Annotated in this window: 43 protein-coding genes (1 of these 43 cut by a window edge); 26 read left to right on the top strand and 17 right to left on the bottom strand. The window is 34.4% G+C overall.

What is annotated here, in order from left to right:
- The 9 genes from B2745_RS04920 to B2745_RS04960 all read left to right on the top strand — a co-directional run.
- A protein-coding gene (locus B2745_RS04920; protein ID WP_026902700.1) for a sigma-54-dependent transcriptional regulator crosses the window boundary here: on the top strand, window positions 1-354 show its 3' end. 1077 nt of this gene lie to the left of the window's left edge; 354 of the gene's 1431 nt are visible here — the last part of the coding sequence; its start codon lies off the left edge, out of view; its stop codon occupies window positions 352-354.
- The gene (locus B2745_RS04925) at window positions 355-3168 is read left to right on the top strand and encodes a PAS domain-containing sensor histidine kinase (RefSeq protein WP_304064162.1); all 2814 of its coding nucleotides are present in this window, start codon (window positions 355-357) and stop codon (window positions 3166-3168) included. It abuts the gene before it with no gap.
- Window positions 3169-3173: 5 nt separating this feature from the next.
- Window positions 3174-3581: a response regulator gene (locus B2745_RS04930; RefSeq protein WP_304064163.1), complete on the top strand. Its 408-nt coding sequence runs from the start codon at window positions 3174-3176 to the stop codon at window positions 3579-3581.
- 11 nt (window positions 3582-3592) lie between these two features.
- A complete protein-coding gene (locus B2745_RS04935) occupies window positions 3593-5053 on the top strand; it encodes a hybrid sensor histidine kinase/response regulator (RefSeq protein WP_304064164.1) in 1461 nt (486 codons plus the stop codon).
- Between the two features lie 67 nt (window positions 5054-5120).
- Window positions 5121-6107 carry an OmpA family protein gene (locus tag B2745_RS04940; RefSeq protein ID WP_304064165.1) on the top strand — a complete coding sequence of 329 codons (987 nt, stop codon included), beginning with the start codon at window positions 5121-5123 and terminating at the stop codon, window positions 6105-6107.
- 82 nt (window positions 6108-6189) lie between these two features.
- On the top strand, window positions 6190-7230 hold the full coding sequence (locus tag B2745_RS04945) for an AI-2E family transporter (RefSeq protein WP_026902703.1): 1041 nt from the start codon (window positions 6190-6192) through the stop codon (window positions 7228-7230).
- Between the two features lie 71 nt (window positions 7231-7301).
- Window positions 7302-7568, top strand: coding sequence for a YtxH domain-containing protein (locus B2745_RS04950; RefSeq protein WP_026902704.1), 267 nt, complete (start codon window positions 7302-7304; stop codon window positions 7566-7568).
- 42 nt (window positions 7569-7610) lie between these two features.
- Window positions 7611-7946 carry a phage holin family protein gene (locus tag B2745_RS04955; RefSeq protein ID WP_026902705.1) on the top strand — a complete coding sequence of 112 codons (336 nt, stop codon included), beginning with the start codon at window positions 7611-7613 and terminating at the stop codon, window positions 7944-7946.
- A gap of 2 nt (window positions 7947-7948) precedes the next feature.
- Window positions 7949-8413 carry a hypothetical protein gene (locus B2745_RS04960; protein WP_026902706.1) on the top strand — a complete coding sequence of 155 codons (465 nt, stop codon included), beginning with the start codon at window positions 7949-7951 and terminating at the stop codon, window positions 8411-8413.
- 123 nt (window positions 8414-8536) lie between these two features.
- Here B2745_RS04960 and B2745_RS04965 read toward each other — a convergent pair whose 3' ends face one another.
- From B2745_RS04965 to rsfS, 5 genes are all read right to left on the bottom strand, one after another.
- Window positions 8537-9619 carry a 3-oxoacyl-ACP synthase III family protein gene (locus B2745_RS04965; protein ID WP_304064166.1) on the bottom strand — a complete coding sequence of 361 codons (1083 nt, stop codon included), beginning with the start codon at window positions 9617-9619 and terminating at the stop codon, window positions 8537-8539.
- 61 nt (window positions 9620-9680) lie between these two features.
- Window positions 9681-10748, bottom strand: a complete 1068-nt coding sequence (locus B2745_RS04970) for a PA0069 family radical SAM protein (protein WP_304064167.1) — start codon at window positions 10746-10748, stop codon at window positions 9681-9683.
- A 45-nt stretch (window positions 10749-10793) separates the two neighbouring features.
- Entirely contained in the window at window positions 10794-11438 is a 645-nt protein-coding gene (locus tag B2745_RS04975) for a LutC/YkgG family protein (protein ID WP_304064168.1), read from the bottom strand.
- A 62-nt stretch (window positions 11439-11500) separates the two neighbouring features.
- A complete protein-coding gene (gene ftsH, locus B2745_RS04980; RefSeq protein WP_304064169.1) occupies window positions 11501-13585 on the bottom strand; it encodes an ATP-dependent zinc metalloprotease FtsH in 2085 nt (694 codons plus the stop codon).
- A gap of 27 nt (window positions 13586-13612) precedes the next feature.
- Window positions 13613-13987 carry a ribosome silencing factor gene (rsfS, locus tag B2745_RS04985; RefSeq protein WP_026902711.1) on the bottom strand — a complete coding sequence of 125 codons (375 nt, stop codon included), beginning with the start codon at window positions 13985-13987 and terminating at the stop codon, window positions 13613-13615.
- A gap of 36 nt (window positions 13988-14023) precedes the next feature.
- On the opposite strand from rsfS, the gene B2745_RS04990 reads away from it, so the two are divergent.
- From B2745_RS04990 to pfkA, 3 genes are read left to right on the top strand one after another with little or no spacing between them, the layout of a single operon-like run.
- Entirely contained in the window at window positions 14024-14788 is a 765-nt protein-coding gene (locus B2745_RS04990; RefSeq protein ID WP_304064170.1) for a biotin--[acetyl-CoA-carboxylase] ligase, read from the top strand.
- A gap of 7 nt (window positions 14789-14795) precedes the next feature.
- The gene (locus B2745_RS04995) at window positions 14796-16847 is read left to right on the top strand and encodes a protein-disulfide reductase DsbD family protein (protein ID WP_304064171.1); all 2052 of its coding nucleotides are present in this window, start codon (window positions 14796-14798) and stop codon (window positions 16845-16847) included.
- On the top strand, window positions 16848-17828 hold the full coding sequence (pfkA, locus tag B2745_RS05000; RefSeq protein WP_304064172.1) for a 6-phosphofructokinase: 981 nt from the start codon (window positions 16848-16850) through the stop codon (window positions 17826-17828).
- 76 nt (window positions 17829-17904) lie between these two features.
- On the opposite strand, the gene B2745_RS05005 is transcribed toward pfkA, so the two are convergent.
- Together B2745_RS05005 and B2745_RS05010 are read right to left on the bottom strand one after the other, a co-directional pair.
- Window positions 17905-18231: a DMT family transporter gene (locus B2745_RS05005; protein WP_304064173.1), complete on the bottom strand. Its 327-nt coding sequence runs from the start codon at window positions 18229-18231 to the stop codon at window positions 17905-17907.
- 2 nt (window positions 18232-18233) lie between these two features.
- Window positions 18234-20300: a carboxy terminal-processing peptidase gene (locus tag B2745_RS05010; RefSeq protein ID WP_304064174.1), complete on the bottom strand. Its 2067-nt coding sequence runs from the start codon at window positions 20298-20300 to the stop codon at window positions 18234-18236.
- 162 nt (window positions 20301-20462) lie between these two features.
- On the opposite strand from B2745_RS05010, the gene B2745_RS05015 reads away from it, so the two are divergent.
- Both B2745_RS05015 and B2745_RS05020 read left to right on the top strand, forming a co-directional pair.
- The gene (locus B2745_RS05015) at window positions 20463-21785 is read left to right on the top strand and encodes a replication-associated recombination protein A (RefSeq protein ID WP_304064175.1); all 1323 of its coding nucleotides are present in this window, start codon (window positions 20463-20465) and stop codon (window positions 21783-21785) included.
- A 39-nt stretch (window positions 21786-21824) separates the two neighbouring features.
- Window positions 21825-22373 carry an HPP family protein gene (locus tag B2745_RS05020; RefSeq protein ID WP_304064176.1) on the top strand — a complete coding sequence of 183 codons (549 nt, stop codon included), beginning with the start codon at window positions 21825-21827 and terminating at the stop codon, window positions 22371-22373.
- Window positions 22374-22375: 2 nt separating this feature from the next.
- Here B2745_RS05020 and pepT read toward each other — a convergent pair whose 3' ends face one another.
- Complete coding sequence (gene pepT, locus B2745_RS05025; RefSeq protein WP_304064177.1) at window positions 22376-23614, bottom strand: peptidase T; 1239 nt, start codon at window positions 23612-23614, stop codon at window positions 22376-22378.
- A 117-nt stretch (window positions 23615-23731) separates the two neighbouring features.
- Here pepT and B2745_RS05030 point away from each other — a divergent pair, with 117 nt between their 5' ends.
- The 3 genes from B2745_RS05030 to B2745_RS05040 are packed head-to-tail and all read left to right on the top strand — an operon-like array spanning window position 23732 to window position 25508.
- A complete protein-coding gene (locus B2745_RS05030; RefSeq protein WP_304064178.1) occupies window positions 23732-24517 on the top strand; it encodes a hypothetical protein in 786 nt (261 codons plus the stop codon).
- 5 nt (window positions 24518-24522) lie between these two features.
- Entirely contained in the window at window positions 24523-24876 is a 354-nt protein-coding gene (locus B2745_RS05035) for an MmcQ/YjbR family DNA-binding protein (protein ID WP_026902720.1), read from the top strand.
- A gap of 8 nt (window positions 24877-24884) precedes the next feature.
- Entirely contained in the window at window positions 24885-25508 is a 624-nt protein-coding gene (locus B2745_RS05040; protein ID WP_304064179.1) for a rhomboid family intramembrane serine protease, read from the top strand.
- On the opposite strand, the gene B2745_RS05045 is transcribed toward B2745_RS05040, so the two are convergent.
- A complete protein-coding gene (locus B2745_RS05045) occupies window positions 25505-26233 on the bottom strand; it encodes a hypothetical protein (RefSeq protein ID WP_304064180.1) in 729 nt (242 codons plus the stop codon). The genes B2745_RS05040 and B2745_RS05045 overlap by 4 nt on opposite strands.
- 38 nt (window positions 26234-26271) lie before the next feature.
- The gene (locus B2745_RS05050) at window positions 26272-27258 is read right to left on the bottom strand and encodes a hypothetical protein (protein ID WP_304064181.1); all 987 of its coding nucleotides are present in this window, start codon (window positions 27256-27258) and stop codon (window positions 26272-26274) included.
- Window positions 27259-27468: 210 nt separating this feature from the next.
- On the opposite strand from B2745_RS05050, the gene B2745_RS05055 reads away from it, so the two are divergent.
- The 3 genes from B2745_RS05055 to B2745_RS05065 all read left to right on the top strand — a co-directional run bounded on the left by B2745_RS05055 (window position 27469) and on the right by B2745_RS05065 (window position 32915).
- Window positions 27469-28560: an MFS transporter gene (locus tag B2745_RS05055; RefSeq protein ID WP_414691920.1), complete on the top strand. Its 1092-nt coding sequence runs from the start codon at window positions 27469-27471 to the stop codon at window positions 28558-28560.
- Between the two features lie 107 nt (window positions 28561-28667).
- Entirely contained in the window at window positions 28668-30380 is a 1713-nt protein-coding gene (locus B2745_RS05060; RefSeq protein ID WP_304064183.1) for a glycoside hydrolase family 3 protein, read from the top strand.
- 45 nt (window positions 30381-30425) lie between these two features.
- On the top strand, window positions 30426-32915 hold the full coding sequence (locus tag B2745_RS05065; RefSeq protein WP_304064184.1) for a ligase-associated DNA damage response DEXH box helicase: 2490 nt from the start codon (window positions 30426-30428) through the stop codon (window positions 32913-32915).
- Window position 32916: 1 nt separating this feature from the next.
- On the opposite strand, the gene B2745_RS05070 is transcribed toward B2745_RS05065, so the two are convergent.
- Window positions 32917-33450 (bottom strand): hypothetical protein, encoded by a 534-nt coding sequence (locus B2745_RS05070; RefSeq protein WP_304064185.1) that lies wholly within the window; start codon window positions 33448-33450, stop codon window positions 32917-32919.
- A 135-nt stretch (window positions 33451-33585) separates the two neighbouring features.
- Between B2745_RS05070 and B2745_RS05075 the strand changes: the two genes are divergently transcribed.
- Window positions 33586-34137 carry a 30S ribosomal protein S16 gene (locus tag B2745_RS05075; protein WP_304064186.1) on the top strand — a complete coding sequence of 184 codons (552 nt, stop codon included), beginning with the start codon at window positions 33586-33588 and terminating at the stop codon, window positions 34135-34137.
- A gap of 100 nt (window positions 34138-34237) precedes the next feature.
- Here the strand turns inward: B2745_RS05075 and B2745_RS05080 are convergent, their stop codons facing one another.
- Genes B2745_RS05080 through B2745_RS05090 form a run of 3 tightly spaced genes read right to left on the bottom strand, consistent with a single transcriptional unit; the run spans window position 34238 to window position 36737 of the window.
- The gene (locus B2745_RS05080; protein WP_304064187.1) at window positions 34238-35212 is read right to left on the bottom strand and encodes an MlaD family protein; all 975 of its coding nucleotides are present in this window, start codon (window positions 35210-35212) and stop codon (window positions 34238-34240) included.
- 5 nt (window positions 35213-35217) lie between these two features.
- Window positions 35218-35997 (bottom strand): ABC transporter ATP-binding protein, encoded by a 780-nt coding sequence (locus tag B2745_RS05085; protein ID WP_304064188.1) that lies wholly within the window; start codon window positions 35995-35997, stop codon window positions 35218-35220.
- Window positions 35997-36737, bottom strand: coding sequence for an MlaE family ABC transporter permease (locus B2745_RS05090; protein ID WP_051291014.1), 741 nt, complete (start codon window positions 36735-36737; stop codon window positions 35997-35999). Before B2745_RS05090 ends, B2745_RS05085 begins: the two co-directional genes overlap by 1 nt.
- 258 nt (window positions 36738-36995) lie before the next feature.
- Here B2745_RS05090 and B2745_RS05095 point away from each other — a divergent pair, with 258 nt between their 5' ends.
- Window positions 36996-38681: a glutamine--tRNA ligase/YqeY domain fusion protein gene (locus B2745_RS05095; protein WP_304064189.1), complete on the top strand. Its 1686-nt coding sequence runs from the start codon at window positions 36996-36998 to the stop codon at window positions 38679-38681.
- A gap of 48 nt (window positions 38682-38729) precedes the next feature.
- Here the strand turns inward: B2745_RS05095 and panD are convergent, their stop codons facing one another.
- Together panD and panC are read right to left on the bottom strand one after the other, a co-directional pair.
- Window positions 38730-39080, bottom strand: a complete 351-nt coding sequence (gene panD / locus B2745_RS05100) for an aspartate 1-decarboxylase (RefSeq protein WP_039451998.1) — start codon at window positions 39078-39080, stop codon at window positions 38730-38732.
- Window positions 39081-39114: 34 nt separating this feature from the next.
- Complete coding sequence (panC, locus tag B2745_RS05105; RefSeq protein ID WP_304064190.1) at window positions 39115-39951, bottom strand: pantoate--beta-alanine ligase; 837 nt, start codon at window positions 39949-39951, stop codon at window positions 39115-39117.
- Between the two features lie 146 nt (window positions 39952-40097).
- Here panC and B2745_RS05110 point away from each other — a divergent pair, with 146 nt between their 5' ends.
- The 4 genes from B2745_RS05110 to B2745_RS05125 all read left to right on the top strand — a co-directional run bounded on the left by B2745_RS05110 (window position 40098) and on the right by B2745_RS05125 (window position 45319).
- Window positions 40098-40922 (top strand): glycogen/starch synthase, encoded by an 825-nt coding sequence (locus tag B2745_RS05110; protein WP_304064191.1) that lies wholly within the window; start codon window positions 40098-40100, stop codon window positions 40920-40922.
- An 18-nt stretch (window positions 40923-40940) separates the two neighbouring features.
- Window positions 40941-42329, top strand: a complete 1389-nt coding sequence (locus B2745_RS05115) for a DUF4270 domain-containing protein (protein WP_304064192.1) — start codon at window positions 40941-40943, stop codon at window positions 42327-42329.
- Between the two features lie 76 nt (window positions 42330-42405).
- On the top strand, window positions 42406-44247 hold the full coding sequence (gene glmS / locus B2745_RS05120) for a glutamine--fructose-6-phosphate transaminase (isomerizing) (RefSeq protein ID WP_026902735.1): 1842 nt from the start codon (window positions 42406-42408) through the stop codon (window positions 44245-44247).
- 142 nt (window positions 44248-44389) lie between these two features.
- A complete protein-coding gene (locus B2745_RS05125; protein WP_304064193.1) occupies window positions 44390-45319 on the top strand; it encodes a hydrogen peroxide-inducible genes activator in 930 nt (309 codons plus the stop codon).
- A gap of 92 nt (window positions 45320-45411) precedes the next feature.
- On the opposite strand, the gene B2745_RS05130 is transcribed toward B2745_RS05125, so the two are convergent.
- Window positions 45412-49158: T9SS type A sorting domain-containing protein (locus B2745_RS05130; protein WP_304064194.1), on the bottom strand; the 3747-nt coding region annotated here is incomplete at its 5' end.

The raw sequence follows: 49158 nt of genomic DNA on the forward strand, positions 1-49158 counted from the left end.
GAATGTATTCTTACCTACACCTGGCCAGGCAACGTAAGAGAGCTTAAAAATGTGATGCGTAGAGCTGTTTTACTAACAGAAGGAGACTATATTTTACTTAAAGCTTTACCGCTAGAAATATCCACTTTTACAAAGTTATCAGCACTAGAGAACATTTTAGATAAACCAGCAGGTGGCGGAGAAGGTAGAAGAGAAAGAAAACTCGACTTAAAAAATGCTGCCTTAGAAGCTGAATACGAAACCATATTAAAAGTACTTAAGGAAGTAAATTTTAACAAAACCAAAGCTGCTAAACTTTTAAATATTGACAGGAAAACGCTTTATAATAAAATGAAAGCCATTAATCTAGAATAAATGTTTAAAATTAACCTCTCATTTTTAAAATCTAGAAAAGGGTTTGATATTCCTATTCCCTATTTTCTTGCGGTTTTTACTTTATGTATCATCCCGTTTGTACTCTCGGTATTGCAACTAGATATTAATTTGCTGGGTTATCATATCATCTCTTTTGAAAACAATCAAAATTTTAAAAATATCCAATTAGGCAAAGCCTTTAACACTGCTTGGATTTTATTTAGCGTTGCAACAGGTATTTTTACTTGCATTTTAACACTTATTGATTTTAAAGTTAAAAAAGATATATCCGCCCCTATCATTGGGTTGGTTTTAATAAGTACAGCTATCATAGACCTTTTACATCTTTTGGTTGCAGCAAATCTTATTAAATTATCTATCAATTATAACGAAGCTTTATATGTTACCTGGTTTGCAAGCAGGTTATTACAGGTTGTATTACTAATTTTAGGTACTAGCTTAATTCTAACCATTAAAACAAAAACCATTAGAAAATTAGAACAAAAAGCTAAACTATTACAATTATTAGCACTCTTGTTTGCGGTTATAACTATTCTGGTTATTTGCTATTTATTCACTTTAACATCAGTATCAAACTATTTTATTTCAACAAGTTCTTTTCTTATACACCCAACAGAATTATTCATCATAGGGTTGTTTTTTTTATGGGGCTCTGTTATCATGCCTAATGTTATAAAAGCAAATCCAAGTATTTTTTCTCAACTTTTAGTTTTAAGCATGATACCTGCAATTTTTGCAGCCGTACACATGTCTATTGCTGCCTTTCCTTTTGATGCTAACTATAATGTAGCGCAGTTTCTAAGGCTAATTACTTATTTTATCCCTTTAACTGGTATTAGCTTAAACTATTCTAGAAGTATTTCTAAACAACATCAAATCAATTTAAAACTGGATAGAGAAATTCAAGAAAAGAAAAAAATACAGCAAGACTTAGAAAGCAGACAAAATTTATTAAAATACGCCGAGTCTATGGCAAATATGGGTAGCTGGGAGATACAAATAGCTACTGATAAAATGATGTGGTCTGATGCTCTTTATGACGTCTTAAATTTGCATCCTCTAAAAACAAAACCCACCATACAGGCTATTCTTTATTTGCTACAAGAAACTGATAAAAGCAATTTTTTACAAACTTTAGAAAACTGTAAGAAAAAGCATGGCTCTTTTCAATTAGAGTATCAAATATTAGATAAAAAAACAGAAAAACTACGCTTTTTACAAATAAAAGGGCAATATATCCAAACGGAAAATAAAATTATAGGAACTATTTTAGATGTTACTAAACTTAAAGAAGCAACTTTTAAACTAGAACAAAATGAAGCTATTTTAAAAGAAGCAGAATCTATCTCTCATAACGGAAGTTTTGAATGGAATGAAAGTACAAACGACATCTTTTGGTCTGATGAGCTTTACAGAATACATGGTTTAGACCCTGAAAATATAAAACTAGATTTTGGATTTTATCAAACATTAATCCATCCCGAAGACCTTGAGCGTTGCAAATCTGTCATTGAAAAAGCCTATAATCTAAAGCGTAATTTTGTTATCGAGTATCGTGTAATTAGACCTAATAAGGAAGTAAGATTTTTATACGGAACAGCAAAAATTATTACAGATGATAAAACACCTTTAACTAAAGTTTTAGGTACCATACAAGATATTACTGAGCTTAAAAATACTGCTATCTTACTAGAAAAAACAGAAAGTATTTATAAGACTATTGCTAAAAATGTTCCAGACTCGGCCGTTATTATGTTTGATAAGGATTATAAACTCATCCTATTAGATGGCCCAATAGTAAAAGATTTAAATTTTAAAACACAACCCATCATTGGCATTTCTGTAAAAGATTTATATCATGATGATTTTGCAGAAAAAATCAAAAAATCTCTTGACAAAGCCTTTTCAGGTCTTGAAATTTCTTTTGAAAAAGAAGAAAATAATAGATTTTATAAAATAGACTATGTGCCTGTTAAAAACATTGCCGGAGAGATTTTTAGCGTTATGGTAGTTAAACACGATATTTCGGAGATTAAAGCTACTCAAAAAGATTTGGAGTCTAAAGTAGAAGAATTAAATAGGTCTAACCAAGATTTAGAGCAATTTGCCTACGTAGCCTCTCATGATTTACAAGAACCTTTAAGAAAAATTAGAGCCTTTGGAGATCGTCTTCAAAATAAATATGCTCAAGAAATTTCTGAAGAAGGCTTAGATTACATTAAAAGAATGCAAAACGCATCTGAAAGGATGCAGATACTTATAGATGATTTACTAACCTATTCTAGAGTAACGCGTGGAGACGAAGGCTTTATCCAGGTAGATTTATATGAGCAAATTCAAATGACATTAGAAAATTTAGAATATGCCATTGAAAAAAAGGGTGTAACCATAGATATTATGGTAAATCATGCTATAAAAGGTATTCCAAGCTTAATAAGGCAGCTCTTCCAAAACCTATTTAGCAATGCCATTAAATTTAGTAAAGAAAATGTTAAACCTGTTATAGAAGTAAAATCAGAAATTATAAACGGAATTTCACTAAAACTACCTGGCATTTATCCTCATAAAGATTATTGTGTAATTAAAATAAAAGATAATGGTATTGGTTTTAACCCTGAATATGCCGATAAAATTTTTGCACTCTTTCAAAGGCTTCATACCAGAAATGAATATGAAGGAACAGGCATAGGCTTAGCCGTTTGTAAAAAAATAGTGGAAAAACACGAAGGCTTTATACTTGCAGATAGCAAGCCTGATGAAGGAACCATTTTTACCATTATATTACCTTATTAATTTAAATGAGTAAAGAAAATATAAGCAATGCTATTTGGATTGTTGAAGACGACCCAGATGATAGATTGATGCTAAAAGAGGCTTTTAAAGAGTTTAATTATATCAAACCTTTGGTGTTTTTTGAAGATGGAGAGAAAATTATTGAAATTCTTAAAAAAAAGCGTCATAAGCCAAGGCCCAATCTTATTCTTCTTGATTTAAATATGCCCAAAATTAATGGCCGCCAAGTATTAGCCTTTATTAAAGAACATGAAAAAACAAAAAATATACCGGTAGTAATTTTTACTACCTCCAGAAGTGAACAAGAAAAAACAGATAGTTTAAAAATGGGCGCTAGTGATTTCATCACTAAACCTTACAAGTTTAACGAAATGCTTAAAATAGCCGGAGATTTAATAAAATCATACGGATAATACATAATAATATGAAAGCTGTAAAAGTATTATTAATAGATGATGATGAGGATGATTATATCCTTACTAAAGAAATATTTAACGATATCCCACAAAAGGAAAATTATAGCCTAAGCTGGATAAATAACTACGAAGAAGGCATTAATGCCATGCTTAAAAGTCATTATGATATTTATTTGGTTGATTATCGATTGGGTAAATATACAGGGTTAGATCTTTTAAAAGAGGCTATCAAATCAAACGTTGGAGAACCCATCATCATTTTAACTGGTAAAGGAGATTCTAAAGTAGACGATGAAGCACTTCAAATAGGTGCAGCAGATTATCTTATTAAAGATAAAATAGACCCTTATACCATAGAGCGCTCTATACGTTATGCTTTAAAGCACACTTTCACCCTAAAAGCACTAAAAGAAAGTGAAAATAAATTTAAGATTATTTTTGAGCGCTCTAAAGAACCATTTTTAATTATAGACTCACTGGGTACTATTAGAGATATTAATGAGGCTGGATTAAAATTCTTTAAATATACCCGAGAAGAACTAAGTCTTATTAAAGGAGCAGATTTATATGCAAACCGCAAAGACAACGCCTTATTTGTACAGCTTATGGATGAAAAAGGCTCAACTCATGATTTTGAGACTCAATTGATTACCAAAAATAAAGAGTTAAAAACAGTAGCTATCTCTGCATTTTTACAAATAGACCAACACGCTACAGAAGAACTCTATTATTGTATTGTGCATGATATAACCAATAGGAAAAAAGAAGAAAAAACTATTGTTGATATGGAGAAGCTTGCAGTAACAGAAAGGATAGTTAAAGGCTTGTCCAATGAAATTAGAAATCCATTATCAAATATTAATTTATCACTAGAACAACTTAAGTTAGATTTAAACACCAATGATGAAACTATAAATCTTTACTTAAACATTATAAAAACCAATTTTGATAAAATAAATCTATTGGTTTCTAATTTAGTAAGCTCAACCCAAAACAGAGAACTTAATATCCAAACTAAAGTATTAAACCACATACTTGAAGAGGTCATCATCAAAACCGAAGATCAATTAAACAATAATCTATTAAAAATTGATAAAGAGTTTAACACAACAGATATTACTATTGATGTTGATGAAGAACAAATTATACAAGCTATACAAAATGTTTTCATAAACGCTGTTGAGGCGGGGGCTAACTATATTACTGTAAAAACAGAAACTCACAACAACGAAATACAAATTTTAATTACAGACAATGGTTCTGGCGTAGCCGTAGAAGATCAAAAAAGAATTTTTGAACCTTTTTATAGCTCAAAACCTAAAAGTTTGGGAATGGGCTTAGCTAACGCTCAAAAAATCTTAATTAATCATAAAGGGAAAATAAACTTAGATAAAAGTTCAAACCAAGGTTCTACTTTCTCTATATATATTCCTATAAGCAATCAGATTCATTTATGGAATTCTTTATAATTAAATTTTTAATACATCATGTTAAATAAACAGATTTTCATTAACATTGTAATTCAAAATAATAGAAATGAGAAAAAACATTAAATTTTTTTTAGCATTAACGCTATTTGTGTCTAGCACAACGCTAACCTTTGCACAGGAAACAACTAACTCTACAGCTAAAACTTTTGGTGGCAGAGACCAATACAGAACTTGGTCTGTAGGTATTCATGGTGGAGCTTTAACTCCAGTAGTACTTATTGGTGGTTCAGACGATTATACCAACTGGGATGCTAATTTTGGTTATGGCATTAGCTTAAATAAACAAGTTGCACATGCTTTTAGCTTGCAATTAAACGCAGTATTTGGTACTCTATCTGGTAATAATGCTGATGCCCCAGGAGGAAGAATAGGTGATTACAGATCTTTTGATACCCAAATTGGTTTCGGTATTGATTTAAGAGGAGTAGCTAATGTTGCAACTATTGATTTCTTAAAAAGAGAAAATGCTTTAAATTTTAACATTTCTACTGGTATGGGTACTTTAGCTTACGCACCAAGCTATATCAACCAAGCAAATGCTTTGGTTGATTGGAAAGGCAGAGCAGGCTCTTCTGGAGACAAAGACTTTATTAAAAGTGTTTATATCCCTGTAGGTGTTGGTGCAAAATTTAAAGTTTCAGAAGTTGTTAGTTTTAACATCGGTTATACCATGAACTTCTTAGATGCAGATAATTTAGACGCTACTTACGGAAAAGAAAACTCAAAAGATAAATTTTCTTACACACATGCAGGTTTAGAATTTGCACTAGGTTCTAAAACAAAACCAAATTTAACTTGGGCAAACCCAGTAGCAACTATGTATGATGAGCTTAAAGACTCTACTTTACGTGAGGACGTTAATAAATTAAAAGATCGTACAACTAAAGCAGAACAAGATGTGCAAGATCTTAAAAAAGATAGCGATGGTGATGGTGTTGCAGATCATTTGGATAAATGTCCTAATACTCCTGCGGGTACTAAAGTAGATGGCTCTGGTTGCGCTTTGGTAATACCTCAAGCAAAAGTACAGTAAATTCTAAAAAGAAAATTATTAAAAGCTTCGGAATATCATTTTCGGAGCTTTTTTTGTTTTAAAAGCTTTTATATATTTAGATATGTCGGTTTTTACATTTAAGCAAAGAAATTCTATTGTTCTTATCGTATTACTACTTCTTGCGGTAATTATATTGTATAGTTTAAGAGACTTATTTACCGCATTCTTAGGCGCCATTGTTATCTACACTATTTTTAAACCGTTATATATTTATTTGTGTAAGAAAGTTAAAAAATACGTTGCCGCAAGTGCCATCATTTTACTATCGTTCCTTATTATAATTTTACCATTTTTTGTGCTGAGCTATATGATTATTGATAAAGTGAGTAGCCTCAAACAAGATCAATTTCAATTAAAAGCTCTTATTTCAAGATTAGATGATTTTGTAGGTCTTAAACTAAACCAGCCTCATTTGGTAGAAAAATATGTAAATAAATTATCTCTATTCATTCAAGAACTATTTCCCACATTTGTTGGTGGGGCATTTTTTATCTTCTTAGCGCTTACGTTGATGTATTTTGTACTTTATTTTATGCTGGTACAAATGGATACTTTTGAAAATATCTTGTTAAAATATGCTCCTTTAAGAGAGCATCATGCTAAAAAATTTGCAGTTGAACTAAGAAACACCACTTATTCAAATATTTTAGGGCAAGGTTTAATAGCTATTGTGCAAGGTTTATTAGTAAGTATATCATTTTTTCTAGTTGGTATAAATGATGCTATTTTCTGGGGAGTATTAGGTACTTTCCTATCCTTCTTGCCTGTAATAGGCGCTCCACTTATTACTTTACCCGCAGCTATTATACTTTTTTTAAATGGAGATACCGGAAATGCTATTTTTTTAAGTGTTTTTACTTTAACCATACTCATCAATATAGATAATGTAATACGCTTCATCATCAATAAAAAAGTGGCCGATACACATCCTATTATTACAGTTATTGGAGTGATTATAGGTATTCCAATGTTTGGCTTCGTAGGTTTAGTTTTTGGACCCTTACTATTATCATGGTTCATACATTTAGCAGAAATTTATGAAATAGATATTATTGCTACAGAACGATTAGAAAGTCATCTGGAAAACAAAAATTCAAATTGATAGCTTATAAAATATATTTTGGCAAGGTATTTTCTTACTTAAAATTATATTTACATTAAAACACAATCATCATGACAGACAATTCAAAAACAGTAATAGCACTTTTAGCCGGATTAGCTGCTGGTGCTGCTTTAGGTTTATTATTTGCTCCAGAAAAAGGTTCAGATACGAGAGATAAACTTGCCGAATCTTTAAAAAATTTAGGCGATAGCATCAAAGAAAAAGCTGCTGAAGAAATAGATAACCTAACAGATTTAAAAGAAAAAATTGTAGGAAATATAAAATCTAAAATTAAACAGGCAGAAGACGAATATGCTAATGACACAGAGCATGCCTAAAAATTTGATGAAAATTATAAAATGACAGACCCACGCTAAGTTATGGAAGAACTAATAGAAAAAATCAAAGAGCATCTTCATACAAGAATGAAACTTGCTAAGTTGACCCTTGTAGAAAAAGGAGTACTGCTTTTTGCCAACTTAATTACTGACGGTTTAGTAATTATATTTCTGGTACTTGCATTTCTTTTCGTGAGTTTGGCATTTGGCTTTTATATATCAGAATTATTGGGTAACAGCTACGGAGGATTTTTCCTAGTTTCTCTTTTCTATTTTTTAATAGCGGTAATTGTATACGCTATCAAAGATAAATACCTAGAAAAACCGATAGTTAACAATATGATAAGGAAAATTTTCAAAAAACAGGAGGAGGAATAATAGTGGTAAATCAAACTAACATAGAAAATATTCAACAGTTAAGAGCGCAAATAAAATCCTTGCGCTTGCAACAAGCAGAACAAGAACTTTACTTCTTAAAAAAGAAACAAAGTTTTAAAGATGCTATAGAATCTCCGTTTACTTTCTTAAAAAAAATTGGCTCTTTCTTAGGTTTCAATACTCCAAAACAACACGGAATAAATCCTAAAAATGCTGATTGGGTAACCTCTTTAGCAAGAATACTTGTCCCAATGGTGCTTAATAAAACTTTATTGAGAGGCAATGGTTTATTTCTAAAATCTGTATTAACCTTATTATCTCAAAGAGTTATCAACCCCCAAAATGTTAACCAAAACAAGTTAAGCAGTTTAATAGATAAAGCAAGTTCATGGATAAACTCAACTCTAAAAAGTAAAAAGAAGCCAACCATAGATTATGGCATTCCGCCAGATAGCGAAACTTTTTAATCATTAAGACTTTTAGAATATCATTCAGTATTCTATATGCCAAAAGCTGAAGCCTTTTCTGGAGATATCAAAAAGTATTTTACTTTGTTTAAAATAATGAATACAATTTTATGAAGCCTCTTTTTAAAATTTATATACTACCGTATTAATATTCATACCTGCACCTACTGAAGTAAATAATACAACATCGTTTTTCTTAATCTCATGTCCTTCATATTTAGTTTTTAATATCAAATCTAACAATGTTGGAACTGTAGCTACAGATGAATTACCCAATTTAGCAATAGACATAGGCATTATATCTATTGGTGCATCATCAATATCATATAGCTTAAAAAATCTTTTCAAAATAGCCTCATCCATTTTTCCGTTAGCTTGGTGTACTAGTACTTTCTTTACATCGTCTGGATTTAAATTGGCTTTTTCTAAAGCTGCTTTCATTACTAACGGTACATTTTTCAAAGCGTACTCATAAACCTTACGCCCATCCATTTTTAAGAAAATATCAGTGTAAGCGGCATAATCTTCTTTGCTGCTACCTTCCATTCTTAAAAACCAAGCTTCATTTTGGGTATGCGTTTGCGTTTTGTGCGATAGTATACCCACATTTTCATCGGTTTCTAATGCACTCAATATCACTGCTCCGGCACCATCAGCATAAATCATACTATCTCTATCATGCGGATCAGTAATTCTTGACAAGGTTTCTGAACCTATAATCAAAACATTTTTAGCATCGCCAGCTTTAATATAATAGTTGGCTTGTATTAAGCCTTGCACCCATCCTGGGCAACCAAAAGGTAAATCATAAGCTACGCAATCTGGATTTTGAATTGCTAACTTATGTTTAATACGACTTGCCAAAGTAGGCACCATATCAGAACGGTTTGTACCGTGGGTAATATCTCCAAAATTATGTGCTACAATGATATAATCTAAAGATTCAGGATCTATCAAAGAAGATTGTAAGGCATCTTGGGCGGCTAAAAACCCTAGTTCAGAAGCTGTTTGCTTAGGTGCTGCATATCTTCTCTCTTCTATATCAGTTATGGAAACAAATTTCTTTATGATATCTGCATTACTGCGATTGATGCGTTGCCCATCTCGCTCAAAGAATTCGTGGTTAATAAAATCTTCATTCTTAACTATAACACCAGGGATATAACTTCCGGTTGCAGTAATAACAGCTTTAATTGATTTGGTCATGCGTTAGATTTGTACTATATACCAAATTAGTATAAAGTATTGGGATTAGGAAATATTTATTTTAAAACAAGCTTGTTTGCCTATTAAAATCATTTCTAAAAAGATCTAATCTTTGGATTTTCATTGATCTTCCTTTTAGATATTTCTTAACAGCTAAATTAAAAAGCTGATGTATAGCCTGCGCCTCTATCCCATCTCCAGAAATACGTTTTCCCCATCTAGAATCATTTAACTTACCATCATGGCAAGCTTGTATTTGGTGCAATACTTTTTGGGCAGCATCTGGAAAAGCTTTTGCTATCCAATCTGTAAAAATATGAGCTATAGCACCATTTAAACGTACAATGGTAAAAGCAGCAGCTTGCGCCCCGTTAGATGCAGCTACTTTAACAATATCCGTAATTTCATGACTATTTAAACTTGGTATAATGGGGGCAATCATTACTCTTACAGGTATATCATGCTTTGCTAAAGTTTCTACAACTTTTAATCTGCCTTTGCCTGTTACAGTTCTAGGTTCTAATTTTAACCGCAAATCTTCATTTAATGAAGTAATAGAGATATTTACATGTAATAAGTCATGCTTGTTTAATTCTTGTAATAAATCTAAATCTCTAAGGATAAGATTATTTTTAGTGATAATGCTAACCGGATGTTTATATTTTAGTAATACTTCTAACAACGACCGTGTTATCTTAAATTTTCTTTCTGCAGGCTGGTAGCAATCGGTATTTCCTGATAGTAAAATAACTTTAGGTTGGTAGTTAGGCTTGTTTAATTGTTGTTCTAAAAGTTGTGCAGCATTAGGTTTTATGATGATTTTACTTTCAAAATCTAACCCTGCATCAAAGCCCCAGTATTCATGCGAGTTTCTGGCATAGCAATAAATACAACCATGCTCGCAACCATGGTATGGATTAACTGATGCTACAAAAGATAAATCCGGGCTATTGCTTTCGCTGATGATTTTCTTTGGGTATTCTTTGATGAATTCGGTTTTGATTTCATCAATAAAAGGTTCATCTAACCCTTCAATATGTTCTAAACTATATTTTAAATTTTGGAATTTATTATTGATGTTTCCCTGCGCACCACGACCTTTTAAGTAAGATTCTTCATTGTTCAACATAACCTAAAAATACTAAAATTTTTAGTATTTTTAAGAGAAAACTAATTATTGATAAGAATCATCTAACAAGAAAACAAAAAGTTCTTTGGGGCCGTGGGCACCTATAACCAATGTTTTTTCAATATCAGCAGTACGACTTGGACCAGTAATGGTACTAATCATTGTAGGTAAATTATTGCCGTATTTATCTTTTAATAATTTAAACCCGTCTTTTAAATCCATCACCATTTGTGAAGTATAAGCTATCACTACATGAAAATGGGGGTATATGCTTAACCTCCTGCCAGCTGCACTGGCATTGCTTACTAAAATAGAACCATTTCTGGCTATAAGTGCTTCGCACAAGGTAAAGCCAACTTCTGCCAGTTCAAAATCTTTATCCGTTTCGTAAAACGGATATCCATATTTGCTTAATAAATCTTGTAAAGGTTTTTCCCAGCAGTAAATTTTGCGCCACTTTTTCTCATCCGCCAAAAGTAAAATGTTTTCTATAAGTTGTATTTCATCCTCACAAAAAACAAACTGACCGCTTACGTTTATAAATTGTTCAGCAAATACCACTTCAGGTAGTTCATCTACTGGCGGATATAAAGGAAGATCTTCCAAGTTAGGATATGGATTATCTCTTTTCTCTAATAAAGCTTTTCGTATTTTTTTAAGTAATTTCTCTTTAGAAGTACTTTCCTTCATTTCCTATGTTATAAGCTGCAAATTTAGGATATAAAAAATCCCCTGAAACAGGGGATTTAAATTTATATTTCTGATGTTTCTGATTTAAGTGGTTCTGTACTATCACCAACAGGTTCTGGATGTATATTTTCTGCAATCACACCTTGCTCGCCACCTTCTTTACCATTCACAAATTCATCATAAGTGGTTCTGTGGTCAAATGGTCTTTTACCTAAAATTTCTTCTAAATCACTTTGAAACAAAATTTCTTTTTCTAAAAGTTTTTGAGCTAGCAGCTCTAAACCTTCTCTTTTTTCGGTAAGTAATTCTTTAGTTCTGTTATAAATACCTTCTATCAATAACCTAACTTCAATATCAATCAATTCAGCAGTTTTATCAGAATAAGGCTTGCTGAAATTGTACTCGTTATTAGGGTCGTGGAAAGAAACATTACCTACTTTAGGGTTCATACCATAAATGGTAACCATAGCATAAGCAAGTTTGGTAATACGCTCTAAGTCATTTTGTGCTCCTGTAGATATCTTACCAAAGATGATATCCTCTGCAACACGGCCACCCATCGTCATACATAAACCATCAGAAAGTTGCTCTGTAGTATACAAAAACTGTTCTTTTGGTAAATATTGTGCATAACCTAAAGCAGCTACTCCACGTGGCACAATAGAAACTTTAACCAATGGATCTGCATGTTCTAAGAACCAACCTGCAATAGCATGACCAGCCTCGTGATAAGCAACAATTTTCTTTTCTTCCGGAGATATGATTTTATTCTTTTTCTCTAAACCACCAATCACACGGTCAATAGCATCTTGGAAATCCTGCATATCAATAGCTTCTTTGTCTCTTCTAGCCGCAATAAGAGCGGCTTCGTTACAAACGTTAGCTATTTCTGCACCAGCAAAACCTGGAGTTTGCGCTGATAGTTTTTTAGGATCTATCTCTTTAGCAAGTTTTAAAGGTTGTAAATGCACTTTAAAAATTTGCTCTCTACCTACTAAGTCTGGCTTATCTATAGAAATTTGTCTATCAAAACGACCTGGACGTAATAAAGCGCTATCCAATACATCTGGTCTGTTGGTTGCTGCCATGATGATGATACCAGAATCTGTACCGAAACCATCCATTTCAACCAATAACTGGTTTAAGGTGTTTTCACGCTCATCATTACCGCCAACCATACTATTTTTACCTCTTGCTCTACCTATAGCATCAATCTCATCAATAAAAATAATACAAGGTGCTTTTTCTTTAGCTTGTTTAAATAAATCTCTTACTCTTGATGCACCAACCCCAACAAACATCTCAACAAAATCTGAACCTGATAGAGAGAAGAAAGGCACTTGCGCTTCGCCTGCAACAGCTTTAGCTAACAAAGTTTTACCTGTACCCGGCGAGCCAACTAATAAAGCTCCTTTAGGGATTTTACCACCTAAATTGGTGTATTTTTTAGGATTTTTAAGGAAATCTACAATTTCCATTACTTCTTGCTTAGCTTCTTCTAAGCCTGCAACATCATTAAAAGTTACGGTTACTTGAGATTCTTTATCAAAAAGTGTAGCTTTTGATTTGCCAATATTAAAGATTTGGCCACCAGCGCCGCCTCCGGCACCACCACCCATTCTTCTCATGATAAATATCCACAATAAAGCAAAAAGGATAATTGGGAATATCACACTCCAAAACCATCCAGAGATTGGGTTACTTCTGGTTTCTGGAAGAACATTTACTCGCTGCCCCTCTGGAACGCCTTCTTGCGAAGCTTGCAAACGTTTCTCTAAAGCTTCAAAAGAACCATCTTTAAAATAATATTGCGGACTGGTTCCTGTTACAGAGAAATTAGAGTTATCTCTAACATCTTTAAACTTATCTTTTTTTAAACTATCTTTTTTAATATAAACTTCGGCAATGTAAAGGTCTTCTTGTTTATACCCTACCAATTTATCTACATCGCCGGTTCTTAGCATTTCTTGCTCAAATTTTTGGTAAGTAATTAACTTAGAATTATTACCACTCATGAAAAACTGAACTGCTAAAATGGCTAGTATAATCACACCGTAAATCCACATGATATTGAATTTTGGTGGCTTTGGAACTACACGTTTGCCGGGAACTTTTTTTATTGATTTTTTATTTTGATTTTCTTTCATTTTCTTCTTGATAATATCTTTGTGGTTTTAGGCGCTTTGATAAAATTTAACTTCTGCGTCTCCCCATAAATCTTCTATACCGTAGAAAGCTCTTTTATCTGTTTTAAAGATGTGTACTACAACATCCGAATAGTCTAGAATCACCCACTCAGCATGTATTAAACCTTCTTTTCTTGAAGGCTCTTGCCCAGTTGCTTTGTAAACTTCTTCTTCTACGCTATCTGCTATAGCTCTTATTTGGGTAGATGATTCTGCATGACAAATCACAAAAAAATCTGCAACAGAACTGTGAATATTTCTAAGATCTAACCGCACTATTTCATTCCCTTTTTTTTCCTGAATTCCGTGAACTACGAAAGCAGATATGTCTGTAGATGGGATTTCTATTTTATTTTTTACCATTAAAAAATTTTAGTTTTGGATTTTAATTAAAACATATTGCAAAATAACACTTTTTCATCACTATTTGTTGGACAAAATATTGTAAAATTAAAGGAGATTGATTCTACAAACAATTACCTTAAACATTTACTTTCAAATTGCGAGCCACTTCAAGAAGGTACTGTTATTATGGCAGATGAACAATTTGCCGGAAGAGGACAAAGAGGCAATGTTTGGCTTAGTGAAGCTGGTAAAAACCTTACCATAAGTGTCCTTTTAAAACCGACTTTCCTAGCTGCATCAGAACAGTTTGAACTTAATAAAGTTATTTCTTTGGGTGTTATAGATTGTTTAACGAAATTACTAGGCGAAGATTGTAAAGTTAAATGGCCTAATGATATTTATGTTAAAGACCAAAAAATTGGTGGTATCCTGATAGAAAACACCCTTAAAGGTAGTTTCTTGAAAGAAAGTGTGGTAGGTATTGGTTTAAATGTTAACCAAAATACTTTTACTGATAGCCTTAAAGCCACCTCTGTTGCTAATATTTTACAAAGGGAATATCATCTTAACCAGTTATTATCAGAACTTTGTTACTACATAGAAGGCAGGTACTTACAACTTAAAACCAATAAAAAAGATTTACTTTATGCTGATTATATGAACAAACTATTTAGGTTTAACCAGTTGGCAGACTTTATCATCAACCATGAAAAAGTGTCTGCCAGAATTATTGATGTTAACCCAAATGGTAAGCTCATCGTTAGCATAGCAGGAGATATACAAGCATTCGATTTTAAAGAAATTGCTTTTGTAATTTAATATCACAATGAAAAAAAATATTTTATTTACCCTCATCTTTTTCAGCTTAACTGTTACAAGCTTGGCTCAAATTTTAAAACCTGTAAGTTGGTCTTTTTCAACAGAGGCTATCAATGACAAAGAGGCTTATGTGGTTGCTACAGCTAAAATTGATAAAGGCTGGCATGTTTATTCTTTAAATATTGAGGATGGTGGACCTATTGCCACATCATTAACGTTAAGTCCAAGCAAAAGCTATACGTTGGTGGGTAAAACCACAGAAGCCCCTGAAGCAGAAAAGGCTTTTGACCCCAACTTTAACATGAACATTGCTTGGCATGAAAACCGAGCTGTTTTTAAACAAAAAGTTAAACTTAACACCCAAGAAGCTATCATAAATGGTGTTTTAGAATTTATGGTTTGTAATGATAAACAATGTCTTCCGCCAGAGGAAATAGAATTTAAAGTTACAGCCTCATTAGCATCTAAAGCAGTGGCTGTTACACCCGCAACTCCGGTTGTTGATAAAGCGACAGAAAGTCTAGATACAGCAAAAAATAAATCAATAGATAGCGCTGTTACTGATACTACTTCTAAACAAGTTTTTGTTAATGCAATTGATACAGAACCTTTAGCACAAGAAGAGCAAAGCTTATGGGCAATCTTTTTAGCAGGTTTTATTGGGGGTTTCTTAGCGCTTATTATGCCTTGTATTTTCCCTATGTTACCTTTAACAGTGAGTTTCTTCACTAAAAAGGCAGGCAGCAAAGCAAAAGCAGTATCCCAAGCTGGTTTATATGGATTGTTCATTATTGTGATTTATGTAGCACTAGGCTTATTGGTTACCGTAATTTTTGGTTCTGATGCTTTAAATGAAATGGCTAGCAATGGCATTTTTAACTTTGTATTTTTCTTGATGCTGGTGATATTTGCTATCTCTTTCTTTGGCGCATTTGAGCTTACTTTACCATCAGCATGGGTAAACAAGGTTGATGAAAAATCAGATAAAGGAGGCTTAGCCGGATTATTCTTTATGGCCTTTGCTTTGGCTTTAGTTTCTTTCTCTTGTACAGGCCCTATCATAGGAACTTTATTAGTACAAGCTGCCTCTATGGGAAAATTGATGGGCCCTGCGATAGGCATGTTTGGTTTCTCGCTTGCTTTAGCTATTCCATTTACACTATTTGCAGCTTTTCCATCTTTACTTAAATCTTTACCAAAATCTGGTGGGTGGTTAAACAGCGTAAAAGTTGTTTTAGGTTTTATTGAGCTTGCTTTAGCTTTCAAATTTTTGTCAAATGTAGATCTAGCTTACCATTGGGATATCTTAGACCGCGAAGTTTTCTTAGTACTTTGGATTGTTATTTTCGCGTTATTAGGATTATATCTGTTAGGAAAAATCAAATTCTCGCATGATAGCGATTTACCCTTTGTAAGTGTCCCTCGTTTATTTTTAAGCATTATAGTATTTTCTTTTACCCTATACATGGTACCTGGTTTATGGGGTGCGCCACTAAAAGCCATTAGTGCTTGGTTGCCTCCGCAAACCACTCAAGATTTTGACCTTTACACAAATAGCTTATCTTCGCCTTCTGAAAAAAGTAATGTAGCTAAAAAATACGCTGGTTTATTTGAAGCACCGCATAACTTAGATGCCTTTTTTGATTATGAAGAAGGTATGGCTTATGCAAAAAGTGTGAATAAACCAGTTCTTATAGATTTTACAGGACATAGCTGTGTAAATTGCCGTAAAATGGAAGCAAGTGTTTGGAGCAACCCAGAGGTATTGAATATCCTGAAAAAGGAATATGTTTTAATTTCACTTTACGTGGATGATAAAACTGCTTTACCAGAAACAGAACAATACACTTCTACTTTTTCTGGTAAAAAGGTTAAAACTTTAGGTAATAAATGGAGCGATTTTCAAGCTTCAAAATTTAAAGTAAACTCGCAACCTTATTATGTGATTGTAAATGATAAAGAGGAACTACTTACCAAACCAGAGGCTTTTAACTTAGATATCAGTAATTATATCCGATTTCTTAATGAAGGGAAATCTAACTATCAAAACAAAAATTAAATGACAAGTACCATAAAAAAGATAGGCGTTTTTACATCAGGAGGTGACTCACCAGGTATGAATGCAGCCATAAGAGCTGTAGTACGTACCGCTTTATTTTATAATATAGAAGTTGTTGGTATCAGAAGAGGTTATGAGGGGATGATCAATGCTGAGTTTCAGGAGATGGATCGTAAATCTGTTGCTAATATTATCCAACGTGGTGGAACCATTTTAAAAACAGCCAGAAGTAAGGCATTTTTAACTCCAGAAGGTAGACAAATTGCGTACAATAACCTCAAAAAAATAAATGTTGATGCCTTAATTGCTATTGGTGGCGATGGTACCTTTACAGGCGCTAAAGTTTTTGGTGAAGAGTTTGACATGCCAATTTTAGGTTTGCCAGGCACTATTGATAATGATTTATTTGGTACAGATTTTACCATTGGTTATGATACGGCTATCAATACGGTTATAAATGCGGTAGATAAAATTAGAGATACAGCAGAATCTCATGACCGTTTATTTATTGTAGAAGTAATGGGCCGCGATTGTGGTTTAATTGCTTTAAGAAGTGGTATTGGCGTTGGAGCAGAATCTATTTTGATACCCGAAACCAAAACAGATATCAATGCTATTATCCATAGGTTAGAGATTAGTAGAAAAGACAAATCTTCTAAAATTATTATGGTTGCCGAAGGTGATGATGCTGGTGGTGCTTTTGAAGTAGCAGAAATTATTAAAGCTCGTTTCCCTAACTACGATACTAAAGTTTCTATTCTTGGACACATACAACGTGGCGGAACACCAACTTGTATGGATAGAGTTTTAGCAAGCCGTGTTGGTGTTGCTGCTGTAGAAGGATTATTAAAAGGAGAAAAAGCTCAAATGGTTGGTTTAATAAACGGTAAAATAGCTTTTACCCCATTTGACCATGCTATTAAACACAACGTTGAAGTAAATGAGCATTTATTAAAAATTGTAGAAGTACTTTCTTTATAAATCAAAAATAGAAATCATAAAAAAGCCGTAAGAAAATAATACATCTTACGGCTTTTTACGTTTTTAAATCTGCTATTTAACTTGATACAAACTTTAACCCGATAATAGAGCCTATAAGAGTGATGATAAAAAATATCCTCCAAAAAGTAGCTGGCTCTTTAAAAATAAATATCCCAACAAGTACCGTTCCTACAGCACCAACACCTGTCCAAACGGCATAAGCAGTGCCAATGGGTAAAGTTTTGGTTGCTAAATACAATAAGTACATGCTGATTGATAGGCAGATAAAAAATCCAGCTATCCACCATAAAGCAACATTGCCTGATGTTTCTTTTGCTTTGCCTAAGCAAGATGCAAAGCCAACTTCAAATAAACCTGCAATAATCAATATAAGCCAATTCATACTTATTTTACTTTGGCTATTTTATTAAATCCTATAAAGTCTGTAAGAATTTGTAGGGCCTCTTGTTGCATAAAGTCAAATGCTTCTTCTTTTGCAGGTTTAGATTCGCCTTTCTTTAAAGCTGGTAAACCTCTGCTAACTCTTCTAGCGTTTTCTTGCGCAAAATTCTTTTGCTCTAAATCTTCACGTTGCTTTTTAAGTGCTTCTTCATTTAAAGGAACCGAGTTTTCTTTGTCTCTTCTCTTAAATTCTTCAATATCTTCTAACAAAAACTTAAATTCCTGACTGGTTTTCATTCTTTGCTGATGCATTGCTTTAAGCGAGGCAATATCTTTACTTAAATCTTTGATTTTTAAGTAATTGCTGCTCTTAATCTCATCCCAAGGTAAAGCAGCAGGTTCTGAGCTTTCTCCATATTTATCAGCTGGAAAAATTGCAGGAAACTCGATATCTGGTATTACACCTTTATGCTGAGTTGAACTACCGCTAACTCGATAGAATTTACCCGTTGTGAGGTTAATTTGTCCTCCTTTCTCACCCAAATTAGGGTTTACCCTTCTCATATCAATAGCAGATTGTACAGTACCTTTACCATAAGTTGTATTTCCTATCACAATACCCCGACCATAATCTTGTATAGCACCGGCAAAAATTTCTGATGCTGATGCGCTAAATCTATCTACCATAACAGCTAACGGACCATCCCATGCCACACTCGGGTTATCATCGCTATCTACTTCTATTTTATTTCTCAAATCTCTAACCTGTACTACCGGACCAGTAGTGATAAATAATCCTGTTAAGTCTATAGCTTCTACCAAAGACCCCCCTCCATTTGTTCTTAAATCTACAACTACAGCATCAACATTTTGTTGTTTTAAGGTATCTAAAAGCAATTTTACGTCTCTTGTGGTTGATTTATAATTAGGATCTCCGGCTTGCATAGCTTTCCAATCTGCATAAAAAGCTGGAATTTCTATGATACCATATTTATAAGTTTTACCATCTCTGATAACCGTTTTTATTGATTTTTTTGCAGACTGGTCTTCTAATATAATTTTCTCGCGAACCATTTCTACAATTTTTGGTTTGGCAGACATGTCTTGCTCTTTAGATAAGATTTTTAGCCTTACAACAGTACCCTTTTTACCTCTAATTAATGCAATGGCATTGTCCAATCTCCAACCAATAACATCTACAAACTCTTCATTACCTTGGGCTACGCCAATAATTTTATCATCAATTTTTAATTGCTTGCTCTTATCCGCAGGTCCTCCGGTAACAATACTTTTTATGGTAACAAATTCGTTTTCAGAAGTAAGAGTAGCCCCTATGCCTTCTAATGACCTAGACATATCAATATTAAAATTGGCAGCATTTGCTGGATTAAAATAGCTGGTATGTGGATCTATAGACTCGGTAAAAGCCGTCATAATTACCTGAAAAGCATCCTGATTATTAATTTTTGAAGATTGGGTAATTAAGTTTTCATAACGCTTTTTCAAGGATGATTTAATAGCTGTATCTGCTTTTTGGGTAAGTTTCAGATTCAAATAATCATACTTTACTTTTTTTGTCCAATTGGCATCGCTTTCTGCAATATCTTTAAACCAAGGCAACTTTTCGCGACTAAAGATGTAATCTTCTTTCTTAGTGAAATCAAAACTGTTGTTAAGATTTTTGATTGAGAAATTCATCCTTTCATTATATCTTTTCTGATACACATTAAACATGTAAAAAGGTGCTGTTAAGTCGCCAGCTTTTAAATCATCATCAAAAGTAGATTTAAACTGAGCGAACTCTGCAATATCAGCAGCTAAAAAATAATTACGATTAGGATCTAAACTCTTTAAGTAGTTATCATAAATAACACCACCCAAAGAATCATTTAAGCTTAACTTTTTATAATTGAAACTAGTAACCAGCTCGGCAATTTCTTTAGTAATTAAAGCTTGTTGCTCATCAGGTTTTAGATTGTTAGACCCCGGAACATCTTTTATAATTCTAGGTGTTGCGGTACAAGCTATGGTAGCCGCTATTAAAATCCCTGAAAAAATTCTTCTTAACATATCTTTTATCTTTTCAAATCCCGTAAGAGAAGTATTCATTACAACGTATTTTTTTGCAAAATAATGCTTTAAAGCTAAACAAAAAACATAGAATACAAAGCTTACAATAAAAGGAAAAACCAAATACAAATACTATAATTTTTAGCTTAAAACTGGGTTAATATGCTATCTTGTACGATATTTGTTACTTATCAAAAAAATAAAAAATTGGCTATAACAGACCCTTTAGCAGAGCGGATGCGCCCAACATCATTAGACAATTATACCGGACAGCAACATTTGGTTGGCCAAGGAGCTGTTTTGCGTAAGGCTTTGGAGAATGGAAATATACCAAGTATGATATTTTGGGGCCCTCCTGGCGTAGGTAAAACCACTTTAGCTTATATCATTTCTAAAAGTTTAGATAGACCTTTTTTCTCTTTAAGTGCTATTAATTCTGGCGTTAAAGATGTTAGAGATGTGATAGAAAAAGCTGCTCAATACAAAAAAGGAGGCATTGTTCCCGTTTTGTTTATTGATGAGATTCATAGGTTTTCAAAATCTCAGCAAGATTCTTTATTAGGGGCGGTAGAACGTGGCTTGGTTACTTTGGTGGGTGCTACAACAGAAAACCCTTCTTTTGAGGTGATATCAGCTTTACTATCCAGATGCCAGGTTTATATTCTTAAAAATTTAACTGAGGATGATTTGCTTCAGCTCTTAAAAAGGGCATTAGAAAACGACGAAATTTTAAAAACCAAACATGTTGATTTAAAAGAAACAGAAGCTTTATTTAGATTATCAGGAGGCGATGGAAGAAGACTACTTAACGTTTTTGAATTGGTAATAAATGCAGCAGAAGATGAAAAAATAAGCATCACCAATGAATTTGTATTAAAGCATGTACAACAAAACATGGCTTTATATGATAAAACTGGCGAACAACATTATGACATCATATCGGCTTTTATCAAGTCTATCCGCGGAAGCGACCCTAACGCAGCTGTTTATTGGCTTGCCCGTATGATAGAAGGTGGCGAAGACCCTTCTTTTATTGCCAGAAGATTGCTCATTTTAGCATCAGAGGATATTGGTAATGCAAACCCTAATGCTTTATTATTAGCCAATAATTGTTTTCAAGCGGTAAATGTGATTGGTTGGCCTGAGTCTAGAATTATCCTCTCCCAAACGGTTACTTATTTGGCAAGCTCGGCCAAAAGCAATGCCTCTTATGAAGCTATTGGTAAAGCACAACAATTGGTTAAACAAACTGGAGATTTACCAGTACCCTTACACCTTAGAAATGCCCCAACCAAACTGATGAAAAACATGGGCTATGGCGAAGACTATAAATACGCCCATGCCTATGAAGGCAATTTTGCCGACCAAGAGTTTTTCCCCGAGCAGTTAAGTGGTACTACGCTTTATAACCCTCAGAACAATCCTGCTGAAATCAAGATTAAAGAGCGCTTAAAAAGCTTATGGAATAAACGCTACAAGTATTAAAATTATTGATAATTTTGCAACCGCAAAACGGATTGAATAGTGAAAAAGAAACTGAAAAGAAGTTATCGCGTTGCTAAATATGTTGTTTATAAACAAACCATTATAGACCCTATTGACCATTTCTGGACATTTATTGGTGCCTTTTTAGGTATTGCTACCATAGGTTTTTTCCATAGCCAAAGGTTTGATAATTTAGATAATGTTTTCCTGATAGGCTCTTTTGGCGCCTCGGCTGTATTGGTTTTTGGAGCAACCAATAGTCCTTTAGCACAGCCCAGAAATCTGGTAGGTGGGCATTTACTATCGGCCATTATAGGCGTAATTGTTTATAAATTTTTACCAGATCAAATCTGGATTTCAGCAGCTCTAGCTGTAGCCCTATCCATTGTTGCCATGCAAATAACGATAACCATGCACCCGCCTGGCGGAGCAACAGCCTTAATAGCTGTTATTGGTTCAGAAAAAATAAAAAACCTTGGCTTTAGCTATGTTATCTCTCCGGTTTTAAGCGGTATCATCATTTTATTGTTGATAGCTTTGGTGGTTAATAATATCCCAAAAGGAAGAAACTACCCTTATAAAGGATAATTTCAAGCTTTTTCTTCCCAAATAAGTGCCAGATGAATGATGGTTCTTACTGCCGCTTCCATATCTTGAACGCTAACCCATTCTTGTTTGCTATGGAAAGCATGTTCGCCCGCAAAAATATTTGGGCAAGGCAAACCCATAAAAGATAAACGAGAACCATCTGTACCCCCTCTAATGCTTTGAGCTTTTGGTTTAATTCCTGCTCTCTCAATAGCTTCTAGCGCATAGTTGGCCACTTTTGGGTATTGCGCAATAATATTTTTCATGTTGCGATATTGCTCTTTTACCGTAAAAGTCGCTTTAGCAGAAGGATAGTTTTCTAATACTTTTAAAGAGATTTTCTTCACCAATTCTTCATGGGTTAGCAACATAGCATCATCAAAATCTCGGATGATAAATTCTATCACAGCTTCTTCAACTTCGCCTTTTATAACTACCGGATGCACAAAACCTTGTTTTCCGCTGGTGTGCTCTGGCGATAAGTCTTTAGGCAATGCCGCTACTATTTCGGCAGCTATCTTAATGGCACTTTCCATCTTATTTTTTGCAAAACCTGGATGAGCGCTTACGCCTTGGATATGAACTGTCATACCATCGGCAGAGAAAGTTTCATCTTCAAAAGAACCCAAGGTTTCGCCATCAATGGTATAACCAAAATCAGCTTTAAGCTTAGCCAAATTTACATGGTCTACTCCTCTACCAATTTCTTCATCGGGGGTAAATAAAACCTTAATTTCACCATGTTTAAGTTCAGGATGATTTACCAAAAAGTTAACTGCATCCATAATTTCAGCAAGGCCGGCTTTATTATCGGCACCTAACAAAGTTTTTCCGCTAGCAGTGATGATATCATTCCCAATTTGTTGAGCTAAATCGGGATGTTCTGTCACTTTTAACACAACCGATGGGTCATCTGGTAAAATAATATCCTCACCTTGATAATTTTTATGAATAATAGGTTTTACATTTTCGCCAGAGCAATCCGGAGAAGTATCCATGTGCGAGCAAAAAAATATAACCGGCACTTGCTTATGAGTATTAGCAGGGATACTGGCATATACATAGCCATTTTCATCCATTTCAGCATCCCGAAGGCCTATTTCTAATAATTCTTTAACTAATAAACTCCCTAAATTCTTTTGTTTTGCAGTAGATGGTACAGTTTGGGAAGAAGGGTCAGACTGTGTATCTATTTGAGCATATCTCAAGAATCGCTCTACAACTTGATAGCGTATATCCATTTTAATGATTAATATTTTGATAAGCCAATTTTTTGCAATATTTTTAACCTGATTGCAGAAAGCCTTATATCTGGTTTAAATTGCATAAAAGTATGATTTAAGATTCAAAACAATACTTTGAAAAAGATATTAACAATCATTTTACTTCTAAGTTCATTTTCTGGCTTCTCTCAATCTAGTTTTTACAGGTTTGGGTTTGGTGTACAAGGTGGAGTTACTACAGCTTATACAGGTCTTAGCTATGAGGGTGCTCCTGTACAAAGCAATCCAAATGCTGAAAAAAGCTTGGGAACTAATAAATCTATATTTTACGGAGTTTCTGCTGATTATTATATTACCCCTTTTCTTTCTGCCGGATTAGAATACAATATGGTGGAACTTAAAGATGGTCCAGACCAATATAAAAGGCAATTTGTTTCTAATTTCTCTAATATAGAAATAAGAGGAAATGTAGCTGCTGGACAGTTTTTAGATAATAATTATGCTTTTAACCCATTTATTTATGCTTTAAGAAATTTAAACCTTTCACTGGGTTTAGGTATTATAAGTGGTAAAAACAATGTTCTTCCTTATGATCCAAGTTTAGATAATAGAGCAAACGGAGGATTAAATACTCAATTACCTTTTAGTAGACAACATCCTAATGATATAGGTAAAAGTGAATTTAGCACCGTTTTTAACATCCCAACAACCATAGGTTATAGATTAAACCTCTACAATGCTTATGACGAAGCATTTATTCAATTAGGTATCAATTATAAAATGGTTTTTACATTTTCTGATGATATTGATGGTTACAACGATAATCCTGCCGTTTTCCAAAATAATTCTAAAGACGTATATACAAGCTTAGGAATATCTATTAAATACCTTTTTGGTTCTAAAGGTATATTTTACAAATAATTTTCATGAATATTGAAAGCTTAAGAAATTATTGTCTTCACAAAAAAGGAGTAACAGAATCTTTTCCTTTTGGGGATGATACTTTGGTTTTTAAAATAGCAGATAAAATATTCTTATTAGCCGGTTTAACAGCTCCTATCAGTTTTAACGTAAAATGCGAACCTGAAAAGGCCATCCAACTAAGAGAATCTTTTACTGAGGTTGTACCCGGTTACCACATGAATAAAAAACACTGGAATACCGTTTATTATAACGGTAGCCTTTCTGATAAACAACTTACAGAAATGATAGACCATTCCTACGAATTGGTTTTGAAAAGTTTACCCAAAAAACAACAAGAAGAAATTTATAATCTTTAATTTACAGCATGCTAGATATATTAAATGAAACGCCTGTAGCGGCCATTATATTTATTTTTACCATAGTTACCAGTATTTATGCTTTTAATAACGATGCGCTTTATGGTAAGTTTATGCTTCATCCATATAGCGTTGCAAAAGGAAAGAATTTATACCAACTTATTAGCAGTGGTTTTATTCATAAAGATTGGTCGCACCTGATATTTAACATGCTTTCTTATTATTTCTTTGCATTTAACCTAGAAAAAATAATTGGGCATTGGCAATTTGGCTTGCTTTATATGGTGAGTTTAATTTTGAGCGATTTACCTACTGTACAAAGACATAAAGACCATTTTTGGTACAATAGCTTAGGCGCATCTGGTGCAGTTTGTGCAGTGGTTTTTAGTTTTATCGTTTTTGCTCCGCTTACCAAGATGATTATTTTCCCGCTGCCCATCCCAATACCAGCAGTTATTTACGGTTTCTTATTCTTGATTTATACCTCCTATGCAGGTAGAAGGTCTAATGATGGCATCAACCACGATGCCCATTTTTATGGCGCTATAACCGGAGTTTTAATTACCATTATCTTATACCCAAGAGCTATTGGGCATTTTATAAATAGCATTTCGGCTGGTTTAGCATCTTAAGTGAGTAAATAATAACTTGCTGCAGCAGCACTTAATTGCATGGTAAGATTATCCAGACCGTGGCTACTAAATGCCTCAACCAATGTGGCTACAAAAGCACAAACCATAGCATAAACAATTGCACTTTGTAGTTGATATCCATAAAAGCGGTATATCAAAAAACAAATAAGGGCACTTATTATAAAAATAGCTAAAGAACCTTCATAAGTTCTTGTAGCTTTTACACCAAATAAAGTGGGTACTTGGTAAGGATGTTTGCCCCATTTAGAGCCTACAGGTTCGCCAATAGCATCGCCCCAGCCACCTACCAAATACCCTAAAAATGCAAAACCCGGAAAAAACAAATTGCTTAAAACGCCGCCAATAGCTGTAGCAAATAAAGGTATGAGGATAAATTTATTGGCATGAGGTTCGTCTTTCTCTCGGGCTAAAGCCAAATAGAAAAAACTATTCTGACCCTTTAAAACGGCAAATATCACCCAAAGGGAAACGATAAGCCCCATTAAAACCGCTGCTGGCAAACCATATAAAACTTGTAAAACGGCTGCCGCAGTAAAAATGAGAAAATGGTATATTTTACGTGAATAGGCTGTTTTGATCTTGAACTTAGCTTTAAGTACAGATACCAATAAAACAGCTAAAGCAACATAAGCTAACAGGTATAATCCTAAATGGGAGATTAAATCTAATGATGGGATAAATTTTTCTAAATCTGGTACATTCATAAATAGGCTATACCGATAAAGATAGAAATTATAGCTTGCTATTTTGATAAATTAATCTCTTCTGCCTTTATAAGCTCTTCATTTTCATTAAAAAGATAACTTACTGGCCTTTCGGGGTTTTTAATAATTTCGAGTAAAAGAAAATTCCAACGCTTCCAAAAATTCTCTAAAACTTGGCCATACGTTTTGTTGTTCCATAAATCAAAAACTGGCTTTGCCTGCATACCTCTTAAAGGCATCGCTTCAATATGGAACTCTTCTTGTACAGGCATAATGTGGTATTCTGGCAACCTGTTAAACAAGTATGCCGAATAAAAAACTTTGGCACATAACTCTTCAAACTGAATGGGATGCAACTTAGCTCCCGCAATTTTCTCCCAAAGCTCTTCATGATATTTTTTATTGGCACCATTATCCTGCAAACAAAGGATGATGCCAAAATCTTGCATCCTTAAAGAAAAAGTAAGCGTATTGATTTCATCACGATAAGAAAACTCTTCTTCAGCATTATCTACTTCGCATATCCAGATACTCCAAGGTTTAAAACCATCCAATTTAACAGGTTTAATAACCGCTTGTAACATGCTATGCAGCATGCTAAATTTATGAATAAGCCCTTGCGACATGTGAAACTGCTCTCCACTAGCATGCTGCTGCTTAACGGCAATTTGTAATTCCTTAAAAATTACGCCATATACGGTTTTGGTAACCCATAAAAAAAGTTGTTGCTCATCTAAAGTAGAAACTGCTTTATATCCTTGTAAAAAGGCGTTTTCAATGGTACTTTCTAACTTTCCAAAAGCTTCAGCCGTTTTAACACTACACGGAATTTTAATATCAGCGTAGCTTACCATACTTTCATCTAAAAGCTTAAATGGTCTTTCATCTAGTTTGTACTTACTAACAAGCCAAGGCGCAAAAACATTTAAGGTTTCTTCTGTTGAGTTGAGTTTATCGCCGCTAAGGAAACAAACAGAAGACTCAAATCGCATTCTTTGGAAAGGTTGGTACAATTGCTCTTGCATGCTTGCAAAAATACAAAGCACACTTTAATTAACACTTACCCATACTAATTATTACAAAAAGCTGTTTTTTATTCATCAGCTGTTGATATAGAATGGCTATTTTTGCGATAAATTTTGCGGGTTTTGGAGGTACAGGAACAAAAATCAATTTACACATTACAATTTTCATTAGTTTGCCTAAGCTCTTTTCTCTTCTCGGCCAGCTTTAATATGCTTTTACCAGAACTACCCTCTTATTTAAGTAGCCTAGGCGGAGCAGAGTATAAAGGTTTAATCATAGCTTTATTTACCTTAACAGCCGGAATTTCAAGACCTTTTAGCGGAAAATTAACAGATAAAATTGGTAGAATCCCTATTATGGCGGTGGGTTCTTTGGTTTGTTTCGTTTGTGGATTTTTATATCCTATTTTAACCAGCGTTGCCGGATTTTTATTTCTCAGATTGATACACGGCTTTTCTACAGGTTTTAAACCCACAGCAACAGCAGCTTACGTGGCAGATTTAGTTCCATCAACCCGATGGGGAGAAGCAATGGGCATACACGGCTTGGCTTTTAGCACTGGTATGGCTATAGGACCGGCTATTGGAAGTGCCATAACATTATATTATTCTATTAATATCCTTTTTTATTGCTCTTCTCTATTTGCATTGCTTTCCATCGTGATTTTGTTTAACATGAAAGAAACTTTAGCCACTAAAGAACCTTTCAAGTGGAATTTCATGACCATCAATAAATCAGAAATTATCAATAAACAAGCCATGCCTGTATTTTGGGTTACGCTTTTTAGTTATGTAAGCTATGGCGCTTTGATAACGCTTGTCCCCGATTGGAGCGGACATATCGGTATTGAAAACAAAGGTCTGTTTTTTATGGTTTTTACCATTGCATCTTTATTAATGAGGTTTATTGCGGGTAAAGTTTCTGACCAATACGGACGAAAACCCGTCTTAAGAGTTTCTATCATCTTACTTTGTATAGCCCTCACTTGGCTCGCCACTTGGCAAACTACAATGGGTTTCATTACAGGTTCTATCATTTACGGAATGGCAACAGGCATGTTCTCGCCTGCTATTTCTGCATGGGCTATTGATTTAAGTGATGATGATAAACGCGGAAAATCTGTAGCCACCATGTATATTGCCTTAGAAGCGGGCATTGGCTTGGGTGCTTTTTTTGCCGGCTGGTTTTTTAGAGACATCATCACTAGAGTTCCTTTAGTATTTTATGGTGCTGCTTTTTGTAATTTCTTAGCCCTAGCTTATTTATGGACTTATATGAAAAAAGAGCGTAAAGCAATCTAAAAGGCTTAATTTTCGTTATCAGTTTAGAATCCAAATCAGCAAAAATAATTTAAGGCTTATATTTGTTCATTGTCAAATCAAAAAAAATCTTTAAGCAAAATACATACATGAAGAAAATAATATGTTTAATTGGCTTAGCGCTGAGTTTTTCTTTACTACAAGCACAAACTAAAGTCCCTTATATCAGTACTGTAAATGCTACCAACCGTTGGGTAGATTCTGTCTTTAAAAAGCTTAACAGAAATGAAAGAATTGGTCAGTTATTTATGGTAAGGGCGCATACCAATCTAGGGCAAGCTTATTCAGATTCTGTTGCTAAAGTTATAGCCAAACAACATTTGGGAGGTGTTGTTTTTTTTCAAGGTGGGCCAAAAAGACAATCCATATTAACCAATCAGTATCAAAGCTTATATAAAAAAGTGCCATTAATGATAGCTCAAGATGCCGAGTGGGGTTTAGGAATGCGCTTAGATAGCACTTTATCTTACCCTTATCAAATGACATTGGGTGCTATTCAAAACAATAATCTGATTTACAAGATGGGACAAATGGTAGCTAAAGATTTAAAACGCTTGGGTGTACATATCAATTTTGCTCCGGTTATGGATGTTAATAATAATCCAAGAAATCCTGTCATCAACTACCGTTCTTTTGGCGAAAATAAATATAACGTTGCCGATAAAAGCATCGCCTATATGAAGGGTATGCAAGATACTGGTTTATTTACAACCGCTAAACATTTCCCCGGTCATGGCGATACTGATGTTGATTCTCATTACGATTTACCACAACTTCCTTTTAATAGAGAAAGGTTAGACTCATTAGAAATGTATCCATTTAAACAAGCTATTGCAGCAGGTTTAAACGGTGTAATGGTAGCACACATGAGCATCCCTGCATTAGACAATACTAAAAACCTACCCTCAACACTTTCTAAACCCATTATTACCAACTTACTTAAAAAAGACTTAAACTTTAAAGGATTGGTTTTTTCTGATGCCATGGACATGAAAGGCGTAGTTAAATTTTTCCCTAATGGCGAGGCTGATGTTAAAGCTATTTTAGCTGGTTTAGATGTGATAGAACTCTCCCAAAACTCAGAGAATGCTATTCATCTCATCCGTAAAGCTATTAGAAAACATCAGTTAACTTGGGATGAAATTGACCAAAAAGTGAAACGCATTTTGGCTGCTAAATATTGGATGAACTTACACCAGTACCAAGCTATAGACACTATAAAACTTGTTGAAGATTTAAATAGAACAGAATCTAAAGTTTTGATACAAGAATTAACAGATGCTGCCGTAACTGTGCTAAAAGGTTCTGAAAACTTCCCTATCGCAACAGATTTTGTTAGAAAAATGGCTATCCTTAGTATTGGACCAAAAGACCCAACAACTTTTTCAGAAACTATTAAACGCTTTTTTCCTGATGCTACTTTATTCATCATCCCAAAAGATATCAGTTTAAAAGAATTAGAAACCGTTAAAACAGAAATAGCAAAATTTGGACAAGTGATAATGGCTATACATGATACCAGGTTACGCCCGGCTGGTACTTTAGATTATCAAAATAATTTAAAGCTTTTTATTGCCGATATGACTAAATTTAAACCTATTACCGCAGTTTTTGCAAACCCATATACGCTAGCTGGTTTACCCGGTATCGAGCAATCTAAAGCTTTACTTGTAGGCTATCAAAATAGTAAAGAAATGCAATCATCTGCCGCAAGGGTAATTTTAGGAAAGTTAAATGCCAAAGGAAAATTGCCTGTAACTATAAATGCTTACTACAAATTTGGTGCTGGCGAGGTAAAATAAAACCCAAAGCAAACATTTTGGCTTGGTTTTAATTCTTCTATACAAATGAGCCCGGGAGAAAAAATCATAAGCAATTGGTACAAGCAAAAAAAATGGCAGCAGTTTGCTTTTCAACAAGAAATGATGGATGCCTATTTAAAAGGCTATTCGGGTTTGTTAAATGCGCCAACTGGTAGTGGTAAAACTTTTGCCTTGTTTCTGCCCTTTCTGGCAGATTATATCAATCAATATCCCAACGATTATCAAAGCAGAAAAAATAATGGTTTGCTTATGCTATGGATTACACCATTAAGGGCCTTAACTAATGATATCCAAAAGGCTATGCAAACCGTGGTTGATGATTTAGGAATCCCCTGGAAAATTGGTGCCCGTACTGGTGATACCAGCAATGCCGATAAACAAGCAATCAAAAGAAAACCACCAGAAGTTTTATTAACTACACCAGAGAGTTTGCACCTTATGCTGGCTCAAAAAGAGTATCCCAAAGCTTTTGAAAAATTAAGAGTAGTGGTAACCGATGAATGGCATGAACTCTTCGGTACAAAACGAGGTGTACAAATGGAATTGGGTTTAAGTAGGTTGAAGGGATTAAAGTCTGAAGACCGAAGACCGAAGACCGGGGATAATACCAGTCTTCAAACTTTAAAAATTTGGGGTATAAGCGCAACCATCGGTAATCTTGAAGAAGCGGCACAAGTACTTTTGGGTGTTACCTTCCCTAAAGAAAAACAGAAAATGGTAAAAGCTGATATCGATAAAAATCTCGTTATCACCTCTATCATCCCACAAAATATAGAAAATTACAGTTGGAGCGGTCATATAGGCTTAAAGCTGCTACCAGAGGTAATGGAAATAGTGGCACAAAGCAAAACAACGCTCATATTTACCAATACCAGAGCACAATCAGAAATATGGTATCAAGCTATATTAGATAAATATCCAGAATATGCTGGCATTATGGCTATGCACCACGGCTCTTTAGATAACGATTTACGCAACTGGGTAGAACAAGCTTTACATGCCGAGATTTTAAAAGTAGTGGTATGCACTTCAAGTTTAGATTTAGGGGTAGATTTTAGACCTGTAGATACCATTATACAAATAGGTAGCCCGAAAGGAGTAGCCCGTTTTATGCAAAGAGCAGGTAGAAGTGGGCATCATCCTGGTGCAACTTCTAAGGCTTGGTTTGTACCTACACATTCTTTAGAATTACTGGAAGGCGCTGCCTTAAAATACGCTATCAAACAAAAAACTTTCGAGAGCAGAGACCCAATAATTTTAGCTTTTGATGTACTTATCCAATACCTGGTTACCCTAGCTGTTTCTGATGGCTTTAAAGCCGATGAAATCTATAAAGAGGTAAAAACTACTTTCGCTTACGCAGATATTTTACCTCAAGAATTTGATGATTTACTAGATTTTATTAGCAAAGGAGGTAAAACACTCTCTCAGTACGATGAGTATTTAAAAGTAGAATATGAAAACGGTATGTATAAAGTAAACAACCGTAGGATAGCCATGAGGCATCGTTTAAGTATGGGAACTATTACCAGCGAAATAAGCATGCGGGTAAAATTCCAAACTGGCGGCAGTTTAGGCACTGTTGAAGAAGGCTTTATTGCTAAACTTAAAATAGGTGATAATTTTTGGTTTGCCGGCAGAAACTTAGAATTGGTACGGGTAAAAGACATGACTGCTTATGTTAAAAAATCTACCAAAAAGAAGGGGGCTATTGCTACTTGGGCCGGCGGCAGAATGCCATTATCATCACAACTATCAGCAGTTTTTAGAGAAAAGCTTGATGAAGTAGCGATAGGAGTAGAAGAAGACGAAGAAATTATCGCTTTACGTCCTTTGTTTAGCCAACAAAACGCTGTATCACATTTACCTCAAAAAACCGAATTCCTGATAGAAAAATTAGAAACCCGAGATGGTCATCATTTATTTTTTTACCCTTTTGAAGGCCGACTGGTACATGAAGGAATGGCATCCTTAATAGGTTTTAGGCTATCTAAATTTAAAAAAGCTAGTTTTTCTATAGCCATGAATGATTATGGTTTTGAGTTATTAACTGATGATGAAGTACTATTGGAAAAAGCCTTAGAACAAAATCTATTTAGCAATAAAAACTTGATAGAAGATATACAAAAAAGCCTAAATGCTAATGAAATGGCTCGCAGGAAATTTAGAGATATTGCACATATTTCGGGCTTAATTTTTACAGGTTTCCCGGGCAAGCCCATGAAAAACAAACATCTGCAATCATCAACATCCTTATTATTTGATGTTTTTAGTGAATATGAGAAAGATAACCTCTTAATTAGGCAAGCTTATAACGAAGCTTTAGCTTTCCAATTAGAAGAGTTTAGACTAAGAGAAGCTTTACAGCGAATACAAAAACAGAAAATTATTATTAAAACTACAGACAAACCCAGTCCATTCGCTTTTCCTATTATGGTAGATAGGCTACGAGAAAAAATGAGTACCGAGTCTTTAGAAGAACGGGTTGCTAAAATGGTAGAAAGGTTAAATTAGCTTAATAAACTGTAATAATATCCAGTTTATAATGTTTACCAACCTTTTTCTTAGGCTTACTCGGGTGAAACACATTTGCAGTAAGAATACTGGCAGGAAAAATTGCTGCTACCGCACTAAAAGCAGTAATTGCTGGGTTAACATCTAAACTCTCTGTTAAGAAAATAGCAGAACCTCCTAAAACAGCATAACTTAATAAAAATACACCTAAAGTGCTTCCAAAATTGCTTTTCTGTATAGCTATAATATCTTTAACATTTAAGGCTAAATTATCTTTGGCGTCTTTTTTTATTTTCAAGAAAACAGTTTCTTTACTGATAGAATCTATTAAACCTCTCAAACCAGCTTCCTCGCCTTTAAACTTACTACCCAAATTTAGCTTATTTGCCGGGTAGCTTAACCTCACCATTTCGCCAGCTTTAATCACGGTAGTTTTATCATTTTGATGCGTAATCAGCATTTCATGTCTTTGCGAAAAAACTGTAGCAGAGCATATTAAGGCAAAAAGCGTTAAAAGAAGGCATTTTAAATTCATACAATAAAGGTAAATAGAATTTTAAACGTAACACAGGAAAATAAAAAATTGATTACTAGCAAAATACAATTTTAAATCTTACATTTGCGTCCCTTTACGCGTAAAGGGGTATTGCAAAAATTTAATGTATTAAAAATGGCAACTAAAATTAGATTACAAAGACACGGTAAAAAAGGAAAACCGTTCTACTACATCGTAGTAGCAGATTCAAGAGCACCAAGAGATGGTAGATTTATTGAAAGATTAGGTTCTTACAATCCAAACACCAATCCGGCTACAATTGACTTGAATTTTGATCAAGCTGTTAAATGGGTTACTAGCGGTGCTACACCTACAGATACAGCAAAGGCTATCCTTTCTTACAAAGGTGTACTTTACAAAAAACACTTAAACGGTGGTGTAACTAAAGGTGCGCTTACACAAGAGCAAGCTGATGCAAAATTTGCAGAGTGGTTACAAAGCAAAGAAGGTAAAATTGAAGCTAAAAAAGCAGGTTTAGTATCTAAAAAAGAAGAAACTAAGAAAGCTGCTTTAGTAGAAGAAGCTAAGAAAAGAGAAGCTATCGAGGCTGCAATCGCAGCTAAAAATGCTCCTGTTGAAGAAGCAGCGCCAGAAGAGGAAGCAGCATCAGAAGATGTAGCTGTTGAGGCTTCTGCAGAAGAAACTGAAACTCCTTCAGCAGAATAATATTATTTTCTTTTAACAAAAAAGGCTGATTTGAACGTTCAAATCAGCCTTTTTTGTTTATGAGTACTTAGGTATTTTATCTAAAACTTCCGCCTCTATTCTACTTAGCCTCTTCTTTAGCTTTCTTTTTAAAGTAGCCTCTTAATAAAAAGTTATGTTGCAAAGCTTCTAAATCTTCGTCTAGCTTTTGGCTGCTGGTTTCTAAATTTCGCATGATTACTTTTAGCTGTTCTGCAGTTTGTTTATCATTTAACATCAAGCCTAAAGCATTATCATTAGCATTTAGCTTTGCTGATGCTGCTTTCAAATTCTCTGTAAGTTTAGCAGCCGCTGTTGCCGTTTGTTGAAACTCATTTACAGATGATTCCAATTTTGCAAATACTGCTGTATCGGTAAAAAGCTTATCGGCCAAACCACCTTTAGTATTCATTTTTGCTGTAAAACTATTTAATTCTTTTGCCATTTTATTGGTAGAAACAGCTGTGGTTTCTAAATTAGCAACCATCGCTTTAAAGTCTTCGGCAATCTGTTCATCGGCTAATAAAGCCCCGGCAGCACCCTTTCCTTCAACTAGATTTCTAGCTAAAATCTTAAAATCGGTAGTAATATCTACCAAATTTTTATTGTTGGTTTGTAGGGTCTTCATCATATCATCGGTAGATAATGTTTTGTTAACCTGCAACCTATCACCATCTTCAACAAAAGGGAATTTAGGCGAGCCACCATCAATCACAATAATCTTATTACCTATCAATCCATCAGAGTTGATACTAGCTTTAGCATCTTTATGGATGTATTGGTGGGCAGCTTCTTCTATACTTAAAAAAACTTGAACTTGAGAAGTTCCAAAAAACTGAATTTTTTTGATGGTACCCACTTTAACGCCAGAAAACCACACATTATTTCCAACTTTTAGCCCTTGAATATCATCAAAAACAACATTTACGGTAAAAGATTTTACAAAAGTCTTTTTCTGCCCTCCTAAAGTTAATATCCCGATAAGGAAAATGGCTAAGCCAATAAAAATAAATATTCCAACGGTTATGCCCCGTTTTTTGTCTGCTATTTCAGTCATTTTTTTTATTCTATAAAATTATATTCGTAGAAAGATTTAACTCTTTCATCATCTGTATTAAAAACTTCTTCAAAAGTGCCCACTTTGTTAAATTGGCCATCAAGAAGCATGGTGATACGGTCTCCTGTTTGTTTAGCACAAGTAAGATCATGGGTAATGATAATAGAACTGGTATGATACCTTTCTTGTACCTCGTTTATTAATCCATTAATTTCTAAGCATGTTATGGGGTCTAAACCTGCGGTAGGCTCATCATACAACATAATTTTTGGTTGTAATATTAATGTACGAGCAATGCCTATACGTTTTCTTTGTCCTCCGGATAACTCGGATGGCATTTGGTTAATGGTTTGTCCTAAGCTTACGGCATCTAAAACCGACTCAACTGCATAGTCCTTTTCTTTTTTTGTTAATTTTTTACGATTTCTTACCAAAGGAAATTCTAAGTTCTCTCTTACCGTCATACTATCGTAAAGGGCGCTGTTCTGGAAAGAAAAACCTATATGTATTCTTAGTTCTTGCAAATCTCTCTCGTTCAACAAGCTTATTTCTTTACCTAAAACCTCTACTGTGCCGCTATCCTGTTTCAATAAACCCGATATAATTTTAATCAAGACAGATTTTCCTGTACCAGATTTACCTAATACAACCAGATTTTCCCGGTCATACAAATCCAAATTAACACCTTTAAGCACATGATAATCTCCAAAAGACTTATTCAAATCTCTGATAGTGATTACCTTTTCTCTCTCTTCCGGATGTTCTATTCTGTTATTTTTTTGCATTATGTACGGAATAAAAACGTGATTTGCGTAGCCAATACTTCTTCAATAAACACCAAAAACATACCAATCACTACGGATGAATTTGCTGCTTTGCCAACGCCCTCTGTACCTTTTGAAGAGTTAAAGCCCTGATAACATCCAACCATACCAATGGTAAACCCAAAAAGGATAGCTTTAATGGTAGATGCAATAATATCAAGAAAGGTTATAGACTCTAATGAAGATGAAATAAAACCGCTAAAGCTAGTCTCTTCAAACATAGCCACATTTACAAAACTACCCAACAAACCTACCAAAGCAGTATAAAATGTTAAGATAGGAATAGTAATTGTAGTTGCTAAAACCCTTGAAACTACTAAAAACTTAAATGGATTTGTAGCAGAAACTTCCATAGCATCTATCTGTTCGGTTACTTTCATAGAACCTAACTCGGCCCCAATACTAGAACCCACCTTACCTGCAGATATTAAAGCAGTTAACAGAGGAGCTAATGTTCTCAATAAAGCTATACCCACTAAAGATGGCAACCATGATGTTGCCCCAAACTCTGCCAGAGACGGCCTAGATTGCTTGGTAAAAACAATACCTGTTATAAATCCTGTTAAAGATATTAAGGCCAAAGAGCGGTAACCCACTTGATAACATTGGCGCATAATTTCTTTACCCTCGTAAGGTGGTAAAAATACTTCTTTAAAGAATTTTATAATGAACTGATATACTAAATACAGTTCATAAAACATGCTATATAATTTTTGTACGAAACGTGATTTTGGTGCTTCCAATGATTCTATTTCAATTTAGCTGCGTAAAAGTATGAATTATAACAAATATGATGCTAAATAGATGAAAACATAACAATTAAATCACAAATTATTCAATGAACGCACTTATCTTAAACTGTTAAATTTGACTACATAATTTCCTTTTTTAGATGTATAAATATAGCATAGGCTAATAAATCCGGCTGTTTTTTTACTTTTGTAAACAAAGCAAAAGATATGTCAGAGGAAAAATCATTAAATTTTATAGAAGAGATTATAGAAGAAGACCTTAAAAATGGTAAGCATGGTGGCAGAGTTTTAACACGTTTTCCTCCAGAGCCTAATGGCTATTTACATATTGGTCATGCTAAATCTATCTGCTTAAATTTTGGAATAGCCAAAAAATACAATGGCGCTACCAACCTTAGATTTGATGATACCAACCCCGTTACAGAAGATACTGAATATGTAGAAAGTATAAAGGAAGATGTAAAATGGTTAGGTTTTGATTGGAAAGAAGAGCTTTATTCTTCTGATTATTTTGACCAATTATATGACTTTGCGGTTGCCCTTATAAAAAAAGGTTTAGCTTACGTAGATGATAGTACAGCAGAAGAAATTGCTACTGGAAAAGGCACACCTACAGAAGCAGGCACTCCAAATATTTACAGAAGCAGATCAATAGAAGAAAATTTACAGCTTTTTGAAGAAATGAAAGCTGGTAAATATCCTGATGGCGCAAAGGTTTTAAGAGCTAAAATTGATTTGGCAAACCCCAATATGCACTTGCGTGACCCGTTGATGTATAGGATAAAACACGCACACCATCACCGTACTGGTGATAAATGGTGTATTTACCCGATGTATGATTTTGCACATGGGCAGTCTGATGCTATAGAAAAAATTACCCATTCTATTTGTACGCTAGAATTTATTCCGCACCGCCCATTATACGAGTGGTTTATAGAGCAACTGGATATTTTCCCATCAAAACAGTATGAATTTGCTCGTTTAAACATGAGCTATACGGTTATGAGTAAGCGTAAATTGATGCAGTTGGTAAACAACAAAATTGTTGCTGGTTGGGACGACCCACGTATGCCTACCATAAGTGGTTTAAGAAGACGCGGTTTTACGCCAGCATCTATCCGTAATTTTTGCGAAAGAATAGGCATAGCTAAAAGAGATAACTTAATTGATTTTAGTTTGTTGGAGTTCTTTATCCGCGAAGATTTAAATAAAACATCATGGAGAAGAATGGCCGTTATTGACCCTATCAAAATGGTGATTACCAATTACCCTGATGGGCAAGAAGAAATTTTACACGGAGAGAATAACCCTGAAGTTGAAGGTCATGATGGCGAAAGAGCTATCCCTTTTAGCAAAGAGCTGTGGATAGAGCGTGAAGATTTTATGGAAGAACCTCCAAAGAAATTCTTCAGACTAGGTGTGGGTTTAATGTGCCGTTTAAAAAATGCTTACATCGTACAATGCGATGATTTTGTTAAAGATGCAGATGGAAACGTAACTGAAATTCATTGTACTTATTTCCCTAACTCAAAATCTGGTGAAGATACATCAGGATTAAAAGTAAAAGGAACCATGCACTGGGTAAGTGTAAAACACGCTAAAACTGCCGAAGTAAGATTATATGATAGGTTATTTAAAGTAGAACAGCCAGATGCTGAGGACGGTGATTTTAAAGATTACATGAACCCAGAAAGTTTAGTGGTTGTTAAAAACGCCTATATAGAACCAGATTTAACATTAGCAATTGAGCAATTACAAGAAAACCCTGATAGAAGATACCAATTTATTAGAAAAGGTTATTTCTGTTTAGATAAAGAGGCCACGGCAGAAAACCTCATTTTTAATAGAACTGTTGGCTTAAAAGACAGTTGGGCTAAAGAGATAAACAAATAAGATTGAGTATAAAGCGTGTTGCATACATGCTTTATACTTCATTAAAATTTATTTTATAAGTCGATTATTTTCATCAGGAAAAACCAGTACAGGCTGATATTTCTTTGCTTCCTCCATTTCCATGTGTGCATAAGAAACAATAATGATGATATCACCTACCTGTGCTAATCTGGCACATGATCCATTTAAGCAGATGGTACCACTTCCTCTTTCTCCTTTAATGATATAAGTTTCAAAGCGAGCACCATTATTATTATTTACCACCTGAACCTTTTCATTAGGTATCATATTGGCAGCATCAATTAAATCTTCATCAATAGTAATGCTCCCAACATAATTCAATTCGGATTGAGTTACTTTAGCTCTATGAATTTTAGATTTTAAGACTTCAATAATCATAACACAAAGTTAGTATAGAATTTTAGAAAAAATGTTAGGCTAACATCATATTATCTATAAGCCGGGTTGTGCCCACCATACAAGCAATTAAAGCTATGGCAGGTCCTTTTTGCTGTAAATCCTGTAAACTATCAGGATTGCAAATTCTTAGATACTCTAGTTTAAGTACATCAGAACCTGTAAAAAATTTGTTAGCTTGTTCTTTCAACTCATCTAAAGACAAAAAGTCATAGTTATCCTTTATAAACAGTAATGCTTTACTTAAGCTTAGAGCTGCAAATCTTTCTTCGGCACTTAAATGGATATTTCTTGAGCTCATGGCCAAACCATCATCATCTCTAACAATAGCGCAATTTTTTAATTGTATAGGCAAATTAAAATCACGAACCATTTTTTTAATAACCAAAAACTGTTGGTAATCTTTCTGACCAAAAAATGCTAAATCAGGGATAGCCGCTTTAAAAAGTTTATACACAATTTGGGTAACCCCCTTATAATGTCCTGGCCTAAATTCGCCCTCCAAAATATGGTCAAGTTTTCCAACCTGATAATCCCATGAAGTATCTTCGGCCGGGTACATCTCCTCAACCTCTGGATGAAAGAGTACATGACAACCAGCTTGTTCTAACTTATGGATATCTTCTGCTATAGGCTTAGGATATTTTAGCAAATCCGTTTTATTGTTAAACTGTGTTGGGTTTACAAAAATAGATGCTATAGTAACATCAGTACAAAATAAAGATTCTTGAACAAGAGAAAGATGCCCTTGGTGTAAAGCCCCCATAGTTGGCACTAGGCCTATGCGTTTACCTTCCTGTTTATATTGAAGTATTAAAGAAGTTAAATCTTCTTGATGGGTTATTATTTTCAAAAATTAAAAATTTGGGGATAAAGTTGTAAAATAGTTTAGAAAAAACAAAAGCATTTACGTAAAACGTTGATAATTTACTATATAATGATTATATTTGCAGTTCTTAAAAAATCACTTCTTAACAAAAACTTAACAAAGATTAGGAGATGGGAAAAACCAAGCTTTTGTTTATCACTCATGAAATGTCACCATTTTTAGAGTTAACAAAAATTTCTGAAATCACAAGACAATTACCGCAAGCCATGCAAGATAAAGGATTCGAAATTAGAATTCTTATGCCGCGTTTTGGAAATATTAATGAAAGAAGAAATAGATTACATGAAGTAATTCGTTTATCAGGGATGAATATTGTTATCGGTGAAAACGACAATCCTTTGATTATAAAAGTTGCATCTATACCATCTGCAAGAATGCAGGTTTACTTTTTGGATAATGAAGACTATTTCCAGCGTAAACACGTATTTAATGACGGTAAAGGCAAGTTTTATGCAGATAATGATGAACGTACTATATTCTTCTGCAAAGGTGCTTTAGAAACTGTTAAGAAATTAGGTTGGTCTCCGGATATTGTTCATTGCCATGGCTGGATGACTTCTTTAGTACCTGCTTATTTAAAAACTATCTATAAAGATGACCCTACTTTCAAAGATTCTAAAATAGTATACTCTTTATATCCTCATAGTTTTAGCGAAACACTAGGTGCTGATTTTGCAAAAAAAGCTGTGATGAAAGGTATGCAAGAATCTGATACGCTTAATTATGCTGATGCTTCTAATGTTGCCTTAGATAAAGCCGCTATAGATTATGCTGATGCAGTAGTATATGGTGCAGAAACTATCCATGATGAGGTGTTAAATTTTGTTAAAAATTCTGATAAACCTACTTTAGATTATAATTCTACATTAGATTTAGAGAATTATTACAATTTTTATCAAGAAGTTGCGTCTGATATTCTGATATCAGTAGCATAATTTTATTTAAAAGATTATATGAGATTTAAAAATTTAGGCTTATTAACCCTGTTGATAAGCCTTTTTATATTAGGCAGCTGCCAAGATCCATCTACCATTGGTTTAGATGTTAATCCTGATATATTATTAAATGCTAAAGTTGTTGATACTAGCACCATTTATACCAAATTATTAAGAGAAGATGAGATTATCACTAATTTTAATACCAGAAGCGTATTAGGTTATTTAGACGACCCTCAATTTGGTAAAACAACTGCTAACATGATTTTAGCTTTAACCCTACCTACGGTAAATGTAACTTTTGGTACTAATCCAATTATTGATTCAGCAGTTTTAGTACTTCCTTACGGTGGTGTAAACTATGGCGATAGTACCAATTATACCGTTCAAGTAAGGCAATTAGATGAACTTTTATACTTTGAACAGCAAAAAACTTTTACAAGTAGTAAAGTTTGGCTTAAAAAACCAACTATTATAGCTTCAAAAGTATTTAAACCATCATACAGAGATAGCATTATTGTGCAAGATATTAGAATAGGAAGAGCTGATACCATAAAGAAAGTTATCCCTCAGCTAAGAATTCCCCTCAATAATACTTTTATTACCAACCAAATTATTAACGCCGGAAGTGCTAATTTAGCCTCTAATAAAGCTTTCGCTGATTATTTCAAAGGGTTACATGTTGCTTTAGACCAAACAACTATAGCCGCCAATAAAGGTGCATTAATGTTATTTAATACCAGTGGAAGCGGTGAAAATGGTGCAAGAGTAGATATATTTTACCGAAATACGAACACCAATGGCGGAACAGATACAACATCAACTTCTTTCCCTATTAATGGCAATATAGGTTCTGCTGCTACAGAAATATCTTGGGATTTTTCTGGTACTCCTGTTGCTGCTGCATTAAATAGCAATGCCAAAAGTAACCCCATACTTTATTTAAAAACTTTGGCTGGCACAAAAGTAAGTCTTAAATTCCCTTATATAACCAAGTTACGTAATTTAGGACGCAACATTGTCGTAAATAAAGCAGAGCTTATTTTTACTACAGAAGATGGTAGCACAACCCCATTAACACCTATTCCTTTATTAAAAATCTATAAATGGGATATTGCAGAACAACCGCAATTGCTACCTGATGAAAATTCGTCTTTAAACTCCTTAGGACTAGGCTTTGTGGATGGATTTTATAATACAACAAGAAAAACTTATACTTTTAATATTACTAACCATATTCAGGATTTGGTAAATGGCGGAATAGATTATGGCACCTTTATCAATACCTTTAATTTAGGCGGACAAGGTAATAGACTAGATATTATACAAAGAAGCATTGTTGGTGGAGGAAATAATTCTGGAAATATCAAAGCTAAATTAAAAGTTTATTATACAGACCAACGTTAACAGAAAAAAAATATCATACATTTAAAGAAAAAATATTTTGTAGTTTAGCCCCCCTAATTATAAAATATTTTTTTCTATGTGTGGAATAGTTGGCTACATAGGTAACAGAGAAGCCTATCCAATAGTAATCAAAGGTTTACACCGTTTAGAGTACCGTGGGTACGATAGTGCTGGAGTAGCCTTAATCAATCCGAAAAAAGAGCTGAACATTTATAAAAAAGCAGGTAAAGTTAAAGACCTTGAAAACTTTGCTGCTTCAAATGATTTAACTGGAACTGTAGGCATGGGGCATACACGTTGGGCTACTCACGGAGAGCCTAATGATAGAAACTCGCATCCACACCAATCTGGTAATGAAAAATTAGCTATCATCCATAACGGTATTATAGAAAATTACGGCCCCATAAAAGAAGAGCTCATCTCTCGCGGTCATACCTTCAAAAGCGATACTGATACAGAAGTTCTTATACATTTAATTGAAGATATCCAAAGAAACGGAAATCTGGATTTGCAAGAAGCCGTTAGGGTAGCTTTACATGAAGTTATAGGTGCCTTTGCTATTGTAATTATGGATAAAGAGCAACCAGACCAATTAATTGCTGCTCGTAAAGGTAGCCCGATGGTTATTGGTGTTGGAGATAAAGAGTATTTTATCGCTTCTGATGCCACACCTATTGTGGAGTATACCAAAAATGTTATTTATCTAAATGACAATGAGATAGCTTATTTAAGAAGAGATGAGCTTTTGATAAAAAGTATCGATAATATTGTACAAACGCCTTATATACATGAGCTGGAGCTAAAACTGGAAATGCTAGAGAAGGGTGGTTATGACCATTTCATGTTAAAAGAGATTTATGAGCAACCTCGCTCTATCAAAGATAGTATGAGGGGCAGAATTTATCCTAACGAAGGTAAGTTGCAACTAGGTGGTTTAAAGCAATATGAAGAGAAATTTAAGAACGCGGATCGTATCATTATTGTAGCTTGTGGAACTTCATGGCATGCAGGTTTGGTTGGTGAATATTTGATTGAAGAGTTTGCCAGAGTACCGGTAGAGGTTGAGTATGCTTCTGAATTTAGGTATAGAAACCCTATCATTTCTGAAAAAGATATTGTGATTGCAATTTCTCAATCTGGTGAAACAGCAGATACCATGGCGGCCATTGAGCTCGCCAAAGAAAAAGGAGCTACTATTTTTGGTATCTGTAACGTGGTTGGTTCATCTATACCAAGATTAACCCATGCAGGAGTTTACACACACGCCGGACCAGAAATTGGTGTTGCTTCTACCAAAGCATTTACTGCACAAGTAACAGTACTTACTTTAATTGCTTTTTATGTAGCCCAAATAAAAGGGACTGTTACTACTGGAAAATTGGTAGAGTTACTAACAGAACTTGAAAGTGTGCCTACTTTAGTAGAAAAAGCACTTAAAGCAAATGATTTAATAGTGAAAATAGCTGAAAAGCTTAAAGACTCAAGAAACTGTTTATTTTTAGGAAGAGGAAGTGGTTTCCCTGTAGCTTTAGAAGGTGCTTTAAAATTAAAAGAGATTTCTTACATCCATGCAGAAGGTTATCCTGCTGCAGAGATGAAGCATGGCCCTATTGCATTGATTGATGAAGAAATGCCTGTTATTGTAATTGCTACTAAGAACTCATCTTATGAAAAAGTAATTTCAAACATACAAGAAGTGAAAGCCAGAAAAGGTATTGTCATTGCTATTGTAACAGAAGGCGATACTGATGTTAAAAATATGGCAGATTATACGATTGAAATTCCTCATGCAGACGAAGCTTTCTTACCTCTAATTGCCACTATTCCATTACAATTATTATCTTACCACATAGCTGTAATGAGAGGTTGTAATGTTGACCAGCCAAGAAACTTAGCAAAATCTGTTACGGTAGAATAAAGTATTAACATAGTTAACAGGCTAACTTAAAAAATCATTTAAGTTAGCCTGTTTTTTTTATCAAGTTTTGGATTAAATTAACTTCAATAGCCATTTCTGAATAAAACCTTCTCATTACTATAGTTTTTGTCTATATTTAAGCATGACAATAGTTCAATTAGAATATATCGTTGCAGTAGATACGTATAGAAGTTTTGTAATGGCTGCAGAGAAATGCTTTGTAACCCAGCCTACTTTAAGCATGCAAGTACAAAAGCTTGAAGAAACATTAGGTGTAAAACTTTTTGATAGAACCCGGCAACCCGTAGTGCCAACTGAAATTGGGGTAGAGGTAATTAACCAAGCAAGAAGGGTATTGCAGGAGAGCTATAAAATAAACGAAGTTATTAACGAACGTAAAGGAGAAATAAGTGGCAAGCTAAGAATTGGGGTTATACCAACCGTAGCGCCTTATCTGCTACCTAAAGTTATCGGTAGTTTTAGAGAAAAATATCCTAAAGTAAAATTATCTATATCAGAACTTACTACAGAAACCATTATCCAAAAGCTTAAAAACAACTTGTTAGACTGTGGCATATTGGCAACACCTTTAGATGAAAGTAGCTTAACCGAACGCCCTATCTATTATGAAAACTTTGTGAGCTATGTTTCTAAAACTAGCCCTGTTTATAAAAAGAAATCTTTACAGGCCGGAGATTTAGATATGGATGATTTATGGCTTTTAAACGAGGGCCATTGTATGCGTAACCAGGTTTTAAATATCTGCAAACATAAAAAAGCCAGTCTACAAAATTTAGAATACAATACGGGTAGTATAGAAACTTTAATCAGGATGGTAGATTTAAATGATGGTATTACCATTCTTCCTGAGCTTTCTTTACAACATTTCTCTGTTAAACAATTAGATAAAATCAGGTATTTTAAAAGCCCAGAACCTAGTAGAGAAATCAGCATCGTAACCCACGCCAACTATATTAAAAAAAGAACCATTGATGCCTTAGAAGAAGAAATACTAGAAAGCGTACCTAAAAGAATGAAATCAAAAAAGAAGAAGGAGATTATTAATATTTAAACTTTCTTTTAACCCTATAAACATCTATACCTGAAAATAAAAACCCTTGATTAGCCTCTCCTAACCAAGGGTTTTTATCATATTTACAGATACTATCTTTTAATTAACAACTTATTAATCCATATTTTACCACTGGCATCCTCAACATTTAAAACATATACTCCAGAGGGTAAATAAGACGGAATATTTGTTGTATTATCAGTAGAACTGCCACTATAAACTTCTTTTCCATCTAAACCGGATAAAGTAATCCGATATGTTTTTACAGGTATTCCAGAAAAACTCAAAGCAGATACTACGGGGTTAGGAAATACTTTAATTTCAGTATCATCTAAAGAAAAACTAACGCTTTTAATAGCAGAATAGGTGATTTTTCCGTCCAAATCTATCTGTTTCAAACGATAGTAATTGTTGCCATTTAACGGAGTAAAATCTTTAAAGCTATAGCTATTAAGTTTAGCAGAAGTCCCATTTCCCTTCACTTCTCCAACTTTTATAAAATTTATTCCGTTATTGCTGCGTTCAATTTCAAATTTATCATTAATGAATTCACTTGCAGTTTCCCAATATAGTTTAGCAGATTTAACATCGGCAAAAGCCAAAAACTTTACCAATTCTACAGGTAATGTACCTATTGCCTCTCCTATTCCAAACTGAGAAAAGCCTGTAATTCCTGTTGCAGAAGCGGTTACTATTCCTGCATTTATGGAAGAAGAAATATTGCTACCCTGATTTTCCCAAGTATAAAAACTATAATTATCGCTACGCTTTAAGACGTAAAAATTTGTTGCTGTAGATGCGCCTACAGGAGCATTTAAACTTACACTGTAAGAACCCCCAGTTGGTTGTGTATTTGGATTTATGAACCAGCTTCCACCGCTTAATATATTTGAGACGGTTTGTGTGCCTATTGTTAGATTTGGTTGCCCACTTATGGCAGCATTTGAAAAATTTGCAGTTATCTCTGAAGTGCCCGTTAAGCCATTTAAATTTAAACTTGCCGGAGCGTAGATTCCTGTTGTACCAACAGGAAAATTATAAACTCCAGAAGCATTAACAGTACGCTTTAGATTTCCTATTACATAGGCATTAGTATTCCCACTAGCAGTAGCATTGGCATTGTTCATCCATAAACTCTGTCCAGAGCCAACCGTTAGAATTCCATTGGTTAAAGTCAAATCTCCGGTTAAAGATGTTGTTCTGGTTAAGGTTAAACCTAATGGATTGTTTATCTCGATACTATTGTTGACCGTTTGCGAAATATAATAAGAATCGAAAGTTGTTGGAGATGAATTTCCGAATACCAGTTTTCCTGTACCAGAAACAGAACTAAAAGTTGAACCTGAACCAAAGCCATAGAAAATTCCGCTTCCGCTGATATTAATAACACCATTATTAATGATGCCACTTGGTGTATAAAATGAGGCAGGTAAAGTTAAAGTGGCACCTTGTGCAATTTCTACAGCTGCTGCCGCAGAACCTGAGCTTGGCGGGTTACTTGGGTATTGACTTGCATTGGCAATGATAGCTTTTACGGTAGTACTAGGTACTCCGTTGCTCCAATTACTGGCAGTATTCCAATTGGTGCTGGTTGCTCCAGTCCAGGTAGTAGTACCTGCCTTTAAGCCAATATAAAAACGTGTTTCTCCTGTGGTAGAAAACGGAGCTAATCCGCTTACAGTAACGGTTAATATCCCACTATTTTCACTAAAAACTGCGTTTTCTATAAAGGTCCAGCTACTGCTTGCATTGTTTTCACGAATTAAAGCATAATCGTTTAAATCGGTTTTACCATTGGTGTAATTTGATGTTTTTAAAACCAAATCTATCGTACCTGAGGGTGATACAACATTTGGTGTAATACTCCAAAAGCCCGAATTAAGAAATGTGCTATAAATGTCACCTCCCTTTTTTTGAGGGATAAAGGTACTGGTAGAACTTCCATCAAACCTAACTTGATACTGATTAGTATTTACAATATTATGGTTAGTAATTGTAATTGCACCATATTTTCTGCCGCCGGTAAAAGTAGAAGTTAAATAGTTTCCGATAGGGAAATCATACGTACCGGTACTGTTTACCGCTTTAGTAATTCTGCTAACTATATGGTTTATGGGTGCTGTAATCTCCAAATTAGCGGCAGGGTTAAGCTGAATAATTTCACCATTTGAGAGACTATTTACAGGCATACCTGAAATTATTTTAACATTGCCGCCTAGTGTTCCATTAATATTGATAGTATTAGCATCTCCAATATTTACCTCAACATCGCAATTAATGTTTCCGGTATGTGTTTGCGCATCAGTGAGTACCTTGGTTTTTAAAAAAACTACCTTTCCGCTTCCGCTCAATAATGCTCTTACTGGTAAGGCACTATTTGCATTGGGTGTTGTATTTACGGTAATGGTGCCATTATTTACGATTTCATTAACTACTATTAATCTGTCGGATAAATTGACATGAACACCGGCATCAATGGTTAAATTGTTTAAGTATGATTTGGTTTGATTATATATTAAAGGATAATTAGCTAACCCTGCCGGAATTACAGCGTTTACAGTACTACTAGGTACACCGTTGCTCCAATTGCCTGTATTATTCCAATCGGTATTGGCTATACCTGTCCATGTGCTTGCGGTTATAGCTAAAGGTTGTGAAACAGGACCTGACATTACAGCTATGCTAAAATCTCCAAAGCTTTGTAAATCGCTCTGACTAGCAGAAATAGCCGAATTTTGAAAATTAGGGTTAGACCCCGAACCTCCTGTTTGACCGCGACTGCCTAAACTACCTTCAAAACCATATATGGTGTTTGTAGGACTTGTTTTTAAAATCATGTATTTATTGGCATCAGTATCGCCATTAGTAGCATTATTTTTATTTAGTGTTAGGCTGTAAGTACCCGATGTTGGTGCAGCATCGGCAGATATGGTCCAATTTCCATTATTACTAAAGCGGTTTACTGTACTACCCGCAATATTTAAATCAGGAAGAGTGGGATTATTGGTTTTTGGTGCAACCGTAATATTATTTACTCCGCTTAAAGTATTGGTATTGATACTTACTGGTAAATAGTAGCTTGCTGTACCCACCGGGAAGGTATAAATGGTACCAGCAGCAATGTTTTGAGTAAGTTTGCCCACAATGTAGTTGGTTGCACTAGCTCCGGTTATTGCGTTTGCATTGGTATTGGCAATGTTAATATCGCCGGTTATTTTTACTGCCGAACCTACAAATTCTACTGTTTTATAGGTACCCCCAGCACTTAAATTTACATTGGTTTTTAAACTCAATTGTTTACTTAAAGTACCTACATAAGCCATAGTTGCTGAGCCTGTTCCGTTAAACTCTACGGTTCCATTACCTTCTATTGCGCCTGCATTATAGCCTGTGAAATAGGCAAATCCAGAAACTGGAATTTTTAAGGTACCGTTTACCTGTAATTTATCCTTAACGGTAAGATTAGTTGAGGGTAATGTAGCAGTAATACCATTATTTATGATTACCCGACCTACTGACGTGGCTGCTGATACAATAGGTTGATTGGCTGTGTTGGTATCGAAAATTGCAGTTGTTTGTATATCGGCTATGCCATTACTCCAGTTCCCTGTATCGTTCCATGCGGTTGATAAGGCACCTGTCCAGTTGGTTGTTTTAGGTTCTCCAATTTGGCTAATTATTCCTTGTGCAATATAGCTATCGGCTTTTGCAATGGCGTATGAAGGAAAGCGTGTACCAAAATCAGTGTCAATTAAAAACGGAGCTAAAGTGCTTCCTCCCAAAGTAATAGTGGTTTTAAAATCATCAGCAATTGCAAAGTTTGTACTGTTTTCGGCAAT

It is taken from the genome of Pedobacter glucosidilyticus (assembly GCF_002483235.1).
GTDB lineage: Bacteria > Bacteroidota > Bacteroidia > Sphingobacteriales > Sphingobacteriaceae > Pseudopedobacter > Pseudopedobacter glucosidilyticum_B.

Bases quoted from the DNA above. Each gene is read 5' to 3' on its own strand.
- B2745_RS04925 (WP_304064162.1), top strand. From the start codon at position 355: ATGTTTAAAATTAACCTCTCATTTTTAAAATCTAGAAAAGGGTTTGAT.
- B2745_RS04930 (WP_304064163.1), top strand. From the start codon at position 3,174: ATGAGTAAAGAAAATATAAGCAATGCTATTTGGATTGTTGAAGACGAC.
- B2745_RS04935 (WP_304064164.1), top strand. From the start codon at position 3,593: ATGAAAGCTGTAAAAGTATTATTAATAGATGATGATGAGGATGATTAT.
- B2745_RS04940 (WP_304064165.1), top strand. From the start codon at position 5,121: ATGAGAAAAAACATTAAATTTTTTTTAGCATTAACGCTATTTGTGTCT.
- B2745_RS04945 (WP_026902703.1), top strand. From the start codon at position 6,190: ATGTCGGTTTTTACATTTAAGCAAAGAAATTCTATTGTTCTTATCGTA.
- B2745_RS04950 (WP_026902704.1), top strand. From the start codon at position 7,302: ATGACAGACAATTCAAAAACAGTAATAGCACTTTTAGCCGGATTAGCT.
- B2745_RS04955 (WP_026902705.1), top strand. From the start codon at position 7,611: ATGGAAGAACTAATAGAAAAAATCAAAGAGCATCTTCATACAAGAATG.
- B2745_RS04965 (WP_304064166.1), bottom strand. From the start codon at position 9,619: ATGACCAAATCAATTAAAGCTGTTATTACTGCAACCGGAAGTTATATC.
- B2745_RS04970 (WP_304064167.1), bottom strand. From the start codon at position 10,748: ATGTTGAACAATGAAGAATCTTACTTAAAAGGTCGTGGTGCGCAGGGA.
- B2745_RS04975 (WP_304064168.1), bottom strand. From the start codon at position 11,438: ATGAAGGAAAGTACTTCTAAAGAGAAATTACTTAAAAAAATACGAAAA.
- ftsH (WP_304064169.1), bottom strand. From the start codon at position 13,585: ATGAAAGAAAATCAAAATAAAAAATCAATAAAAAAAGTTCCCGGCAAA.
- rsfS (WP_026902711.1), bottom strand. From the start codon at position 13,987: ATGGTAAAAAATAAAATAGAAATCCCATCTACAGACATATCTGCTTTC.
- B2745_RS04995 (WP_304064171.1), top strand. From the start codon at position 14,796: ATGAAAAAAAATATTTTATTTACCCTCATCTTTTTCAGCTTAACTGTT.
- pfkA (WP_304064172.1), top strand. From the start codon at position 16,848: ATGACAAGTACCATAAAAAAGATAGGCGTTTTTACATCAGGAGGTGAC.
- B2745_RS05005 (WP_304064173.1), bottom strand. From the start codon at position 18,231: ATGAATTGGCTTATATTGATTATTGCAGGTTTATTTGAAGTTGGCTTT.
- B2745_RS05010 (WP_304064174.1), bottom strand. From the start codon at position 20,300: ATGTTAAGAAGAATTTTTTCAGGGATTTTAATAGCGGCTACCATAGCT.
- B2745_RS05015 (WP_304064175.1), top strand. From the start codon at position 20,463: ATGCTATCTTGTACGATATTTGTTACTTATCAAAAAAATAAAAAATTG.
- pepT (WP_304064177.1), bottom strand. From the start codon at position 23,614: ATGGATATACGCTATCAAGTTGTAGAGCGATTCTTGAGATATGCTCAA.
- B2745_RS05035 (WP_026902720.1), top strand. From the start codon at position 24,523: ATGAATATTGAAAGCTTAAGAAATTATTGTCTTCACAAAAAAGGAGTA.
- B2745_RS05040 (WP_304064179.1), top strand. From the start codon at position 24,885: ATGCTAGATATATTAAATGAAACGCCTGTAGCGGCCATTATATTTATT.
- B2745_RS05045 (WP_304064180.1), bottom strand. From the start codon at position 26,233: ATGAATGTACCAGATTTAGAAAAATTTATCCCATCATTAGATTTAATC.
- B2745_RS05050 (WP_304064181.1), bottom strand. From the start codon at position 27,258: ATGCAAGAGCAATTGTACCAACCTTTCCAAAGAATGCGATTTGAGTCT.
- B2745_RS05055 (WP_414691920.1), top strand. From the start codon at position 27,469: ATGCTTTTACCAGAACTACCCTCTTATTTAAGTAGCCTAGGCGGAGCA.
- B2745_RS05060 (WP_304064183.1), top strand. From the start codon at position 28,668: ATGAAGAAAATAATATGTTTAATTGGCTTAGCGCTGAGTTTTTCTTTA.
- B2745_RS05065 (WP_304064184.1), top strand. From the start codon at position 30,426: ATGAGCCCGGGAGAAAAAATCATAAGCAATTGGTACAAGCAAAAAAAA.
- B2745_RS05070 (WP_304064185.1), bottom strand. From the start codon at position 33,450: ATGAATTTAAAATGCCTTCTTTTAACGCTTTTTGCCTTAATATGCTCT.
- B2745_RS05075 (WP_304064186.1), top strand. From the start codon at position 33,586: ATGGCAACTAAAATTAGATTACAAAGACACGGTAAAAAAGGAAAACCG.
- B2745_RS05080 (WP_304064187.1), bottom strand. From the start codon at position 35,212: ATGACTGAAATAGCAGACAAAAAACGGGGCATAACCGTTGGAATATTT.
- B2745_RS05085 (WP_304064188.1), bottom strand. From the start codon at position 35,997: ATGCAAAAAAATAACAGAATAGAACATCCGGAAGAGAGAGAAAAGGTA.
- B2745_RS05090 (WP_051291014.1), bottom strand. From the start codon at position 36,737: ATGTTTTATGAACTGTATTTAGTATATCAGTTCATTATAAAATTCTTT.
- B2745_RS05095 (WP_304064189.1), top strand. From the start codon at position 36,996: ATGTCAGAGGAAAAATCATTAAATTTTATAGAAGAGATTATAGAAGAA.
- panD (WP_039451998.1), bottom strand. From the start codon at position 39,080: ATGATTATTGAAGTCTTAAAATCTAAAATTCATAGAGCTAAAGTAACT.
- B2745_RS05110 (WP_304064191.1), top strand. From the start codon at position 40,098: ATGGGAAAAACCAAGCTTTTGTTTATCACTCATGAAATGTCACCATTT.
- B2745_RS05115 (WP_304064192.1), top strand. From the start codon at position 40,941: ATGAGATTTAAAAATTTAGGCTTATTAACCCTGTTGATAAGCCTTTTT.
- glmS (WP_026902735.1), top strand. From the start codon at position 42,406: ATGTGTGGAATAGTTGGCTACATAGGTAACAGAGAAGCCTATCCAATA.
- B2745_RS05125 (WP_304064193.1), top strand. From the start codon at position 44,390: ATGACAATAGTTCAATTAGAATATATCGTTGCAGTAGATACGTATAGA.